Raw genomic sequence first — 57,671 nt, 5'->3', positions numbered from 1 at the left:
CGGGTAGCTCAGAGGGGGCAACGAGTGAACGAGCGCCGATATCGGCTAACGCTAAGATGGCTGCACCTAACATGGCGCTTAACGGCAGTAGCTGCTTGTGATCTGGGCCCACCATCATGCGAACTAGGTGAGGTACTACCAAGCCGATAAAGCCGATGATCCCGGTTGCAGCGACCGACACTCCGACACCAATAGCGCACAGTACGATGAGTTTGAGTTTGAGCTTATCGACATCAAGCCCTAAGTGGCGCGCTTCTGCCTCACCGAGTAATAACGCATTAAGCGCCTTAGCACTACGGTTAAAGTGCCAACTGATCAATGCCAGAGCCAGTAAGGTAAGCACCACGTAATGCCACTGCGCACCAGCGATAGAGCCCATCTGCCATAGCGTGAGATCTCTCAGAGCCATGTCATCAGCCATATAAGTGAGCAGGCCAATACCTGCGCCCGCTAATGCAGCGATGGCAACACCCGATAGCAGCAGTAACACCACAGAGGTGCCGCTGGCGCTACTGGCAAGACGGTATACTGTAAGCGTCGTGACTAAACCTGCAAAAAAGGCACACAGAGCAACCATATACTCACCGCCTTGGGGGATAAGTACGATACAGATTGCAGCGCCAAGCGCCGCACCCGATGACACTCCGATAATCCCGGGATCGGCCAATGGGTTTCTAAATAACCCCTGCATCACGGCGCCGCACTGAGCCAGAATTGCCCCGACAGTTAGCGCCAATATGGTACGCGGTAAACGCACATTATTTATCACTAGCTGTTCATGGGGAGCAACGCTTCCTAGCTCTAACTGCGTAGCCCAGTTCATGACGGCATGAAAACTCACAGATGGGCTAATTTGTAGTGGACCTATGCTGACAGACATCAGGCTCGTTATCACCAGAGCGGCGAGTAAACTGGGCCAAAGCCAACGACGATTATCCATGGTATTTCCTGCTCATTTTCTTAAGTTAGTCTCAATTTAGTCTGAAGTTAGTTCGGAATTAGTACTGTTTCACACTGATAAAATCACTGGCTAGCTGATCGGCCGCCGCAATAGCGCTTAAGCCAAGCCCGCCTAGCAGTGCTTGCGGTTGTAGAAATTGGATCTGTTTGTTCTTTCCCGCGGGGGTATGAGCCAGTAGTGGCATATTATTAAGTAGAGCATCGACAGGATTTTGCACCGCTTTATTTGAGCGGTTAGAGATAAGAATGACATCTGGTTGCAGCGATAAAATGCCTTCTTGCGACACCGATTTATAACCACTAAAACCGGCGATATTCTTACCGCCTGCAAGTTTAATTATGATATCTGCAGCGGTATCATCGCCACCTACGCGTGCGGGTCTGTCAGTTTGAAGCAGTAAAAACAGAACTTTGGGTGCTTCGCCTTGTTTAGCGATTTTTTGCTGTTTTTGTTCAATATTTTTAAAGGATTGCTTGATCTCTGCTTGCAGCTTTTTAGCTTGTGCTTCGCGGTTTAGCAGTTTGCCCATCTCGCTAATATTGTTGATTAACTGACTTTGGCTATTAGCTGTTGCAAGCTGTACGACTTTGACTTTAGCTGCGGTTAACACATCTAAGGTTGTTTGTGGTCCCATCGCATCGGAACCTAATAATAAATCGGGGGATAGAGCCAAAATGCCCTCGGCGCTAAGCATACGATGATACCCCAGTTTTTCTATGTTTGTATATTCCTCAGGCAGTTGGCTGGTGGAGTCCACTGCAACAAGCTCGTTGCCCGCATCCAGAGCTAGTACTAGCTCAGTAACACCTGCGCCAGCGCTGACGACTCGCGCAGTCTCACTGTGCGCCTTGTCTTGATGAGCCAATACAGGCTGGTTGATGACTAACACTGAAAGTAGCGCTGCACTGATGCTCATTTTATTATTAACTAACTTATTAAACGCTTTTTTTAACATGGGAAACTCCAATTTATTGAATATTGCCTTCTCGTTAATAAGGCCTGCTAATCACATCAAATATCTATATTCGGCTAAATAATTATGCTGGTATTTTGTGGTCGATTAGGGCTCCATCAAAATCTGAGTATTGGTGATTTTTTGCCGTTGTAGGGCTGCCAATAACGTCATCAAGGGTTGTACTGGGGCTGTTTTATCTGCGGCGATCACCACTTTGGCTTTAGGGTTATCGTTAAATGCTTTGATAAAAGCGGCTTCAAAGTCATCGAAATGGTTATAACTTTTTCCCTCAAGCGCCCAGTGTGGGTCGTTGACTAGCACATTTATCGCAATGTGTTTCTCCTGAGTGAGAGGTGACAAGCTGGAGTCTGACTCTGTGGGAACATCAACAGGTAAACTCAGTAACTGGGTATTGGCTGTTAATAGCAAAAACACCAGTACGATAAAAATGATGTCGATAAGTGGGGTCAAATCTAGGCCAAAGCTCTGAGCGCTTTCATCATTGCCTGCGTTAATCATGACGGCTGCCCTACAACCTGCGCGTCTGTTGCTGTTTGCGTCTTGTCGATAGATGCCGTTTGGCTTTGGCAAGTGGCCTCTTTGCAGGTCGCGGCTTTTGAACATAGCTGTGCGGCTGAGTCGCTGCCGATACTGAGTGCTTGGTCGAAACCCTCTAGCCACAAGTTAAGTAGATTTAGGGCGTGAGCAATCTTATTGCAGCGACGCTCAGCCCAAAGAGTAAACAGATGCGCCATGGTAATTGCTGGCACCGCAATAATAAGACCTGCTGCTGTGGTGTTCATCGCAAGGCCTAGGCCTGATGCCAATTGTGAGGGCGTCACTGGACCATCAGATAATCCCAATTGATTAAACATCTCGATTAAACCCAGTACCGTACCGAGTAGACCAAGAAGAGGGGTGATGATGCCAATGATCTGCAAGATCTTTAGCCCCGATAACAGCTTAGATTTTTGCTTTACCAACCACAGTGACACTATCTCTTCACGCATCGCTCGTGACTGTTCGCCATGGCTAAGCAATAGTGCTGTGCCTTTGGCTAACATGCTTCGCCCTTGGCTTATTTTCGCCATTAACTCCTGCCTTTGCTCTGGGGTTGCGCTGCGTGCCTGTTGGCGCAGTTGAGTGAGCCAGGCATCACGCTTAGGCAGCTCGTAAAGCATTAAGGCAAGGCGCTCCAAGATGATCATTAGAGACAAAAAAGCACAGATAAACAGTGGCCAAGTTAAGTATCCGAGTTGCTCTGAGAGCTGAAGATATAAAGGTTGAGACATTGAGTTTCCTTGGCGATACCCCAGTATCGCGTTCACTATGTAAACAAATCTAATTGAACTTGCGTCGCGCTATAACCTGTAAAGGGATTAATTCAGTGCAAACTTCACCGGTACTCTCACCGTATAGGCATAGGCTGTTTGTGGTGTAGGTGCGGCAAATTGCCACTGCTCAACAGCATTGAGTGCCGCCTTATCGAGCAGGCGATAACCTGAGCTGCCCACCAAGGTGAGTGATAGTTGCTCGCCAAGTTGATTAAACATAACTTCAACCGTGGCAGTCCCTTGAAAGCCGCGCTTGCGTGCTTTTTTGGGGTAATGGGGCTGGGCTGGTGGGGCTGCAAATGTTGGCTGACTTAAGGTGATAGATTGCTGAGTCACACCTTGTTTGGCATCGACCTGAATTTGGTTATGAGCCACTTGTATCTCGTTTATCTCTGCTATGGGCTTTTCCGTGTCTTGACTGGGAGCTGGTTTAGGTTGAGTAGCAAGTTCAGGTTCAGTAATAGGTTTTGCTTTGACTACGGGTGTGGCTGCTGACTCTGGTAAAGGTTTTGCTAAAGGCCTCGGTGAGGGTTTTGTCTGCTTTTCAAGTGCAGGTTTGATCTGCTCAACGGCTTTGTTTGCTTGGCTAGCTTGCATCGCAATCGAAATACTTACAGCTTGATTGGAGCCCATAGCGGAGCCTGCACTTAACATCAGTTCAGGCTCAGTATTTTGCGAGGCGAGCACGCCACCTTGGATTAAAACGGTTAAGCAACCAAAAGCAAAATAACGTTTAGGAGTCATGATTGAAGCTCTTACTCATAGAGTCGGATAATTAGCTCGAGATTAGCACCGTCTAATTTAGAACTGTGTTTTTCGCATCTTTACAAAGTTGACACTTAAAAGCTGCTATTTACATAATTTACAATTAGTTATGGACACTGGTCTCGATAGTGTTCGCATAAGATATATGACATTGAATGGAATCGCAAATGATAATGATTTTCATTTGATCTATATTTTTATCTCAGGTAAAGTGCCGAAAATAACAAAACGGTAGTCTCGTTATCGGATATTAAGCCCTCCTAAAATCATGACGAAACACCATTAGATACTTACCTTGAGGATTGAATAATGACCAAGAAGCCTGTTGTAGTCGCTATGGCACTGGCTCTAAGCTCTGGCGCATTCACAGCGCAAGCTCAGCAAGTCTCCGAGCAGCAAGTTACGGAGTTCGACGAGGTGCTTGTAACCGCAACGCGTGTTAGTGAAAAAGCATCGCAAACCAGTCGCAGCGTTGCCGTGGTAACCGAAGAGCAGTTGCAAGAGTCGCAACCTGCATCGGTTGCTCAGGCATTAAAAAACGAAGCGAATGTTAACGTGACTAACGGTCCGCGCTCATCATCTCAAGGCGTTGAAATCCGTGGTCTAGGTGGTCAGCGAGTATTGCAAACCATAGATGGGGCTCGTCAAAACGCTAACTCTGGTCATCGCGGTACCTACTTTATGGATCCTGAGCTGTTAAGTTCGATTGAAGTCGTTCGCGGCCCAGCAAGTAGCCTATGGGGAAGTGGTGCTATTGGCGGCGTCGTCGCACAAAACACTAAGTCAGCATCAGACTTTCTAGAAGAGGAAGACACCTTTGGTGGCTACCTTAAACAAGGTTACGAGTCCAATGGCGACCGAGTCAAAACCAGTGGTGCAATTTATGGCCTAACAGAAACGAGCTCAACAGGGAGTGTTGATTGGTTATTAAACGGCAGTTACTACGACAGCAATAATATCAAGATTGGTAATGACCAAACCCTTGAAAATAGCGCATCAGAGGGCACTAGCGGACTGGCAAAGTTTGGTTGGGAACCGACGGATGAGCAGCGTCTGCAATTATCGGCACGTTTTTCAAATATTGATGAGCTAGTTCCGAGTAACCCTGCAACCAACGTGGGCAGTTCAGTGCCTTTGGTTAAGCGTAAAACCGAAGATCAAAATATCACTTTGGACTATAGCATTAGCCCAACAGACAGTAACTTACTCGATTTGAATGCGACTCTGTATTGGAATGGTACTGATTACCATGAGGATCGCATCACTAAAAATCAAGTGGATAACACTGCATATGACACCATAGGTTTTAGTATCAATAACAGCTCTAGGTTTGCCAATACCGTGCTGACTTACGGTATCGATGGCTACAAGGATTCAATCAAAACGATACGTGACGACAGTGGTCAAGCAGGGCAACGCCCCGATGATATTGACGGTAACACCACAGTTTGGGGGGCATTTACTCGCGCTGATATCGAGCTAGCTGACAGTTGGTCTGTCGATGCAGCAGTGCGTTATGACACCTTTAAAAATGAAAGTAATAACCTTGATATGTCATCAGATGACAATGCACTTTCACCATCAGTAGGTCTAGTGTGGAAAACAACAGATTGGTTAACCTTAAGTGCGCGTTATGATCAAGCATTCCGCGCCCCAAGCATTGAAGAGATGTACTCAACAGGAACTCATTACTGCATTCCAGCTATGCCAGGCTTCTTGCCAAACGGCCTATGTAACACCTTTGAAATCAACCCAGATTTAAAAGCCGAGCAAGCAGAAAATAAAGAGATTAAAGCCGATCTACGTTTTGCCAGCCTTGCGGGTAATGACGAACTAGCGATCACTCTAAACGTGTTCCGCAACGATGTGGATGACTTTATTGAGCAATCTGTTTCAAACCCATTAATGGGCATTCCCGGCTTTGAGCAAACCACCTCTTGGAATAATGTCGATAAAGCCAAGCTGACAGGTTTCGAGTTCTCGACTCGTTACCGCTATGAGCAAACTCGCGTGAGTTTTAACTACGGTCAGACCGAAGGCAAAGACAAGTCAACAGGTGAATACTTAACAAACATTCCCGCTAACAAGCTAGGTCTTGATCTTTCACAAGGGATCATGGAGGGCGATATGAAAATAGGTACTCGCTTTACCTATGTGGCCGAGCAAGACGATCTCCCAGTGGATAACGTCAATCAGTACGACTCCTATAAGTTGTGGGATCTGTATGTGGCATGGGAGCCCGCTATGGGCACATTTGAGGGACTAAGAGTCGACTTTGCTGTAGAGAATATCGGTGATGAGGAGTATCGCCAAGCGTGGCAAACCTTGTATGAACAAGGCCGGAATTTCAAATTGTCAGCACGCTATAACTTCTAAGCAAGTATACCAAACCGAGGCCAACTTACTGCATAAAAGTGGCTAGGCCTCTTTGCTGTTTAGCTAGCAGTCGTTTAGTTAATAGTTGTTTAGTTAATTACCATTTAGTTAATTGGAGATCTTCCATGTCAGTCCCTATATCAGTGTCAGTTGTACAAATTGCTCAGCATCTAGAAAACAATCCAGCATCTATGCCTAGTCAAATTGCCGCAGAGCTTAATATTAGCGAGTTTGAGGTAATATCCGCACTTCCTGTTGAGCAGTTGGCTATTTTACCGTTAGCAGATAAAGACGCATTGTTAGCTGAGCTACCAGAGTGGGGCAGTATGACCACGATAGTATCGGCATCCGGCAGTATTTTTGAATTTAAAGGTAGCTTCCCTAAAGGCAAGTATGCTCATGGTTACTACAACCTGATCACCAAAGGTGACGGTTTGCATGGCCACCTTAAGTTAGATGAGATCACCGCTATTGCACTGATAAGCAAACCCTTCAGAGGCACTGAAAGTCACTCCATTAACTTCTTTGGTGCACAAGGTGAGGTGGTATTTAAAGTCTATTTAGGACGCGATAAGAAGCGCGTGTTATTGCCAGAACAGGTGGCCCGTTTCAATGAGCTGAAGCAGCAAGTGTTGAGCGCCATCGCTTAAGCCTAATAAAAAGATTTAAGCGTAGGTAAAGGGCTCTGAATCTAAGTAAAGAGCCCTCAGTCTAAATAAAAAGCCCTTAGCTAAGTAAAGAGCCCTTAGCTAAGTAAGAGCCACTAGAATAAATATCAAAATAAGAGAGTAGAGCAATGAACACAGAAAAAGAGCAAAGACTACGAGACAAACTGTTACCCGAAATCGAAGCCTTTAAGGCTGAGCGTTCAACCCTACAATTGGCAACACAAGATGCTGATGGCCTGCCAAACGCTAGTTATGCGCCTTTTGCTTTGGCCGATGATGGTTTCTATATTTTGGTCAGTGAGCTTGCCCGTCATGGCTCTAACCTTAAAGCGTCAAAGAACCTCTCTGTGATGCTATTAGAGGATGAAGCCGAAGCAAAAACGGTATTTGCCCGTAAGCGCTTAACTTTTGACGCAACTGCAGAGTTAGTTGACCGTGAAAGCGATAACTTCAGCAAAGGCATTGCAGCCTTGTCAGCTCGTTTTGGTGAGATGATTGATAACCTAGCGGGTTTAGGTGATTTTAATCTATTCAAACTTAACCCACACCAAGGTCTCTATGTAAAAGGCTTTGGTCAGGCATTTAGCTTGTCTGGAGTTGAGCTGCTAGATGTAGACTGGAAACGCGATGGTCACCACGGCACGCCAAGAGCTGAGCTTGCTGATACTGTAATTTAATCGGTCATTACTTCAATTAAGTTTTTGCTGAGTGAATAAAAGTTCAATAAACATTGCCCGCCTTTGCGCGGGTTTTGTTATTCTGCTGTTGTTTTCATTTTAACCTTAAGGTTAAGGATATTGCATTGAATCAAAACGCCTCTTCAGTCGCCAAAGACGAGCCTCATTCATCTACATCTAAGGCTGGCAGCGCTAAATCACCCAACTCCCACGTTAGCCAACGTGCAGTGTTACCCTGGATTGGTGCATTCTTAAAGCCTTACCGCACAAAAGTTATCACCGCGATTATCTTCTTGTTTATCGGTTCCTTGGCGTGGTTATCTCTAGGTCAAGGTGTACGATTAATGGTAGATGAGGGCTTTTTGAGGGATAACGGTTCACGCCTTAATGAAATTATTTTATTGGTGATAGGTATTACAGCACTCAGTAGTAGTGCGATTTTCTGCCGATTTTACCTAATGACTTGGCTTGGTGAGCGAGTCAGTGCCGATATCCGCTTAAAGGTATATGACCACTTATTAAAACTTTCTCCTGGCTTTTACGCCAAGCTTAGAACCGGCGAGGTGATCTCCCGTTTTACTGCCGACTCGACCTTATTGCAGTCGGTCGTTGGCTCAAGCTTGTCGATGATGCTAAGAGCCAGCGTGACCGTCATTGGCGGTGTCGTGATGATGGCAATCACCAGCATTAAAATGACAGGGTTAGTCTTATTGGCTGTACCTATGGTGCTTGGCCCCATCTTCTTTTTTGGCCGTAAGGTGCGCGATCTATCCCGTAAAAGCCAAGATAAAGTGGGCGATTTAGGCGCTTATGTGGATGAAACCTTGCATGAGATCCACACCGTGCAGGCATACTCCCATGAAGATCAAGATAGAGCCCTGTTTAATGGTCGTGTCGAGGCGGTGATGGATGCCGCAAAAGGGCGCATTAAGTACCGCTCAATACTGATCTCCTTGGTGATGTTCTTAAGTATTTTAGCCATAGCGCTAGTCACTTGGGTCGGCGCCCACGATGTAATGAACGGGGCAATTAGTGCGGGTGAGTTATCAGCCTTCATGTTTTATGCGGTGATGGTTGCAGGTTCGGTAGCAACCATTAGTGAAGTGATTGGTGAAATTCAGCGCGCAGCAGGAGCCACCGAGCGTTTAATCGAGTTGATTGAAACCCCAATCGATATTCCTGTCATCACCGTGCCGCTTGAGCTCGCAACCCCAGTTCGCGGTGAGCTTGAGCTCAAGCAAGTACGTTTTAGTTATAGCAGCATGAAACCTGACAGCTGTGATGTAAGCAGCCTTGAGCCAGGTAACAGCCCTGAGCGTGCTTCTAATAACAGTCTTGACGATTTAAATGAAAACTACCTTGAGCCGGATAACAGCCTTGAGCGAGTTTCTAACAACAGCCCTGAGCGAGTTCCTTATATTAGTAATGAAGATGAAGTGATCCGTGGTCTCAATATTCATATCAAGCCTGGTGAACGAGTCGCCTTAGTCGGCGCTAGCGGCGCGGGTAAGAGTACGCTGTTCGAGCTGTTGCAGCGCTTCTATGTATTAAATAGCGGAAGTATTGAGCTTGATGGCGTCGATATCGCTAAGCTCACTCCACAAACCTTGCGTCAGCAATATGCTTTGGTACCGCAAGAGTCGGTGATCTTTGCCACTAGCGTACTTGAGAACGTGCGCTATGGCCGTATTGAAGCCAGCGAAGATGAAGTGAAACAAGCCTGTATTGCTGCAAGGGCCGATGAATTTATTAGCGATTTTACCGATGGCTATCAGACCTATCTCGGTGAGCGCGGTGTGCGTTTATCGGGTGGGCAGAAGCAACGCATCGCTATTGCTCGAGCGATCCTCGCCGATAGGCCGATTCTACTGCTAGATGAAGCCACCAGTGCGCTGGATGCAGTCAGTGAGCATAAGGTAAAGCTGGCGCTCGATAGTTTGATGGTGGGCAAGACGACATTGATCATCGCCCACCGCTTAGCCACAGTAATCAATGTCGACCGCATCTTAGTGTTAGATAAAGGCGTCGTTGTGGCAAGCGGTACCCATCAACAGCTGATGCAAAGCAGCGAGCTTTACCGTGAGTTTGCCAGCTTGCAGCTGCTAACCGATGATACCGAAAACTAGCCGTGAGTTTTTATTTTGAGTAAAGGTATGCGGCAGAAGTAAAGATCAAGAGGAACGGATTACTTAGCGCAAATAAGACATGACTAAAAGGCAGGCTTACCTTTTAGTCATTGAGTTTAGCCGGTAGTGGAACGGCTAAATTCTTACCTTGGAGCTACTTGCGTAGCTCGCGCCTCAAAATTTTGCCTACGGTGGACTTAGGCAGTGCATCTGCAAACTCGATAACTTTCGGTACCTTGTAAGCGGCAAGTTGCTCACGGCAATAGGCTTCGATAATCGACTTTGCTTGTAGTGTATCGCTGTGAGATTCGTTTAGTACGATAACCGCTTTTACTGCTTCACCGCTGCGCTCGTCTTCTATTCCGATAACCGCACATTCAAGAATGGCATCATGGTTAGATAAGATGTCTTCGACCTCATTTGGGTAAACATTAAAGCCAGAGACGATAATCATATCTTTCTTGCGGTCGACAATTTTATGAAATCCCTTTTCGGTTGCAACCGCAATATCCCCGGTTTTAAAGTAACCGTCTTGAGTCATCACCTTGGCAGTTTCTTCCGGTTTGTTCCAGTAACCTAGCATCACCTGAGGGCCAAATACGGCGAGTTCGCCAGTGCTACCTGTGGGCACTTCGTTGTCGTCCATATCGAGGATTTTGACTTGGGTGGCTATCACTGGTTTACCTATGGTGCCTAGTTGCTCAAACCCCGGCGAGTTAAGCGATACCACTGGGGAGGTTTCAGAGAGCCCATAGCCCTCTGATATGGTGCAGCCTGTGGTTTGCTCCCAGACTGTCGCGGCAGCTTGGGTGAGTGCGGTACCGCCAGAAATCGTCACCTTAAGGTGACTAAAATCCAGCACCTTAAATTCTGGTTGGTGGCAAAGACCTACAAATAAGGTATTGAGCCCGGCGAATCCGGTAAATGGATACTTTGATAGAGTAGTGATGAGCCCTGAAATATCACGAGGATTAGGGATCAAAACCGAGCAGCCACCGCGCTCATAATAGAGCACTAGGTTCACCATAAAGGCATAGATATGGTAGACGGGCAGTGGTGCGACAAAAATTTCTTCACCCTCGACGATACGGCTACCTATGCGCGACTTAATCTGCATCGCATTAGCGATTAAATTACGGTGAGTCAGCATTGCCCCTTTCGACAAGCCTGTGGTGCCGCCAGTATATTGCAGCGCGGCAATCTGCTCATGCACGCTGATCACTGGCGCATAGGTAAGTTGTTCGCCCTTTGCTAGCACGTCACAAAAAGCTACGGTATCGAAAGGCACCTCAGGTTGTGGCTGTGGCGCAATTAAGTCCATCGCGTGGGTAGAGATAACGGTTTCAATGCTGGTAGTTTCAACTACCTCGGTCAGTGTCGGTAATAAGTCAGACAATACCACCAAGGCTTTAGCACCCGAGTCATTAAACTGGTGGATAAGCTCACGTTGAGTATAAAGAGGATTAGTATTCACCAACACCATGCCTGCCTTAATAGCACCATAGGCCGCGATAACATATTGGGTGATATTAGGCAGCTGAATCGCAATTCTATCGCCTTGCACCAGATTGGTTTCCTGTTGCAGGTAAGCGGCAAACTGACGCGAGTAACGGTTGATCTCATTAAAGCTAGTTTCTTTACTAAGGCATGAATATGCAGCCTTGTCGCCATAGCGAGCACTGGCAAGTTCGATCAGATCGATAAGCGATGCGTAACGGGAGAGGTCGAGCGTTGAGTCTGAATCGTATGCCATTGAAATGCCCTTTAGCTGATTTGTTATTATGTTACTTAAAGAGTCAAACAGCTGTTTAGACTAGAGTGATCTATGCCCAAAGGTCAATGGGGTAAGTCCAAATAAGGTGCTAGGAAAGGCAAAGAAAGGTTCTAGGTTTAAGAGAAGGTCCTAGGAAAAGCAAAGACGGTTAAAGCGAAGACGATAAAAGCAAAGACGGAAGAGCTGGAAAAGCTGAGACGGATAAAGCCGAAGCTGCGTTATGTTTTGGCTTTGCTTTTCTTTTCCTCGCAGGGCTTTAGCCCGTCCTCGAAGCGCAGCTTCCTAGAGCCTAGAACCTAGAACATAGAGAAAGCTGAGACACAAAGGCTAAGGCGTAAAGAAAATATCGATTAATTGTACTTGTTGTTGGTCAAGCTTTAGCCCTTGGCCTTTTCTAATGCGAACATCACAGCCTCTACGGTCAACTGGCTTGGCAGCACAATACCATTAGGAGCGCCGGGGCCGTAGACCCTATTGTAAGGCACGCTGTTCAGGCCTTGCATTTGTAGGTAGTTTTCCACCACCATATTTGGCTGACTCCAGTCCCCTTGCATTAAAATGATATGCTTTTGCGTTAAGGCGTTCACTATCTTTTCTCTATGGGTCACCCCAGCCTTGTTGGCATAGCAGATGTTGCACCAATCGGCGGTGACATCGATAAATACGGTATAGCCGTTATCGACAAGGGGCTGAATTTGATCCGGTGTTAAGGTTTGCCATTGCAGCTTTTTATAGGCGTCATAGTCTTCGCCATAATTGATGAAGCCAAATACGCTCGCAATACAGGTAGCGAAACAAAACAATACGGCAATCACAGCATTTGGGATCAACCGACCTTTGATTTTTAGCACTATGAGAGATGCGATAGCGATACAGATAAATATTAAAAAAATAAGGATAGTAACTGAAATTGTGCCCATTAAGACTCCATATTTATCAGTGGCTTGTTGCTAGTTAATCTTGGTTATGTCGGTATGCAACTCGCAAACTGTTGCGAGCTATTATAAAGCTACCTGATTGTGGTGCATTTGGGTAATCACAAATAATATCATAGGCTTGTTTTGCAGCCTGCATCTCAATTATGCCCCCATAACGCAGATCGTGTATATTGTGGCGATTAAAGCGCTGAGTTAATTACGAAGTGTCATTATAAAAACAATAATAGAGGAAAAAGATGAGTATTAGCACTTGGCTAGGCTTGTTAGCAATTTGCTGTTTAGGCGCCATGTCACCGGGGCCAAGTTTGGCTATGGTGGTGAGACACACCTTAGGTGGTGGTCGGGGAAAAGGGATTATCTGCGCTTGGGCGCACTCTATCGGTATTGGTATTTATGCCCTAGTTACATTATTGGGGTTGGCGGTGCTGCTAAAGCAGGCGCCAATGGTATTTAATGGTATTGCGATTATCGGTGCGCTTTATCTTGCCTATATGGGCATACAGGCGTTGCGATCCAAGGGGGGAATGTCAGATAAACTCGCAGCAGGCAAGCCTACGGATGCGTTTAGTGCGGCGAGAGATGGTCTGGCTATCTCCTTATTCAACCCTAAAATTATGCTGTTTTTCTTGGCGCTATTTAGCCAGTTTGTAATGGTTGCCGACAGCTTGACTGGTAAGGCCTTGATTGTGTTGACGCCACTGGTGGTTGACGGGCTTTGGTATACGCTTATCGCCTTGGTATTGTCTCACGCCTCTGTGCTGCCTAAGCTAAGGGCAAAAGCGGCCCTTATCGATAAGTTATCCGGTGTGGTACTGATCCTACTTGCGGTGCGGGTGGTTGTTACCCTCTAGCCTCCAGAGTTTGAATATCAACATTTACCCATAAAAAAACGCCATCTAAACAGATGGCGTTCTTATATCCATTAGCAGGCAAGCTTCAATCAGAGAGCTTGTCCCGCACGCAGATATTACTCAGCTGGCTCTGGCTCACGAGATTGGACTGGATTCTTGATATGGTCATCAAGGTTATCATTTAGCATGGCTTTATATTCATCTGTAAACCACTCAAGAGCGTTGTCTTTTTCGGCTGCAAGATCTGATGACTTAAGGGCAGCTTCAAATGCATTAAAGCGAGAGGCTGCAAAACGCATAGCCGTGCCGACTTTACTTACATCCTGCTCTTTACCCGCGAGTTCGTTTGCCAATGCAATGAATTGATCGGCTAGTTCAAAAATGGTGGTTTCTTTTTTAGCTTCTGACATCTTGCTTTTGCTCTTGTTTACCTAGGATAGTGATTCGATTCTATCTTAAATTTATCGTTAATAAATCATTGTTATTAACTATTGGGATCTGAATCGGTAATAACGTTGCCGTCACGGGAGTCATAATAGATAGACATAGTTTGTTCAGGAAGATAGAGATAGCGGCACTGATCGGGGACGATATAGGTCGCCAAGTACTCTGCATCCGGAGTGTTTGCAGAGTTTGATACCTGTGGTGCGTCTTGCAATACGGTGCGCCAAACCGACATGCAGTCGTTGCTATTATTCAGTCTTGGGCTCGACTCGAAAGGCGGATAGCTCTGCGCCGGAAAGCCCCAAAGGTTGATATCGAGCTGACCATTGCTGTCATTATGGAAGACTTGCAAATTATCTGCAGGTCCCGAGGCGCCCAGTGAGACCCACTTGACGTTGGCTAAGGTGATCCCGCCTTTAAAGGCGCCGCCCGTGGCTTGCACACTGGCTATTTCGGCATCTTGCCCTAGGTTAATAAATTTGGAAGCGGCGATAATGGCTAGAATTGCCAAGACGATGATAACGACAACCATCTCGATGAGGGTAAAGCCAGAAGATACAGTGTTTCTAGTCATGAATTAATCCATTATTTCAGTGAGCCTGTCGCTTTATCCAAAGCGGACACTATTTATACTAGCTACTTGGATCTGAGTCCACCACGACACTGCCGTCATTGGAGTCGTAGGTTATCGATAAATTGGTGTTGTCACTATAATCATAAGTGCATACACCTAACGCTACATAACGCGCCTTATAGTCGGTTTCATCTGCGCTGCCGGACTCAGAAACCGTAGGCTCATTGTTCTGAAATAGCACTTGCCATACCGAGATACAGTCATCGACATTATCGAGCTGAGGAGCCTCCTCATCATCGGTATAATAATGCTGTGCGGGCCAGCCGTTAGCATTAAAGTCGACGTGGCTGTCGTCTGAGTCACCAAATACAGGCAGGTTTTCTGCTGGACCATCACCGACCTTTACCGCCCACACGGCTCTTGCCAAGTCGATTCCAGACTTAAAGGCACCGCCAGTGGCTTTAACGTGAGAGACCTGAGCGTCTTCTGATAGGCTTAAAAATTTGGGCGCAGCAACAACGGCAAGAATCCCTAAAATGATAATAACGACAACCAGTTCGATTAGTGTAAAGCCTGAATGCCGCTTAGATGATTGCGCCGGAGAGAACATCGATTGTCGTCCAAAGAAGAAAGAGCCGCTATATTAACACTGACAATTTTTAATACCAATGATTAAAGGTTGGCCATTGTTGAGTTACTTGGTGAGATAAGTGGCAAAACTGTTGGTTTTTATCGGATGGTGCTTAGTGTTTTTGGCTTCAATATTCTATTGAAGCCGTGGCGGTCTTAATGAATTTATCCTAGGAGATTGCAAGCAATGTCACGACCTTTTAAGCTTAGGCAAATTTTTATCTTAAGGTCAGATCATGACGGCGCATTCTAGCTGGTTATCTTTTATCGAAGATCAACAGCAACAAAGTTATTTTCAATCGGTACAGCAGTTTGTCAAAGCTGAGCGCGCAGCTGGGAAAGCGATTTATCCGCCAGAGAGTGAAGTGTTCGCCGCATTTGATTCGACACCGCTAAACAAGGTACGTGTGGTGCTTATTGGGCAAGATCCTTACCATGGGCCAAACCAAGCTCATGGCCTGTGTTTCTCGGTGAAACATGGGGTCAAGACGCCACCGTCGCTGGTAAATATGTATAAAGAGTTGGCTAGCGACATTGACGGCTTTACCATCCCTGAACATGGCAACTTGAGCCACTGGGCCGAGCAGGGGGTCTTGATGCTAAACACGGTACTCACCGTAGAGCAGGGTAAGGCTCACTCTCACGCCAAATCAGGCTGGGAATCTTTTACCGCTAATGCTCTAGCACTACTAAACGAGCAATCTCAGCCAATCATCTTTGTTCTCTGGGGGGCTCATGCCATTAAAAAAGGCAAAGGTATTAACGCGCCGCAACACCAAGTGATTTCAGGGCCACATCCATCGCCGTTATCGGCCTACCGAGGCTTCTTCGGCTGTAAGCATTTCTCTAAAATTAATGAGCTCTTGCAAGCAAGGGGCGAGCGGGCCATCGATTGGCAGGTATAGCTTGGCAGGTATAGCTTGGCAGCTATAGTCTGGCTGGTATGCCTGGAGCATATTCATATAAAAAGAGCGCCTTGCGCTCTTTTTTATTTAAGCTCAGATAACGCAGCTCAAATAAAACCATCCAGATTAAGGCAAAGCAGCTTAGATAAGCCAACTGAGACAAGCTAAATGAGATAAGCGCCAGCGAGTATAGCTTGTTTTAACCCACCAAAAAGTAGAGTCCAAATCCGAGACAAGCGAGGCAAATTCCAATATTGATCGCTTCGGGCCAGCTGACGACCTTTTCCAGTAAGACGATAATCGATAGCGCTAAGATCCAGCCAATATGCATGACCCCAACGACCAGCAATAGAGCCATTAACAGCCAGCAGCACCCTACACAGTATTGGCCGTGTTTGAGCCCCATCTTGACTGCGCCTAGCTTGCCCTCTTGCCACTGGGTCATAAGAAAATTAAGTGGCGAGCGGCAGTAATTTAAACACTGCTGTTTCAATGGCGAGATCTGATAGATGCCAATAACAATCAATAAAATACCGCTGAAAATATGGTTGCCGCTCTGCATCATAGGGGTCATCAGAGCCAGTTCATGCAACTGCCATTGCACTAGAGTGATCGCTAGACTGTAGCCACTCCACAGCAGCAGATAACCCAAGATGAACAAGTTAGAGGAGACAAACTCCGCCGTTCTCTGTCGGCGAGTGCGACTTATCTTAGCGAACAGCATAATCATCGGGGTCGCTGATGGCATCATCATGCCTACCATCATCACGGTCCACATAACAAATACCATCGTCAGCTCATAGGGCCCCCAGTGGGGTGACATGACCATGGTCATATCAAACAGCATGTAATACCAACTGAGTCCAGTAAGCAGCAGAATACTTACCCAAGTCACCGGAGAGTGGAGGTTGTGAGTTATCTGCGAGAGATTAACCATTTGCTAATCTCAATGCTTATATTCACGGCGTCTGTGACAGGCTAGGGTTATCCGTTTGGCCACTGCACGTTCGCCTTAGCGGCAAACTTGCCTGCATGGTTAAAACTTAAGGCATCATGCTTGAGCCACATGGTTTCGGTGGTTCCAATGCGGCCGCTATTCCACATAAAGCCATTATCAGGAAAGGTAATATGTACGTGCTGTTGCTCTCCAGTGACAGGATTCATCAGTGGTCTTTGTTGGACTTGCATTACTCCCTCAATATCGAAAGAGGCATTGTCTTCACTGGTATCCATATTGATATAGACCATTACAGGACCGACAAGTGTGGTAAAGGTGCCGGCTAAGGCTTCAAGTGGCATGCCGCCAGCAGCGCCTGTAAATATCGTGGCTAACGCAGTAGTTTGTTCAGTAGTGGCGCTCGAGTCGATAAATAGGATACAGGTGCCGTTACCTTCATGGATCGCTGCTGGCCATTTTACGGCGAGGGCAAGTTTTAACCCGTCAAGTTTGACCTCATTGTAATGACCCTGATTGATTTTGAAGCCGAGTAAGGCCTCGCAGGAGCCAAAGTCGGGAAAGCCTGCAAACTGGCAACCGCAACCATGGTTACAGTTACAGGTCTCAATCTGGTGCATATCAAGCGACCAGTTATAGTTATCTGCACTCATAATACCTGACCAAAAAACGAAAAGATGTTGTTAAGTATAGTCTTGTCGAATCATGGTGATGGTCGGTGAGTGGTGTTAGAGGTGAGGACGTCGAGTTAAGATGGTGGCGACTTTTCAAGCCATTGTTTTAATTGGGAAGCCTTGCAAACCATATAGCTGAAAGGCTTAAACAACTTCCTTTCAGCAGCAATAAGTCTAATAACCTCTACAGCTCAAAGCTATGGCAGTGGCTAGGGGTGATAATAAACGGTAACGGCACATCCCAATGCTCGCAGGGTAAGCTACCAACTTGCTGACAATCATGAGCATAGCCTATGGGTAAAGGCTTCCTCTTGTGCTGCCAGTTAGCGAGAGTCCTATCATAGAAGCCACCGCCCATGCCCATTCGGTTGCCCTGCAGATCGAAGGCAACGAGCGGCGTGATCACCACATCGATCTGATGGGGAAGCAGCATCTGGGTGATATTCAGTTTTGGCTCCCAGATGCTCATATGGTTTTTTTGCATCTTGGTATCGGCTTGGTAGCGAAAAAAGAGCAAGTTTCCAGGGCTAAATGGGTGCAGTCTAGGTAGGTAGACCTCAATTTTACTCTGCCAAAGCGCCTCGATTAACGGCTTAGTATCGAGTTCACCGTCATTGGTTAAGTACAGGGCGACACGCTGCGCCTTGAGTTGCTTAAGTCTTGATAGGGTATAGTCCGCCGCAGTCATCGCGAAGCTGTCTTGCTGCTCTGTCGTTAATGAGCGGCGCGCCTCTCTAATTTGGCTGCGGATAGCTTTACGGCATGCTTTGTCGCTCGCGCTGGACGAGAACTGAGGCGGTAACTGTGACGGCATAATAAAAGGACTCCATTCAATGACCTAAGCAGCTTAACATATAAAAGAAGGACCTAGGAAAAGCAGGTACTAGGTTTTAGGAAGAGCTGAGACGGTGCAAGCTGAGGCGGATAAGCATAGATGAAAGAACGATATTTATTCTTCTGAGGTTGGGTTTCAGCCCATCAGTCTAAATTATTGAAGCGAGTATTAGTGACTGATGAGTAACCTAGGATCTCGGATACTTAAGTCTACACTATCTAGCTTATGCCCAAGTCCGGTGAGATCGGTTAGGTAGATGCAGTTACGCTTAAGTTCAACTAACTTTTCCATCTCCAGCTGTTTAATCGCTTCATTGACTCTTTGGCGGGCTATTCCGGTTATTTCACTTATCTGCTGCTGCGAAATTTTGAGTTGTGGGATCTCACCTAAAACGCTCGGAATATGTGCTGCAAGTTCGATGAGTAGATAGACAATGCGCCTGCCCTTAACCTCGCTCATCATAAGCTGAGATTGCAACCATTTGGCCTTAGCTTCGAATGACAAGGCATGAAACCATTTATATATTTCAATGTTGTCTTGGGCTAAACGATGAAGATCAAAATTACTAAAATGGATCAGTTTAACGTTATCGATCTCGGTAATGAAAAACGGGGTGCAACCAGTATTTTGGTTGTCATAATTACCAAACCAGTCGCCTTTGCCCATCACAATATTATTGACGGTTTTAAGGCTAGGCGTTTGCATACCGATAGCCACTGTGCCTTCTAGTATAAAACTTGCGCCTTGGTGAGCGATAGCTGAACCATCCATTTCACTAGGCTTTAATTGAGTTTTTAGCTGAGCAACAGACAGTAACTTGTTAACTAAAGCAGGTGAAAGTTCCGTATTCCAACGTATTACTTCTGTAAGCTTCGAGTCAATCAATGTCATACCTTAAGAGTGGCGATTAAGCGTGGAAAGAGCTGATTATGACACAGTTCTCAGCAACAAAGTGTCCGTTAGAGGACAAACTCTAAAACGGTGAAGGCGTCATTCGATTGAGAAAAACCGTCCTGAATGAGTGGTTAGGCCAGTGTCAGCCCGAGTGTTGATTGTCTGTCAGGTCTGTTTGTCGCGGATAATAAAAAATAGAGCGTATCACGGTGGTCTATCGTTTTTTTGCATTAGAGCCTATCGGCGAACTTTTGGCATTTTCGCAAAGGGAGAGTCCAGGCCTTTTTCTTCTCTTTCACAAAGGCCTTTACGTAATCGGCACTGACCTTATCCCTGCCTATTTCATCGGCTTTGATTTTAAGCCCCAAGGCCTTAAGTTTATAACCTGGAGTTACTTTGAGCTTTACCGCACAGACCTCATATTTAGCCGCAAATGACGCCGCAATCTTTTCATCTAAACCTGCCGACGTATTAAACGATACGCCAGCCATCAATATTATGGCTAATTTTCTCATCTATATCTCTACTAATAGGGTTGTTACTGCGGAAAAAGTTAACCGCAACCTGTGATTCTTTACCGTATAGCTTAGGAAGTATTTAAAGAGAACTCTGTCCGCTACAGGACAGAAATCGCCATAGAGATGATGTTTAAATATTGCGGTGAGTGTGAGTCAGTTCAAAAGAAAGTAAGTCCGTGTACACTCCTGGGTAGGCATGTGTATGATGGTTTATTGAATGAGATTATTAAAGAAATAGCAGTAGAGGATTACTCGCTGGTTAGCTGTGAGTTTTACTGAACTCATTAAGTTTGTACGAATAATAATGGTTAATAGGTATTTAAAATGAAAAAAATGAGTATTGTGTTTTTACTTGTTTATGGCTTTAGCTTTTTCTCATTGGCAAATGAGTCTGAATTGACGCAAGGCTACGATTGTAACAGCTTAAATGATCATCTAGAAAATCAGCTTGCTAGCACTCCTGAATGGAAGATTAGAGTGAGTGTTAGCAATTGGGAAGAGTATAAGGGGGGGATGCCGGATATAGAGGCGGCAGTACCCAATTTTGTTTATCTATTATGTGAAGAAGAGAGAAACTCGGCTCGACTAGTGAAGGACATTGTTTTTGATGTTTTAGACCAAGCAGCATATGAAGCACAGATCGTCTCAAATTAAAGATACAAATTGAGTGATGGAAACAAAGACGATACAGGCTGAGACGGTTAAAGTAGATTATAAGTAGAGACGGAAAAGTAACTTTACTTTTTTAGATTGGGCTTAAGCCCGTCAAAGAGTTAGATGTTGGGAAAAGCGGGTTATAGGTAAAAGCTGAGATGATAGAAGCAGAGACGACTATAGAAGAGTCGGACGGCCTGCGGCCTAGGGAACGTGACTGCGTCACTACAGAACGCTTCGCTTACGGGACGAGCAAGGCCCTAGGAAAGGCAAAGAAAGGGCCTAGGTGCTAGGAAGAGCTGAGACGGTACCGGCTAAGACAGAAAAGCAGCCTCAATCTTACTTTGTAGCTCGGGCTTTAGCCCGTCAAAGAGATAGATGTTAGGTAAAGCGGGTTATAGGTGCAGGCTGAGGCGGTGCAAGCAAAGACGATAAGAGCTGTTAAGCTTTACTCGGCTCTATCGTCTTTGCTTTTCTCATCGTGTTAGCCCGTACAGTCTTGGCAGTTAACGCTCCATATTCATCGATTTAAGCAGCACCGGGCTGTTGTAATCGGCAACGGCTGTTTTGGCGTTAAGCCAAAAGCGGCGGCGGGTTAAAAAGTAGCTAAACAGCACTGATAGCAAAATAATTTCGACAAAATTGTACAGCGTATACATAATTGCTGGCTGCATAATGTCGCTAATCCCTCTCGCGTAGTTCTCTTCTATAGGCACAATACCCAGTGGACCATTAAGCATGGCAATCACAAGCTGAAGACCCACATATAGCGCTGCTGCTGCAATTAAGCCGATTGGCTTTAAATACCATTTCTTCGGTAATTTTACGCCGATAACCAACAGATATAAGCCTAGAATAATGGCGCCGCCAGCAAGTGCATTTACAAGCGCGGGTGGCCTATCTAATGCGCTGATAGTGTTGTAATACAAGCTCAGGCAAACATGGGGCAGTAGCAAAGTGATACCTAATGCCAGAGCGTAGGTTTTAGCCTTGCCGATATTTTTCCAATAGAATTTTTTAACAAATTGATAGCTGACATAGAATAAGCTTAACGCGAAGACGTAATTGGCAAAAGGATGAATGCCAAATAGTGCAAATTCGGCACTTAATACCGCAATAATCCATTGTGGATATTCCATTATTCCCATTCTTTCTATGGCATGTTCGGCAAAATGTGGGAATAACAGCGCGATCATTACCGCTAAGGTAAAGAACAGCAAGGCATATTTAACCAGCGAAGCCAGCATTTTAGGAACGATCCCTTTAATACTCTGCTTTTTTAGTTGGCTAATAAGGCTGTCGTAATTGGCTCCGATAGCGTCTTTGATATCGGTTGAAACCCAGTTTTCTTCAAGTAACGCAATCTTACTCTTAGTCTCTTTAGCTTCAAGAATGTCCTTAATCGCGGGCGTCGCCAGAGCATTGATATCCTTGTTCTTGCTGCCAGCCCCAAGTTGCTGGGCAACTTGCCAAACCGCAGGGTCGTAGACTCCGCCAGCATCGTGGGTACGGTTTTGCTTACCTGCAAAGCACATTTTAGTGTCGACTTTATCGATGCTTGCGGTAAATTGTAGTGTTGGTAATACCGCGGTAAAGCCATATATAAAGGTACAACCGTCAAGCTCATCCTTCACATCGATTTCAGTGATATCGTTAACGCAGTGAACAACGTTCAGTCCGGTACGTTTAACAAAGTCGTCAGTCCATTCATGGTAATCGCTGCTGGTGTAGAACCACTTGGTACTGCGCTTCGCTTCGCCATCAATGGTGTAGCTATAGTATAAATAACCGCTACCATCACAGGTTCCGCAAGTGGCATCACCACTACCACCACAGCTGGTACAAGTGCGGTTACCGCTGCCATAACAGGTTGAGCAAGTTTCAGTGGTGTAAACCGTACGTTCATTGTAACTGTCATAGCGACTTACGCTGACTCGGCCGCTGCCGCTGCAGGAAAGACAATTTAATTTACCGCTGCCACGACAGCTTCTACATCTCACGCAGCCAGAACCATTACAGGTATTACAAAGATCTTCGCCTACATAGACATCTGGAGCCGAGTGTAGGTTGGTATTTTTGATTAAGAAGTTTTTTGAAACATCCGGGCCGAGGATCTTTAAAAAACGTTCGTTAAACAGTGGATTTCGGCCACTAACATATTCTTGAGCGGCTTTATTGGCCTCTTGGCTTGCTCTTGTAGAGCTACCACTGGCAATACCTGATGGGCGTTGGCCACCGTGTTTATGGCGGCTTACGCCAATTTCTACTCGCCAACCAAAATGAAACTTTAGCTGGGCATCTTTAGCCTGCTCATCGCTCAGGACTACGGGGACATTAACCCCAGTGATTTTTTCACCGTTGCTTCGAATAAAGTCTTGAAACTGTTGTAACTTACTCACCTGATACTTCCTATAAAATCACGCGTTAAAACTTAAGGTTAAACTGGGTTTGGTCAGCTTTGAGGTACACCCATTGACGCAGGTCTTGGTAGCCTGGTGCGTTTACTTTGATGTCATAGCCACCGGGCGGAAGTTGCATTCCTGGCTGATATTTTGGCTTAATATTCATCACCGAAATTCTGGCATTATCCACGTTGGTATTAATGGTTAATGGCAGGGTTAAGCTAGGCTTAGCTGTTGTGCTTTGTGTGGTGACCACTTCATCATGCTCTGGCAGCACCGTTAAATCGAAACGGTTTAATGGTTCACTAATAGCGTGGAAACCTTGGGTCATTTTAAGGGCGTTATCTAATGATGTACCAATAGGTTGCACCAGGGGTTGGGTGACAAGAAGCCACTTTAAAGCGTAGGAAACACTGGCCGAATCGTTATTCTCCATTTGCTCAAAGAAGTAATTCATCGCCGAGTCATCTAGGGTGTATTTATTACCACCAATAGATAAAGGCACCACAAAAATACAGGCTAATAAGGCGATGGTTACAGCAGGTTTGATATAGGGTTTAGCTGCGTTTTCAGCTTCATCATCAGCTTTAGATTTTGCCTGTTTAGCTTGCACTAACTCCACCAGTTTCATTGGCAGTTTAAGTACCGTAAGCAGTACTAAGGCTAAGCTTATTGACATTGAAATAGGCGGAATAATGGTTGCTCGTAGCGCCGACTTACCCGTTGCAGCAAATTTACCGCCATCGGCAAACTCTGCTTGCTGGGCTTCTAATACATTGATGTATTCAGTGGTCTTACGCTGAATATTGGGCTCAATGATCTGCTGCTTAAACTGACGGTTGTTCCAGTCGGCTAAGGTTGGCTTGACGTATAACTCGCCCATACGCTGTTCAATGCGCTGCTGAATTTCATGATGACGTTGGAATTGCTGCCAACTGAGGTTTGGCGACATCTCAGTATTTTTAGCGCGCATATTTTTGCGCCATTCAACATCGGCCTGTTGACGCACTTTGCTGGCGACGGCTTTATCGAAGGTTAAACGGTCGGTAATAGACCAAGTTGTCGGTAAATTTAAGCCCTTCTGTTTAAGCTTTTTATTCACTTTAACGCTAGTAAGTTCGTGCACTCTAAAGGTGTGCAGTGAGTTAATACCTAACGGGTAACCGCCAGACTCTTTTATAAAGTCAGGCTCCATCTTTACCATCAATACGTTCTTATAGTGGTTCACATCGTTGGTGTATACCATACGGTGATCTTTCAAACCCGCATCGCCACCGGTTGCAGCGTCAACGGCCTGCATGGCGGTAAATAACCCTAAGGTCATGACACCTGCAATGATTGAGTTACCGACATTTTCAGAGGTAGAGATCTCTTCACGAATAAGCCAGTCGTCTGCTGGAATATAAGGAATACTTAATTTTTCAATTTCGCGGTCGTAGTTTGCTTGTAAACGCTCATAACAGCTATTACGACTGTTGCCCTTCCTCTCACGGCACTCGTTACGACGTTCGAAATAGTCATAAAGTTTCGGCGCAATTTTTTGGGCTCGAGATTCAACTCTAGCTTCATAGGCGGTAACGCCTTTTTGATACTTCTCCCAACCTTGCTTCACTTGGTTTTGAGTGTCTAGCCAATACTCATCTGAGCGCTCAGGTGCGCTGGCAACTGCTCGGTTGTACTTAGCTGAACCATCTGCATACTCTTGGTACTTGCCGCGCAGGGTTTGGCGGAAGTCGTCGTAATCTTGATAGTGAGTATCAAAGTTAGACATGGCTTTATCACGGACAAATTTTTCCATGATCATGCGCTTTTTCTGCGATAGCTCATCAACCAGTTTATCGTCGGCATAGACTAAGCCACCAAACACAGATAAAAAGGCTTTTTCGGTGCTGCTGTGAGCGGTGTCTGGGTCGTAGTTTATGCCTTCAAACTGAATCGACTTTTCGATTAGCGCGCTACGTAATACCTGTGAAAGATACGCTTGTTGGCGCTCTGCTGGCGTAGATGCATCGATGATAAATTTATCCACCAACCATTTTTGGCCAAAAAATACCGTAGGCCACACAAGTACCGCAATGAGGCTGAAATAGCCTAAAGCGTGGCCAACTCGTGCCACACGTTTGCCACTCAGTAGCATGTCTGCCAGTAGCAAGGTAACGCCGATACCACTAATGGTTCGGCCAAAAAGCTCGACTGCGCGCAAGTCATCATGGCTAGCGTTACGACCGCCAGCGACATCCGTTAAAGCGGCGTTGAATATCGCCTCTGGAAACAGGTAAACCACAGAGCAGATGAACATGGTCATCAACCACCAAAATGGTTTTCCGGTAATCGCGATCTGCTGCTCTACTTTTTGCTGCTTTTGTTGTTTGGCAGCTGCCGACTGCTGCTTTTTTTGCACTTTTTGCAGTTGTTTTTCTGCTTGCGCCATTTTAGTTTGCGTTGGCGCCGATTTTAATAAACCGGTGGCAAATGGGCTGTGTTTTTTATCAGTCATTGTTATTACTTGGTAGAGTTAAAATAATGGTCTTGCTATTAGTGGTTTCAATTTTTTCATCAACAATGGTTGGGAAACCATGTGGATTATTGGCGTGAGTCTGCTTGTTGACTTTTTTAGGTTTGGCTTTAGCGCTAGCAATCGCTTTAAGGCCTGAATTTAACGAGATGTAATAGCCTTCTTGTTGATAGCCTAGCATTTCGTTAAAGCGGTCAAAGTCAGCGTCGCTTGGTAGCGAGGCGATATACTTGCCCGAAGCGGTTAGCGGTTGATAGCGTTTTTTAGGCACGGCAGGATTAAATAACTTTTGGCAGATTTTATAAGGTGTGGTGTCGACAATAACGCCATCAGGTAGCTTTGATTTAGCCAAACGCTTTAGTTGCGACTGATGATAATCGGTGCCGTTGATCGTGTAGGTATACACTTTCATGCCATAACGGTGCGCACTGTTTAGAACGCTAGTGTTTTGCATAAAACTGCGAATATCTAAGTGCAAACCAGCGTTATTACCTAGCTTGTCATTGAGCTTTTTAATACCAGCAAGTGAGGCGTAGTTTTTATAGCGAGAGCGATAACGTTTAGTGCCATATTTACCGGCAAACTCGATACTCTTTTGGTTATCTAAGTAGTAGTCATCGTTTTGCGCGCCGCGGCGTAGATCGGCTGTGACTTTATCGACACTGGTTGGGTGTGCACCTTGAACAAAGCCTAAGTAGACTCGTGGGTTAATTCCACGAAGCTTTTCTAGCATTTCAAGATCGGATGCTGAGTAGTAAAAGCCGCCCTGACCAATGGTTTGGCGCAACATATTATCGAGCTCGACTAACTCATGGCCATTAGCTTCAGACTTAATCTCTACGTTTAGCAGTTGATCATAAGAGCGATAAGCTGCAAAAGTGGTAAAGGCCTCATAGGCAGTAATAGGCCGCCTATCTAGCAATTCATTGGAGCCCTTTTGGCGTAGCTTTAGCTTGGCATACTGCTTGAAGTTCATGCGCTCAAGCTTGTAGCGCTCACCGGTGTAATAAACAGTAGCTCGTCCTGTTTGGCTATCATGATGGTTAACCCAAGTGCCATCGCCTAATTGCATGACATCGATTTCGACACTGTTGTAGTTATCAAATAGGGCTGATGCGATGGCAAGGTCGCTGCTTTCTGGCAAGCGAAAGTCACCACGGTGCGCTGAGATATCCAACGGACACTGAGCAATTGACACCATTTTAATATGGCCATTATCGCTTAGGTATAAGTTGCGATCGCCTAGTGCTAATTGAATATCGACAATATCGGCACCATCCACTTTGACATCGAAAGGCAGGTGGCTTAACGCATGGGGAATAACCTTTGCTGGTGCAGGTGGTACCTCGGGGGTTGATTGACAACCAATAAGAGCGAAAAGTGCAATGAGCAGTACCGTGTAGTAACGGCGAGGGGCTTGTATGTAACTTGCCATAATCCCGAAATTATAAGTTATTAATTATTCGGGCTTTATACTCGAAATGAATCTTAAGCACAACGGCTGATATAGACGGCCACTTAATGTAAGTTGCTGATAATAAATGGGTTGATTTAATTTTGAGCTATGCGGATTTTACATAATGTGACATGTGAATAGCGATTATCTGTCAAAATCACTAGCATTGTCAGTATGTTGACTAAAGTATGCAGCTCCTTTACGAGGTTATTCTGTTGTTAGTTCTTGAGCGACAGATATAAGAAACTGTTCGTAAGGATTTAAGCGGTTCGCTAAAAACACGATTTAAAATAGAAAGTGCACATACAAAAAAGCCACCTCAAGTGAGATGGCTTACTGTAAATTGAATTGCTCCCCAGAATACCGACCGCTGGTGTAGCCCTTGAACCGTAGGTTCAAGGCGGGTAAATGAATGCTTCCTAAGGCTTCTCGGTACGAGCCGAGCTTGCACAATGTCAGTAAAACATTCACCCTGGGTTTGTAAGTATCGGCACAGGGACATTACCAGCTAGCGAATACCCCAGGGAGCAAAACTTGTGTTCGTAAACCAGTCGGCTGACCTAAATGGGCTTACGATAAAACTTTTTTAAGCTGCTTATTAAGCAAACTCTATTATAACTTTTTTTCGTCAGGTTTTGTAGCGCGCTCTACGAGTGCGTCTTCAAGTGTTGACTGCAGCAAACCGATTTTATTATCCATTTGCCTGATATAATCTTGATTCTTTTGCTGTTCTTCTAACAGCTCATAACCGATATTTAATGCCGCCATAATAGCGATTTCTTCACGGCTAATGTTATTGGTACGCGCCTTTAGCGAGGTTAATTGTTTTTCGAGATTATTAGCTACATGCCTAAGCGCAGCTTCTTGTCCTTGTGGACAAGCAATAGAGTAGGTACGACCCATAAGGGTAATTTCAATCGCCTTGCTACTCATCCCGAGAAGAATCCTTTAACCGTGTACTTGAGCGGACTATATCGGTCTAAATAGCAAAGTGCAACACGATCGGCGTGCAAACTGCCAGAGTTTAGATTAATTGTTGTTTAGATCGCCTTTGGCGTATAAACATAAACCACTTTGTATTAATAAAGTAATTAAGTACTTACTTAACTGTTAAATGTTAACCGCTTCCTAATTGCCCCATCATAGCGACTGCACTTCTACTTTGAGCAAGGGGACGGGCTTTGAGCAAATGTGTTGTGAATGAGTCAGATCCTATCTGACTATTGGTCGATAGCTGAATTTGTGGTTTATTCCACATAGTTTTACAGACTTTATTATCACGACTCTTGGTCGAGCTCACCACTTCTGCTAGCATGAACAACAGTAAATTTTGTGATTGGATAACACTTTATGGCGAGCCTCCCTACATTGCGCATGGATAAATTACTTGCAGCACTTAATGCTGCTGAAATTGGTCAGCACCCTGTCGAAGTTCATGGTGCTCTTGTCGGGCTAATTTGTGGAGGGGTAGAGCAAAACGCCTCGGGTTGGACCCAACCTTTGCTTGAGTTAATGAACGACGGTCAAGCACTACCTAGTGAGCTACAAGCACTGATTGAAGAGCTATACCAAGATGCGGTCACCCGTCTGTCGGATACTGACTTTGGCTTTAGCCCAATGCTACCCGAAGAGGAAGAGACGCTTTCAAAGCGTGTCGAAGCATTATCACTTTGGGTGCAAAGCTTTCTAACGGGTATTGCGATTATCCAACCTAAACTTAATCAAGCACCACTAGATGTACGTGAAGTCATTCAAGACTTGTCTGAAATCGCCCAAGTCGAGTTTGATGTTGGTGAAGACGAAGAGTCAGAAGCGGCACTCATCGAGTTGATGGAGTTCACTCGTATGGCCGCCTTAATGTGCTACGCCGAGTTTGGTCCCGCGGTTGATGATGACGAGCCCATCGATGTGGGCGTACTTCACTAAAACTCGTACCCAATACCGTCATCGCAGTTATTTGCCATGGCGGTTTTTGTATCAGCAACACTACCAACTAAATTTGTTATTGGGTCAATAAACTCATGGCTAATCCTAACGAATGCTCTGATGTAGCGAACATAACAGCTCCTCTCTCTGCGGCAGCGGCTACTGAGATCAATCAAGTCGACATCGCCATTGTCGGCGGTGCAATGGCGGGGGCAACCTTGGCCTTGGGGCTGGCCCAGCTTACAAAAAAAATTACCAAAGAGCTTGGCCAAAGCGCTGAACAAAAGCCACTTAAAATCGCCTTAATCGAGGCCCACAAGCCAAGTGATGAACACCCAGGGTTTGATGCCCGCTCAATCGCTATCTCCCATGGCTCTATCTTCCAGTTACAGCAGCTAGATCTGTGGCAGCACCTCGAGTCATTGGCAACGCCCATTAGCAATATTCATGTATCAGATCGTGGCCACTTCGGCATGACAGAGCTTAACAGCGAGTCGTTCCATCTGCCGTACTTAGGCCAAGTGGTCGAGCTTGAGGCGGTGGGTAACAAGCTGTTTAGTCTGCTAGAAAAAAGTGATATCGCCCTCTATTGCCCCAATAAGTTGCAAAGTGTCGAGGCGCGCATGGACTCACAACTGCTGACCCTCGAAGATGGCCAGCAGATCGCAGCTAAATTGGTTGTTGCTGCCGATGGCGTTAACTCCAAGGTACGCCAAGCCTTTAAGCTACCACTTGAGCAGATTGATTTTGGCCAGAGCGCGATTATCACCAATATTCACACCGAGCAGCCACATCAAGGCTGGGCCTATGAGCGCTTTACCCAAACCGGCCCATTGGCATTGCTGCCAATGGCAGACAGCCAGAGCGATTCACGCCTCTCTTTAGTGTGGGCATTACCGCCAGCAGATGCCGAGCGACTATTAACCGCACCTAGAGCGGAATTTATTGAGCAACTACAGCAAGCCTTTGGCTATCGAGCCGGGCGCTTTATCGATATCGGCAACCGTTTTAGTTACCCGCTATTGTTATCGTATATGCCACGGCCTATCTACCATCGCACGGTATTTTTGGGCAACGCGGCGCAAACCCTGCATCCGATTGCGGGCCAAGGCTTTAACTTAGGCCTACGCGATGTGGTGTGCTTGATTGACGTTATTGAAAAAGAGTTAACTAAGTTAGCGCTTGCTAACTCAGAATGTACTAACCCAGAAGGTGAGTCACAACCGACTGTCGATCTTGGCAGTGCAGCGTTAACCCATGCCTACCTTGAGCGCCGTAACGCCGACAGGCAAGGCACTATGAACAGTATTGAATTCTTAGTGCGCGGATTTTCAAATGATCATTGGCCATTAGTCATTGGCCGTAACCTTGGGCTGCGATTGCTGTCTTGGTTGCCATCACTTAAAACACCGGTGGCGCAAAAGGCGATGGGCTGGATCCAAAGCTAGCGACTCGCGTGGTTGGACATTCTACGCGCCAGTTAAACACTAGGGTTAATCGTGTTTTTTAGGTCAAAAGCCGTTTTTATTGAGTAAGGGTACAAGATGTTAAGCACACAAACTTATGATGTCGCAATCGTTGGTGGAGGCATGGTTGGCCTTGCTACGGCTATTGGTTTAGCGATGGAAGGCATTAAAGTCGTAGTGATCGATGCGGGTCAAACCCAAGCGGTATCGGGCGAACCAAGACTCAGAGTTAGCGCCATCAATAAGGCCAGTCAGCAACTAATAACTAACTTAGGGGCTTGGCCTTACTTGGCTGCAGCCCGAGTGAGTCCTTACCAAAAAATGCAGGTGTGGGACAAAGACAGCCTAGGTAAAATCGATTTCGACGCCCACTCCCTGAGTGAAACTCATCTTGGCTCGATTATCGAAAACGATGCTATCGCTTTCGCATTGGCCGAGCGCGCATCTGAACTGAGCGAGTTGACCTATATCCAAAACCAACGTTTAGAGCGCATCGCTTTCGGTGAGCGTGAGGCTTGGTTAACCTTAGATAACGGCGACAATGTCAGTGCTGCATTGGTGGTTGCCGCCGATGGCGCAAATTCTTGGGTACGTGAACAGTGTAAAATCCCGATGACCTTCTGGGATTATAACCACCACGCGATAGTGGCCACTATTCGCACCGAGTTGCCTCATGGTAACACTGCAAGACAAGTATTCGACAACGAAGGCCCATTGGCCTTTCTGCCTCTATATGAAAAAAATCTCTGCTCAATCGTCTGGTCGGTGTCTCCCGATAAAGCCAAAGAGCTACTCGCATTAGATAAGGTGAGCTTTGAGCGCGCTTTAACCACCACTTTTGATGGTCGTCTTGGTATGTGCAGCCTCGAGAGTGAGCGCCAATCCTTTCCATTACGCATGCGTTATGCGCGTCATTTTGCCAGACCACGTTTGTTGCTCGCAGGCGATGCGGCGCATACCATTCATCCGCTAGCAGGCCAAGGAGTCAACTTAGGCTTCCTCGATGCCGCCAGCATAGTGGAGGTGGTCAGCGAGCTAAAACAGCAGGGCAAAGATATCGGTGATTACCGTCATCTACGGGAGCTAGAGCGCTGGCGTAAAGCCGAGGCGCTAGAGATGATCACCGTGATGGAGGGCTTTAAAAGGTTATTCCAAGGCGGTAATCCGCTTAAGAAAGCCATCCGCGATCTGGGCCTAAATATCGTCGACAATTTTGCGCCATTGAAAACACTGTTTATTCAACAGGCGTTAGGCAACAAGAGTCATCTACCGGGGTTGTGCAAGCGCAGCGAAAACTAACAATTACAAATCATTAGTGAGAACTAAATAAGTCTTTAATTTCATGGGCTTGATTTTGGATCTTGCTGGATAGTTGTTTTTATGTAAAAAGTTTACATATTGATAATGAGAAAAACTAATGACAAAACTGTTCGGATTAGAAAATTCTTTTGTATACAAAGTTGCGTCTCAAGGTATAATTTCGCCGCATTTTAATACGACTACATTGATCTGCTGCTAGTGCCTTATAGTCGGTTTCTTATAGTAAGTACCTTTATTCGTACCCTATATAAAGTGATGGCAGCATACAGACTAGAAGACCCCAAAGAAGGGATAGAAATGGCTAACAAAACTGTACTTTTTAACAAGCATCTAGAATCTAACGGCAAGATGGTAGACTTCCACGGTTGGGACATGCCACTTAACTACGGTTCACAAATCGAAGAGCATCACGCGGTGCGCCAAGACGCAGGTATGTTCGACGTTTCTCACATGACTGTAGTTGATGTGATTGGTGATGACGCTTGTGCCTTTTTACGCAAACTGCTAGCCAACGACGTCGCTAAGCTTAAAGTCCCTGGTAAGGCCCTATATGGCGGTATGCTTGACCATAACGGCGGCGTCATCGACGACCTTATCACTTATTACCTATCTGATACCGAGTACCGTATTGTTGTTAACTCAGCAACACGCGAAAAAGACCTCGCTTGGATAAACGAGCAAGTTAACGGTTTCAGCGTTGAAGTGACCGAGCGTCCAGAGCTGGCGATGATCGCCGTTCAAGGTCCAAACGCTAAGGCAAAAGCCGCCACCGTATTTAACGCCGAGCAAAATGCCGCGATTGAAGGCATGAAGCCATTCTTCGGTGTGCAAACTGGCTCGCTGTTTATCGCAACCACAGGTTACACTGGCGAAACGGGCTACGAAGTCATCGTGCCAGAAGCCGATGCCGAAGCACTATGGCAAGCTTTCCTAGAAGCGGGCATTAAGCCATGTGGACTCGGTGCACGTGACACTCTACGTTTAGAGGCGGGCATGAACCTTTACGGCCTAGATATGGACGAAAGTGTTAATCCACTCGCCGCGAACATGGGCTGGACTGTGGCATGGGAGCCAGCGGATCGTGACTTTAACGGTCGCCAAGCGTTAGAGAAGATTAAAGCCGAAGGTACCGACAAGCTAGTGGGCCTCATCATGGACGCTAAAGGCGTTATCCGTCACGGCATGTCAGTGTTCTTTACCGACAGCGATGGTGTTGAGCAGCAAGGTATCATCACCAGTGGTACATTCTCGCCTACACTAGGTTACTCAATTGCCATGGCTCGCGTACCGCGCAGCATTGGTGATGTTGCCGAAGTAGAGATGCGTAAGAAGCGTGTACCCGTTAAGGTTATCGCTCCATCATTTGTGCGCAATGGTAAACAAGCATTCTAATTATATTGGTGGGTTTATAGCTATTTGCATTGGCTTCGTTGTCGAAAGTGCTCATTGATGCTTATCAACTGCGCGCTTTCTCCTAGAATCCAAAGCAACTATCGGCTAATCCCACCATATAATGGCTGATGAGTTTGAACAGTCAGAAAATGTTTTGTTTTGGCGAATATAAAGCTTATTCGCTTTATCAAGATAGAGCAAAATTGACGATTTCATCTATTTTTAGCTAACGCTTAAATAAAGCGTAAAACAGCTAGATTTGCACTGTTGAACAAAATCAATGTGGCAAATGTCAAAAACTAGATGAAATCGCTGCACTTATGATGTAAAAAAGGTGCAAAAGTTGATATAAGCCTTATAGGCAAGTCAGTGTAATGTCTTATTAAATACAGAATTAGAACATCGAATAAGGATTTAGACCAATGAGTAATATCCCAGCTGAACTTAAATATGCTTCTTCTCATGAGTGGGTACGTAAAGAAGAAGACGGTAGCTACACAGTCGGTATCAGTGAGCACGCTCAAGAGCTTTTGGGTGACATGGTGTTCGTTGAGCTGCCAGAAGTAGGCGACGACGTTAACTCAGGTGAAGACTGCGCAGTAGCAGAGTCTGTAAAAGCGGCATCAGATATCTACGCACCACTTTCAGGCGAAGTCATTGCCGTTAACGAAGCACTGGAAGATTCTCCTGAGCTAGTCAATAGCGACGCATTCGGTGATGGTTGGTTCTTCCGCGTAATGCCAACAGACCTTGCAGAGCTAGACAACTTGCTTGATGCCGAAGGTTATCAAGCAGTTATCGACGACGAATAAGCGTCGATGACTCACAAAGCCCCAACTCATCGCTGATTGGGGCTTTGTTCGTTATATGGCTTATGCCGCTTTTTGCTAGCCAGAGCATGCAAAAACAAATCGAATTCTAAAACTAAAGAGACCGGTAGCACCGCCCCCTACAGGCAGGATACTGGCAAATATGGAACTAGGTTACTCATGACCACAGAAACCCTTACACAGTTAGAGCAGCACGAATTATTTATTCGTCGTCACATCGGTCCAGAAAGCACTCAACAGCAAGAGATGCTGAACTTTGTTGGCGCAGAGTCGTTAGAAGACCTTACTCAGCAGATCGTGCCAGGATCTATTCGCCTTAACCGTGACTTAGCCGTTGGTAGCAGCTGCAGTGAAGCCGAAGGTATGGCCTATATCCGTGAAGTTGCGGACAAGAACAAGGTGTTTAAGAGTTATATCGGCATGGGCTACTACGGCACCGAAGTCCCGAGTGTTATCCAGCGTAATGTATTTGAAAACCCAGGTTGGTACACGGCGTACACGCCATACCAGCCTGAGATTGCTCAGGGCCGCCTAGAAGCGATTTTGAACTTCCAGCAAGTATCTATGGATTTGACTGGTCTAGATCTCGCCTCAGCATCACTGCTCGATGAAGCCACTGCAGCCGCCGAAGCGATGGCACTGGCTAAGCGTGTCTCTAAGGCGAAAAAAGCCAATATCTTCTTTATCGCCGATGACGTATTCCCACAGACTATCGACGTGGTTAAGACCCGCGCCGAATGTTTTGGCTTTGACATTGTTGTCGGCCCAGCATCTGATGCCGTTAACTACGAGCTATTTGGTGCCCTGTTCCAGTACACCAACCGTTTTGGTGAGATCAGCGACCACACAGCGCTCTTTGCCGAGCTAAAAGCCAAGAAAGCCGTGGTTACTGTCGCAGCCGATATGATGTCACTCGTGCTGCTTAAGTCGCCAGGCTCAATGGGCGCAGACGTGGTCTTTGGTAGCGCGCAGCGTTTCGGCGTACCAATGGGCTTTGGTGGTCCACATGCCGCATTCTTTGTGACGCGTGACGAGTACAAGCGTTCGCTACCTGGGCGTATTATCGGTGTATCACAAGATACTCGCGGTAACCGCGCACTGCGTATGGCGATGCAGACTCGTGAGCAGCATATCCGCCGCGAAAAAGCTAACTCTAACATCTGTACTGCACAGGTATTACTTGCCAACATGGCATCGTTCTACGCGGTATACCATGGTCCACAAGGCCTTAAAGTGATTGCCGAGCGCATTCACCGTCTAACCGACATTCTAGCGGCAGGCTTAACGGCTAAAGGGCTTGAGCTGGTAAACAGCACTTGGTTTGACACTATTACCGTTAAAGGTGGCGATGTTGCCGCGATTAATGCTCGCGCATTAGCAGCGCAAATCAACCTGCGTATCGATAGCGCTAATGATAACGCTGGTAGCTTTGGGATCAGTCTTGACGAAACCACCACTCGCACTGATGTGTCCGAGCTATTTGACGTTATCCTTGGTTCTGAGCACGGTTTAGATGTTGCAGCGCTTGATGAGCAGATCATCAAAGCAGACAGCGCGTCAATTCCAAGCGAGCTTGTGCGCACCGATGCTATCTTGACTCACCCAACCTTTAACCGCTACCACAGCGAAACTGAGATGATGCGTTACATCAAGCGTCTCGAAAATAAAGACTTGGCACTGAACCACTCTATGATCTCGTTAGGTTCTTGTACCATGAAGCTCAACGCGGCAACAGAGATGATGCCAGTGAGCTGGGCTGAGTTTGGTAACATGCATCCGTTCTGCCCACTGGACCAAGCCGAGGGTTATACCCAGCTAATTGAAGAGCTATCGGCATGGCTGGTGGATATCACAGGCTATGACGCTATGTGCATGCAGGCTAACTCGGGCGCATCGGGTGAATACGCAGGCCTATTGGCTATCCGTAACTACCATATCTCACGCGGCGAAGGCCACCGTAATGTCTGTCTAATTCCGCAATCGGCGCACGGCACCAACCCTGCATCGGCGCAGCTGGCAGGCATGAAGATTGTGGTTACCGCTTGTGACAAAGCCGGTAACGTCGATATGGAAGATCTAAAGACCAAAGCGGCAGAAGTGGCCGACAACCTATCTTGCATCATGATCACTTATCCATCGACTCACGGTGTGTATGAAGAAACGGTCAGCGAGATCTGTGACATCATTCACCAGCACGGCGGTCAGGTCTATCTTGATGGTGCCAACATGAACGCACAGGTTGGTCTAACGACACCGGGTTCAATCGGCGCTGACGTATCGCACCTAAATCTACACAAGACCTTTGCTATTCCACATGGCGGCGGTGGTCCTGGTATGGGCCCAATCGGTGTTAAGGCGCACCTAGCCCCATTTGTGGCGGGTCACTCTGTGGTTAAGCCTGGCCGCGAGTCAGACAATAACGGCGCGGTATCGGCAGCGCCATATGGCAGCGCCAGCATCTTGCCAATCACTTGGATGTACATCAAGTTACTGGGCTACCAAGGTCTACGTCAGTCGACTCAGGTTGCACTGCTTAATGCCAACTACGTGATGAAGAAGCTGTCTGCCCACTACCCAGTGCTGTATACCGGCCGCAACGATCGTGTAGCACACGAGTGCATCATCGACCTACGTCCGCTAAAAGAAGCCTCAGGTGTTACCGAGATGGATATCGCCAAACGCTTAAACGACTACGGCTTCCACGCGCCAACCATGAGCTTCCCTGTTGCGGGCACCTTGATGATTGAGCCAACAGAATCAGAGTCTAAGGTTGAGCTAGACAGATTCATCGAGGCGATGGTGTCTATCCGCGCTGAAATCGCTAAGGTAGAGTCAGGCGAGTGGCCAGTGGATAACAACCCACTGCACAATGCGCCGCATACATTGGCCGATATCATGGATCCAGCGTTCGATGAGCGTCCTTACACGCGTCAGGAAGCCGTGTTCCCGACGGCAGCGGTTAAGGCCAATAAGTTCTGGCCAACGGTTAATCGTATTGATGATGTGTACGGCGATAGAAACCTAATGTGTAGTTGCGCACCTGTCTCTGACTACGAGTAATTGCTGCTTGGGCTTGATAATACTGCCTCAGTTTGACGTTTTCGCTGCTCATTGACTGGAGTCAACTCCGCGGCGAAAACGACAAACTTCATTGTCTTATCTGCGCCAGCGACGCAATTACGGAAACTGTGAGTTTGGTGGTTTCCGGTAGTTAAAGAGCTTTAAAAGCGACCTTTTGGTCGCTTTTTTATTGATGGGACATCTCAAATCAATAGCTAGCAAAATCTAGCTTATAAACAGACTCAGACTCAGACTCAGACTTAATGACGACAGACGAAATGATAAAAGCTGAAACGACAATGCAAGAACAACTTCCGATTACAATTAGTGCCGATAGTGGCTTTTCTAGTTCGCTTAAGCCGTTATTGGTAGAGCTGGAAATGTGGCTCAACTTTCAAGCCTTAAAGGCGGATTGGTATGGCGATGAAGCCTGTATCTTAGCTTTCGACTTTACCTTGGTTAGGAGCTTGGAAGATAAGGCTCTGGACTCTAAGAATCACAATTGGGTGACGGGTGAGGGTTATGCCTATTACTACGACAGCACGAGCTTAAAGACCACGGCTTTTATTGCAGTTGCTGACTTGCTTGAGGCAGGTGTGGGGATTGAGCAGGCGATAAAGGCGAGGTTGATAGCGGTAGCTAATGAGGTTGCTAAGTCTGTGGCAAGAGGGCATAGGTTGTTGGCTTTAGTTTAGAGTAGCTCGCTCATACCTCTACTAATCAACTAAGGCGACGGATGAAGTGCATTACTACAAGCTTTTCCCTTGCTCCACTTTCCGCTTTGGTGCTGCCTTTTGAACTCACACATAGCGTCCCAACGGCCGCTAACTCCACTGTATTGACGACGAAACTCTTTGGCTGAAGTAATCCAAGCATCGGGTGCAATACCTAGCTCATTTAGTAATTTAGGTTGTTTTGAATCTATGACGCCTGTTTTATCATGTCGAATCACTCTGCCAGTCCAGTCAATAAGCTCTAAGTAGTCACAAAAGTGAAACGGGATTCCCGATTGAGTCGCAAGATGGGTGGAACCATCAAATTTAGCGAGTGGTTTTAATGGATTATCTACAGCAAGCTCAGGTTCTTGATTGGTGGGCTTGCCGGGATTAGTTGGTTTGCTGGTGTTACTATCAAGCGAATCTAACTCGGCAATACGCTCTTGAATAGAGGTGAACTCAGAGGAGTGAAGTGTGTCAGCGATACCAGCTCTGATAGGGTTTAAATCCACATACATCATACATGCCAGTAATGCCTGTTCATCGAGCAGGGCTTGAGACTTAAACCTTCCTTCCCAGAATGCCCCCTTACACTCATCTTCACGATTTGCCCTACGCGCTACCTCCTCATTAAGACAGCGCATAAACCACGATATACTCGATAAACGCTCGTGCCACTCAGCTAATAATCCATCAAGTAGTAAACGCTCCCCCTCAATTAATGTCTTACCATTCATGTGTTTGGTTGCTACAGCATGCCCTTTAGTGATTTTACACCATCGACTAATGACCTCTTTGTTACTCAATGATTTGGCTTTGTCAGTGTCGATTTTTAGGACTAAATGATAGTGATTATTCATGACCGCATAGGCACAAATATCGATACAGAAGATAGTTGAAAGCGTTTTGATTTTATCGACAATCCAGCCACGCCTATGTTCAAAGCTTTTACCTGTAAGCTTATCCTCGCCACAGAGAAATGCTCTTCTGACACAACGATTTATGATGTGATAGAAAGGAGTCGATTCAGGATCTATCAAAGTTCGTCGAGCAGAGGTCATAATCGCGATCCTAGACTAGGCCAAGAGGAGGTACTACAAAGCCTAGTAGAGGATGTGCTAAAGCACAAAAGATATGGCTGTCCTGTCTTTTCTGAGTATTCCATCAACATCCAAATCAACTAAAAGCTTGTCTATTTCTTTAAGATTGTTCTCAAACTGAGCACCATACTTATTTAAGTTTGCCCATTTAAATTGATAGTCTTTTATTTTCTCATTTATTTTAGCTTTCGACTCTCTATTATTATAATATCCAACTGTATATTGCATAGCTTTAAAGTCATTATTTAATAAAGTGCAAGATAAATTGGATAAACGCTCGAACTTTGATTGATTATCCATAAAGCGTTCAGAGAGTTCTTTCTCTTGAACCTGTTGACTACATGCTGACATCAAAGATAGCAACGTAATAGGTATAATAACTTTCATCATATTATTCATTTAGTACTCCAATTAAAATAATTCCAAATGGAAAAGTGAAAGCTATTAATTACTACTATGCTGGTCACTCTCGCAATGTATCACAACTCCGCCTTGCACCAAACACCAAGCGCCAGAACCACCACTACCGTTACCATGAATACTAATACCACCGCCAGTGCCGCCTGAACTACCGCCAGAACTACCGCCAGAACCAGCATTACCAACTACAATAATTAAGTACAATAATTAAGAAAGTACAATAATTAAAGCGAAAAGAGTCAGTCAATTAGCACTACACTGGATCCAAGAATAAATAGAAACTAAGGCAAAACAGCCTCGGTTAGCAAAGTACTGCCTTGGCTAACCGGGAGCGTCCATATATGTCTTAATTATTTTGTGGGCTTTGCTTTCTTCAGTTTTCTTTGTCGGATCTGTTCTTTACATCCATATACAAACCAACATTAACAAATAGAATTCCAGCTATTATCATAAGATCTGCGTTTGAGTATTTTTCATATCCAAGCCCCAATATTGCAAGACCACAAACGATTATAAATTTTGACATCATAAATCCTCCGCAATCGGGGTAAAACTAAATCGCAATCTAGCTACTGCTAAAACTAACCTTTTCATTTTTCATCCTTGAACAAATAGTTGAAATTATCGCCATAAGGTTGGCAGTAAAAGCCCCCCTCATTTGTTGCGGGGTTGTTATGTTACCGATATTTAGATGCTACCATGTTGCCGCTGAAGCGCAAAATGTGGCTGTACTGTCTTTTCTATACTGTCCTTTTTCCTTACTTATATAACGGCACTATAAGCAGACTCTCTTTGCCTAATATTCGTCAAATTGCAACTTACTCCATTTCTCTATCGCACTTTGTGTTTTCACTTTGTAACTGAATGCTTCAACATCAGTTTGGCGCATCAACGCCGTATTAGGGAGTGGCCATCCCATCTCCCATTGTTAATAGCAAGTTGATTTTGCTCACAATTTTAGTTCCTCACCTTAGAGGCTACCTTAGAGTGGCTTGTAATCTGCATTATTCCGTTAGCAATCGATAAACCTCTACTTTGTGGGACATTTTTACCCAGTAGCTAGGCGATTGCCCCGTTGCTTAACCCATTTTTTACCAATAAATAAAATAAGAGGCATTACCCTATGAAGTTAACCTTACTGGCAATATCCCTATTGGCTGTAACAAGTTTCGCGCAAGCCACTGATTGTAAATCGGTATTCGGTGATGGTCAGCAGGAGTTTGTGCTTGCCACTGGCAGCCCCGGTGAGCTAGGAATGTTGGAAGCGCTAGCGGATGCCTTTAACGCGGATCACAACAGTCGTATGTGCTGGGTAAAGGCGGGCAGTGGTAAGTCTTTGTCATTACTCAAGGCTGGCAAGATTGATATGGTGATGGTGCATGCGCCAGCTGCAGAAAAGCAGGCAATAAAAGATGGCTGGGCTACGCAGCATACGCTGATAGGTTCTAATGAATTTTATTTAGTGGGGCCTGTGTCGGATAAAGGGAAAGTTAAAGGGGCGACTTCTGTAGCTAAGGCGTATAGCAATATCGCCGTAAATCAGGCGCTGTTTTATACCCGTGGCGACAATTCGGGGACTCATAAGAAAGAGTTGTCCATCTGGAGTAGCGCCGATGTCAATCCAAAGGGCGACTGGTACCAGACCACGGGTGACTTTATGCGGGCATCACTGAAAATAGCAAATAAAAACCACGGCTACTTTATGACAGACAGCTCCACTTGGGTAGCAACCCAAGCACAGTTACCCAACTTACAGATTCTGTTTAAGGGCGATCCAGTGCTGATTAATACTTACCATGCGTTGAGAAGCGTGGATTTGACCGATCCTGGTGTGGCGCTGTCTAAATCCTTTATTGAATTTGTAGCATCAGCCGAAGGACAAAAGATCATTACTGACTATGGCAAGGCGGAGTATGATCAGGCGATGTATGACAATGCCGTAGTGGCTGCGCAGTATGTTCACTGATAAGAACTAGACAAGCCAACATAGACATCCCTTGTTCCAAGTAGAAGTGCACCAGCGCGAGCTCTTGCTTGAAATAATTTAAGTCATAAAAAAGCCATCACTTCCAATAGGGATAAGTGATGGCTTTAGGTTCGAACTCGTTCAGTTTCTATTACTTAGTCGTTTTACAAGCTGATACGCTTTCTGAGTTGGTGTACTGAATATCACCTGCAACGGGCTGATAGTCACTTGCAGCAACATGCTTAATCGCTTCAAGGTGAGCTTTAAGCGCTAACGCGTCATCAATGCCAGTATCGATAGCATTAGTCAGTTTTGGGTAACCGTCACCACCAGAAGCACTGTAGCTAGGTACTGTGAAGCTATAGGTATCTGTTGGGCTGAATGTTTTACCACCTAGCTTAGAAATATCAACCGTTTTGGCTTCACAATCAACGACCATCTCTACGCCTCTTAGCTGAGCATAACCGCCATCACCTTCTTGGATTGATGCGATAACGTTGAGGTAGTCATTGACCTCCTTACCTGTCATGGTATTTATAGTGATGCTGTTAGAAAATGGCTGGACGGTAAGAACGTCACGGTAAGTGATATCACCCGCTTCAAAAGGAGCGCGGATGCCACCAGCATTCATAACCGCAAAGTCAGCACCACTGCCCACACTTAGACGATGTGACTCACCAATAAGATGACCTAATTGGTTTTGCATCTCATTACTGCCTTTACTTGATAGCTCGGCTTCTGTGGTCGCGACCTTCTCTCCTAATAGCTCATCGCCCTTAGCTTGATATGGGTGTAATAGGGCTTTTACATAAAGATCGGGCTTGATCTCTTTGCCAACGAGTACGCGGTTACCATTCTCATCTTTAACCTTAAGGTTTACAGGGATCAGGTTGTAACTGACTAGACGTACTTCACCGCTAACCACTTCAAAGTCGGCGCGAGCAACATACTTACCCCACTTTTCAGCATTCATGATGTAAGTGCCATTTTGCTGATCAGGTAGGCAAGCATCTCCCGGTTGGAAGTCAGCATAGTTGTTGGTACCCGCTTCCATACATACTGGATTTGATGTGTGACCACCAAATACCGCCTGAAGCTGACCTTTCTCTAATGCGCGAGCCATAGCGACATCGCCTGGAGCGCTATCACCACTTTGTCCATCGGCGTAGTGGCCCATATGGGTGGCCGCAAAGATGATATCGGCAGCATTGGCTTCTTTGATCTCGGCGATAACTTTTTTGATCTCATCTTTGGGATCGGTAAACACAAAGCCTTCAATGTAATCAGGGTTACCAATGGTTTCGGTATCTTTAGTGATTAGACCGATAACCGCAATTTTAAGACCATTAACATCGAAAATTTTATAGGCATCGAAATAACGAACAAGCTGTTCTGCGTTGTTTTCATCAAGCTCTGTCTTATAGATGTTTGCTGCAAGCCAAGGGAAATCTGATGAGCGGCGCTGCTTATCCATGACCTCAAGCGCGTTATCAAACTCATGGTTACCGACTGCCATCGCATCATAACCGATTAAGTTCATGCCGAAAAAGTCCGGCTCAGCATCTTGCATATCCGATTCAGGTACACCTGTATTGATATCTCCGCCAGAAAAAAGCAGAGTTTGTCCGCCATTTTCAGTAACCTCTGCGCGGATCTGATCCACTAAGGCCTTACGAGCTGCCATGCCATACTCGCCATGTTTATTTTCCCAGAAGCGACCATGGTTATCATTAGTATGAAGCACTGTAAACTTTGTACAATTATGCTCTTCACAGATCTCCTGTAGCGGTCCATCATTATCACTCCCACATGCCGTTAATGCAGTAAGAACGGCTGTGGTAATCAAACATTTAATAAATTGACTCTTCAAGTGTAACTCCTTGTATATAATTATTTTTATTTTAAAAGTTTATTTTTGTTGTATATGCTGACTGCTGATTTTTTCTTGGCATAGAATGTAAAAAAAGTAAGCCAAAAGTCGCAATCATATTGATGTTATCGTAGGTTGTTTTCCGTACGAAAAGACATTTTTCAAAAGTATCGGGAAAATTAAGATTATGAGAACTCTCACCTGTTTTCTGGTTATGGATATCTCAAAAGAGCCCATATTGGACAAACTGAACCAACTTCATTCGTTAATTATTAAAGGATAAATCGGGTCAGATTCTGACCCGTATTACCCTAGTTATACCGCTCTAATGCACTGGTAAGTTGGGTGGCTGTGGTGGCCAGTTGTTCGTTACCCGTTAGAGTGACTTGGATCATCTTGATACTGTCGGTTGAAATATCGCGGATTGAGCACACGCTATCATTGATGGCACTCGTGGCTTCGCTTTGTTCTTTTAGGGCGTTTGATATCAACTGAATTTGCTGGGTTAACTCTGTGGCATTACCCGCTATCTCCTCTATCGAGCTGGCAAAGCCATTAACCTGTTGTACGCCTTCCTCTGCATACTCCACACTGGTATCCATATATTTCGAGAGTTTGCCTGAGCCTGATTGAAGTTCCTCAATCATTCCTTGAATTTCTACGGTGGCATCTTGTGTTCGCTGTGCAAGTTGTCTCACCTCATCGGCAACAACGGCAAAGCCTCGACCCTGTTCACCAGCCCGTGCTGCTTCAATGGCGGCATTAAGTGCCAGTAGGTTAGTTTGCTCAGAGATCCCCTGAATAACAGATACCACAGAGCCAATTTTTTCTGAGTTTGTGGCTAAGTTCTTAACTGCACCAGAGGCACTATGGACACTTTCAGACAGAGCATGAATTGAGTTTATGGTGCGGTCTATCTTAATTTTTGCTTGCTCGGCATGAACCTGAGACTCAGACGTTAACTCGTCGGCATTACTAGAGTTATGGACTAGCTCTTGAATCGTGCTGGTTAACTGCTCGATGGCTGCTGCAACGGTATCTATCTGTTTATGTTGTTCTTCAACTGAGCTTAATGCTGTCTCTGACTGCTCCTCAATGCTCTGGGTCGACTGGTTGAGCGCGACAACTGATTTAGAGATAACTTCAATTAAGTTATGGATATTACCGATAGTGTCATCGATGGCGCCACCGAGTTGACCGAACTCATCTTCACCAGAGAAGCCTACTTTTCTATTGAGTCGACCAGAGGCAATAACCTTCATTACATCAATAATATAGTCGATAAGCGGTAGCAGATTAGCACTCACACTACTGGCTAGGAAAAAAATAATGATGGTAGAGATTAACGAAATGATGGCTAAATTTTTTAGCAAGCTTCGAAATATTAGACTACCCGATTCAGTAGGCCTTGCGATCACTGTTATATCTAGAGCCGGAATATATTGGCTGACACTAGTATCATTTGTCGAGCTTTGGCCTTGGTTGACCTGATAGTGACTCACATCTGAGGATTGTGAGTCGAGTACACCTTGCAGATCGACTAACTCAAGATCTGTTTTACTGTCTAAAACCTGTAACAGTTGTACTGCCTGCGTTAAGTTAGTCTCAAGGCTAAGTTGCTGATGCTGTTGGCCAGTGCTCCACACGGAGTAGAGAAGCGTGCTTAACGCGATAAGAGCGCCATAAAAAGGCAGTAACATTTTCTGTTTAAGGGGCACGTTCATTAGAATGCGGTCTCTTAAACCAATTTTTACTTCATCATCCATAGTAATTAAGCCCTGTATTATTATATGAGTTATGTTGTTTTTAAATAACTGATGGTCACTTTAGCTATTGCTCATATGAGCCGTGGTGATTAAAAATTAGCTAGTCATCAAGGTGAGGTGCGTGGAATTAAAATGCAATAGTCATCGTCTACTTATAAATTGTAAATGACTGATGGCTCACACTTTTTCTGGAGCGGAGAGTTGTTTTGGGCTAGATGGTATGAATTTGTAGTGGATATAAAAAAGCGGCTTGCATATCACTATGTAAGCCGCTCGAAAAACTCATCTTCGACACCCAACATCAAAAGCATGTTTGTCGACCTCCCTAGTTCAAAGTAAAAGTGTACTTCTACTTTGAATAAGGAATTTCAATATAAGTTTCAAAAGAAATGACAGTCCTGTCTTTTGCTGTCTTTTCAAATGACTCTTCATAACTCTTAATAGCCTTTAATAGCTATGGCGAGAAAGCATCTGTTTGAGCTGGGCTTCTTCGGTATCGGTAAGCATAGGCTGGGGGGCGACCTGAATATTAGTAGGGCAGGCTGGCTCATTATCTAAAACTTTATCAAACACCTGAAAATGGCTCGCTGAGACTGTCTGATATTGGCAAATGAGTAGGTTCTCATCAGTTTGAGATTTTACTAAGTTTGCTGTTACCGCTGTATTTGAAGAGGCGTGAACGCTGCTAATTGAGATAAACAAGATCAGAGCGATGCTGGTGACTGTTTTCGTTGCTGTTGCTAGCATACTCACTGCTGGTGCAAACATTTTAGTTAATTGCTTCATCTGTCGCCTCTGCTTAATCATCCTAACGTGATGATTAAGATAGCAACAGGATGCTGTACGGAAACTTAATGATTTACTTTTGAGCGATGTTTTCAGGTATGGTTTCAGCTATGTTTTTTACTTATTTTTGGTTGATGTTTTTACTATGATTTTATTTAGCTTCCTGCTGTTTGTTAGGTCAGCCTTTAACCTCATGACATCTCCAATTCCATTGTCCAATCAGCCACTTTGACAGGTTTTGCGTATGAGGGCTTCTTAATCGATTCAATCGCGTCGACAACAGACTTATGGAAAAAAATGATGATTGACTCAAATGAGGGCCTAAACACCAGCCTATTTTCTAAAGCAATAGAGTTGAGCGCTTCGAAGTCAAAACCTACTTCATCATTCAGAATATTAATGATGTTGTAGCAGTGCAGATAAAGATAATCTTTATCAATAATCTTAGCGGGAACAATTGAGTTGTTATATAAATTCAGCTCAACTAAAGGCTTTGCATAGTCCATATCGAAGAGCAGCTTAGTGCTAGCCGAAATATCAAATGATGCGGCTATTGGTTTAAAGGTTCTTAGACTTTTACATTCAAAACTGGCTGGGATATTTGTTGATATCGCTTGGTCTCTCAAGATCCCCAATCTGCGACTATCGTTCATATTGACCACAAAATTGACTTTGGAGTAGTCATTTGAAAAAACATAATACTCATCTTTAATTGGCATCGTAGGTTTATCCAGAGCTATCAAATTCATCATTGTAAACAAGCGATAATTATCTTCTAAGCCTGTTTTGCTGAATTTAACCCCTTGAGCCTTGTTATTACAAGACTTTCCTTCAAGTTAGGCTTTTTCGCTGGTACTTTTATTAACCGCTTCATCAGCGCCTCCACCAGTCTGCATCACATCCATTAGTTTCTTTGGCATCACCTGCTGCAGTCTTAAGTCATTAACCATCAATGGCAGCGATTAAGCTCCTTACTTGATAAGCGGGATCTGAGCCTGAGTCACCTAAAAAAGCGGCTTGCATATCACTATGCAAGCCGCTTGAATTCACTGCTTTTAGCTAAAAAATAGCTAACCGATTAGTTAAGCTGATAGCCTAACCAATAAATCCAATAAACAGGTAAGACGCTAGGATCACGGCGACCCATAGCACCATATTGCCAGAAGGGTAAGAACCTGAGAGTAAGCCTCCTAATCCCTTATGCTTGTTGGCAATAATGGACTGGTATTGGCTTAGTTTTCCTCGTACTGTTTGGCGTAGCGCCCCATCTGCCTTCCATATTGCCGTGAACAACTTTTGTAGCACAGAGGGAATGGCGCGCCTGTAGATCCAGTCTACATCCAAGTTGGTCGAGCGCAGCTCTGGCGGATACATGCCTTTGAGGTTTAACCAAACAAATGCTAGGGCTGAGAACAGCAGTAACTGAGTCTGTGCCAATACGTGGGTCGCATCATAAGGGTTGTAACCCGTGTCATATGGCAGCAGCGAGTACAGCGCCGCAGGATAGATGCCGATGGCAATACACAAGCTGGCAGCGATAAACATGGCGAACAACATATTGCGTGGTGGATCGCTGGCGCGCAGCCCCGAGTCGTGGGCGAAGAATGCAAAGTAGGGGATCTTGATCCCTGCATGGTGGAACACACCCGCAGAGGCAAACAGTAACATCAACCAGACCCAGTCATGACCGGTTTCAAGCGCGGCAGCCATCACCATAGATTTACTGACAAAGCCGCTAAACAGTGGGAAGGCTGAGATAGAGGCGGCGCCAATAATACACAGTAGCGTGGTCTTGGGCATGGTTTTATACAAGCCGCCCAGATCTGAACCGTTGATCCTGCCCGTCATATGTAGCACCGCGCCCATGCTCATAAACAGCAAGCCTTTAAAGATCACATCGTTAAAAGCGTGGGCAATTGCGCCGTTTATCGCCAGCGCAGTACCGATACCGATACCGACCACCATAAAGCCCACCTGATTTATTAGGCTGTAGGCCAGTACTCTGCGCAGATCATTTTCAATCACCGCAAAGAAGATTGGGAAGCAGGTCATGGCTGCACCAATGTAGATCAGCAGCTCGGTGCCGGGGTAAGCGCGCGCCAGTGCATAAACGGCGACCTTAGTGGTAAATGCACTGAGGATCACTGTCCCCGTAGGTGTGGCTTCGGGGTAAGCATCGGTGAGCCAAGTATGGGCAAAGGGAAAAGCACATTTAATGCCGAAGGCGATAAATATCAGCCAGCCCGCGACACCTTCTAGGCCGATGTAGCTAAAGGCCAGAGAGCCCGTCTCGGCGGCGTAAAAGAGTGCTCCTACCAGCAAGATGACACCGGATAGTACCTGAATGATCAGGTAGCGCATACCTGCATGATAAGCGCGAGTGGTTCTGCGCGCCCAGATCAGAAATACCGAGGTAAAGGCTAACAGTTCCCAGAAGATAAATAGCGTCAGCAGATCGCCAGCAAATACCGCGCCCAGCGCACTACCCGCATAGAGCATGGTTGCTACCTGTTGTATGCTGTCTTTAACATGAAGCGAGTAGATGATGCCGATGAACGCTGCGATATGAAATACATAGCCAAACATCAGGCTGAGTTTGTCTGCGCGGTATGGCACCAACTCATAATCTAAAAACGCCAGCTGTAGGTGAACGCCTTCAGGCACTGTCCACAGGTGAATGGCGCTAATAACTGGAATGGCAACCATTATTGCGCCGCGTAGCTTGCCGCGAGTCATTGCAGCAATAAGCCCGCCGATAAAGAATAGAGTAAAGGGCGGTAGCTCAAGCATCCACATGGTGACCACCTATATTGTTGTTTTTTGCCTGCTGGATTTCACCCTTGTGAGTGTTTTCAACTGCAGCATCTTCTAAAGAGTTTTCGAAATGTTCGTCACTATGCTCATCACTAAGAATGTCACTATTGTTGTCACTATGAACATCATGATGAGCGTCGTAAAAATTGTCATAATAGTCTTCTGGGCGCATCAGAAAGGTTCGCATCCACTTTGCTACGAACACCAAGATGACACAGCCTACAAAGCCATAGATGGGGTAGAACAGCGGCAGGTTCTCCCAGCTGTGATAAACATGACGATGGATGACAAAATCAAGCACCACTAGCAGCGTGCAGCAGGTATATAAAAGATATAAAACGCGCTTTATGTTCTTCGGATTATCAAAGAGGTATTGCTTGTTGTTTTTCTTGTTATTGTCCATGGCTAACTCCCGGTACAGTTAAGATGGCTTTGGCCAACTCATAGAGGGGGTGCGGATAGAGGAATAAAATAAGGCAACCTAAGGTGGTAATGGAGATCGCGATTAATGACACCAGTGGCGCTTCCTTTATCCCAGCTTTTGCTACTGGCTGATCCTTGCCAGAGAAAAAGGCGTGATATGGGATAGGTAGCAGGTAAGCGATATTGAGCAGAGAGCTGATCATCAGCACCATCATAATGACCCAATGTTCGGTTTCCATTGTGCCCATTAACAGGTACCACTTACTCCACGTACCGCCAGCGGGAGGGACGCCAATAATACTCAGGCTAGCGATAAAAAAGGCCGCCATGGTGATAGGCATAGCAAAGCCGAGGCCGCGCATTTCGCTCACTTTTGACTTATGGCTCGCCACCAGAATGGCGCCAGCACAGAAGAACAGGGTGATCTTGCCAAAAGCATGGGTGGCAATGTGCATTGAGCTACCGATAACCCCCGATGAGCTGGCCAGCAGTGCGCCTATGGTGATATAGCCCAGTTGACTCACCGTCGAGTAGGCGAGTCGCGCTTTTAAGTTATCCTGACGCATCGCCACTATCGAGGCGAGCAATACCGATGCAGCCGCTAAATAGAGCAGAAATTCAGTCGTTGGCAGAGTGGGTAGTAGCTCGATACCAAAGATAAACACGCAGATCTTTAAAACAGTGAATACCCCAGCCTTGACTACTGCTACAGCATGCAGCAGGGCGCTCACTGGTGTTGGTGCCACCATCGCGGCGGGGAGCCAGCGATGGAACGGCATGATTGCCGCCTTACCAATACCAAACACAAACAGTACCAGTATGGCGCCTAGCAAGCTGGTATCTACATCAGTGTGAAACACGCCGCCAGGTGTGAAGTCCAAAGTGCCGGCCACAAACCAGGTTAAGACAATCGCCAGCAGGAAGAAGGCGATGGAGGTGCCGAGTAAAATACCTAAGTATACTCGTCCTCCTTGCTTGGCCTTTTCCGTTCCTGCGTGGGTCACCAAAGGATAGGTAGACAGGGTCAACACTTCGTAGAAGATAAATAGGGTAAACAGGTTAGCCGAAAATGCTAGCCCCATGACTGCACTTATGGCGAGAGCAAAGCAGAGGTAAAAGCGGGTTTGGTTTTCCTCACCGTGGCCTCGCATATAGCCGATGGCATAAAGAGTGGTAATGAGCCAGAGAAAGCTGGCAATTAGGGCGAACAGCATGCCTAAAGGCTCAACCACAAAACTCATTGCCAACCCCGGCATCAGCTGCCACCAAAACACCTCGATAGATGCGCCAGCACTGAGCCCTTGATATAGGTTTATCACACAAAAAAGTACCACAAGACTGATGCTTATCGTTACAGCCTCACGAAGATTGGGGTGCTTTCCCGTTGCCCAGATCGCTAGTGTAGCGAGCAGAGGCAAGATAATGGTTAGCTGCAGTAGCAGCTCCAAAGATAGATTCATGGGTTAATTCCAAACAAGCTTTGAGAGGCCGCCTGCGCCACCTGCACAGTAAGGCGGGTATCTATGCCAAAATAGATATTGGCCAGTACTAGGATCCAAATAGGGGCGAGGAAGGTCCAAGGGGCTTCCTTGACGGGTTCACGACCCGGTAGCGGAGGCCTGAAATAGGCTGTTTCAACGATCCGCCATATATAAATGACTGCCAGTAGAGAGCCCAGTAGCACTAACACCGCCACAGGCCACATTCCCGCCTCAATCGCAGCAACGAGCAGATACCATTTGCTGATAAACCCGACGGTCAGAGGCACGCCAATCAAACTCAGTCCAGCTACGACTATGGCAGCCATAGTGAGCGGCATCTGTCGTCCTAGCCCTTGGAACTGGCTAAGTTGTACGCTGCCGACACGGTACATCACTGCTCCCAAGGCCAAAAATAGCGCGCTCTTCATTAAAGCGTGATTAAACAGGTGCAGCAGGGTAGCCATAAGCCCTGTGCTGGTGTTGATGGCGTAGCCAATTATCATGTAACCAACCTGAGCGATGCTCGAGTAGGCAAAGATATGTTTAACATTGGTTTTATATATCGCCGCGGTGGAGGCGGCGAATATGCCAACCAGCCCGAGAATCATAAATAAGTTTTGTAGGGGGAGGATCGAGAAAGAAAGCTCGATGCCAAATATCGTATAGGTGATGCGGATCAGTAGATAAACCGCAACTTTAGTCGCCGTAGCAGCGAGAAAAGCAGTCACAATTGAAGGAGCATAAGCGTAGGCGTTAGGTAACCACAGATGCAGTGGGAATAGTGCCAACTTTAAACAGACCCCGACGATTAAAAAGGCAAATGCGGCAAATACGGTACGTGTTTGGTTAACCTCTGCTAGCCGGTTGGCGAGATCATCCATATTCAGCGTTCCCGTCATCTGATACAGCAGGCCGATGCCAATTAGAATAAAGGTCGCGCCTATGGTGCCCATGATCAGATATTGATAAGCGGCCCAAAGGGCGCGTCTATCTTTACCTAAAGCAATCAATGCATAGCTTGATAGCGAGGAGATCTCTAAAAATACGAATACATTAAACAGATCGCCTGTGGCGACGATGCCGAACATCCCCGTTAATGACAGCAGGTACAGGCTATAAAACAGCGTGTGACGATCTCTAGGGAGTTCTTTTTGAAGACTGGTTTGTGCTGCAAACAGGACTATGGTGCCAACAGTTGAGATGATCAGCAGTAAGAGGGCGTTGAGTTCATCGATACGATATTCGATCCCCCAGGGTGCGTCCCAGCCTCCAAGTTGATAAATAATGGTGCCGGAGCTCATCACTTGTTGCAGCAGGACTATGCTGGTTAGACAGGAGAAACCGCTCACTAATAGGGCAAACAACCACACCAGTTTGGAGCGGTCTAGGAACCAGCATAAAGGGGCTGCCATCAGTGGCACAATGACTTGTAAAATAGGCAGATGGGCTAACACTTTGAATTATCCTCGGTAAGCTGATCTTGGATTTGAATCTCATCTTCTTCTATGCTGCCGTAAGCCTCTTTGATCCTTACGGCCAATGCGAGACCTAGTGCGGTAGTTGCAATACCGACCACTATCGCGGTGAGAATAAGCACATGGGGAAGAGGATTAGAGTAGCGACTTACTCCTTCGGCCAAGATTGGCGCGCTACCACTATCGACATTGCCCATACTGATATAAAAGATAAAAACCGAGGTCTGAAAAATCGTTAAGCCAACCAGTTTTTTGATCAGGTTGCCATGGGCGATAACGATATAAAAACCGATCATCATCAGCAATACCACGATCCAGTAGTTATAGAGTCCGAGTACCATCATGTCCCCTTACCGTTCTGTTGTGCTTCTCTGCGGCCGGCAAAGTTGAAAAAGATAATGATCATCACCGAGGCGACTGTGCAGCCAACTCCCAGTTCGATCAGCAGAATACCTAAGTGCTGGCCTGCAATAGGGTCGTCAGCTAATACGTTGTAATCTAAGAAATTGCCGCCGTTAAATAACGAGACCACACCAACACTGGCATATAGTAAGAGTCCGATAGCAGCGAGCAGTTGGAACAGTGATAGGCTAAAGATACGCTTGGCATTGTCTAAGCCGAATAACATGGCATAGAGGATGATTGCAGCGGCAAAGATCACCCCCGCCTGGAAGCCCCCTCCTGGGCCAAAATCGCCATGGAACTGCACATAGAGAGCAAACAACAGGATGAAAGGGATCAATGCCTTGCTGATAACTCGCAGCACGATATGCTGTTGATACATCTGCTCTTTGCTAGATTCATCTATCAGGTAGGGTTTACGACGTTGCGGTAAGGCCAACAGTGATAACACCCCAATACCGGCAGTAAAGATAACGGCTACCTCGCCTAAGGTGTCAAATGCTCGGTAGCTCGCGAGTACCGAGGTGACAATATTGGGGACACCGACCTCCTGCATCGAATCGTTAATGTAGCGAGGCGCGACATGCTGATGAACTGGTGCATCGAAACTGCCAAAGTAGGGCATATCTAAGGTGCCGTAGATCAGCATTCCACCTGTGATAAGTACCACAAGTAAAGCCAGCAGAGGCTTATGACGCTTAGGCGCCTCGGCGCGGCCAGTCATGGAAATGGCTGCCAGCATCAGTAAACCGGATATCCCCGCGCCTACTGAGGCTTCGGTAAAGGCCACATCCACCGCATCGAGTACCACAAAAAAGCTTGCGGATAGTAATCCATAGATCCCCGTCAACATCACCACGGCCAACAGATCTTTTGTTCGAACGATGGCGATAGCAATCACGACGAGAAAGCTTAATAGAACGACATCAACTATGGTTTCGATGGCTTGTCCCCTCCCTTGTTGGTTGACTCGTCAAGCACTGGTTGCAAGTTGTTACGCAGGGCAGCTTTGGCCAGAGCGTGACTTGCTGCAGGATTAATAAATAGTGTGAACAGTAAGATCATCATCAACTTAAGTAGTACCAGCCCCTGTGGGTTTTGTAACATCAGGCCGATGAGGATCATCCCAGCACCTAAGGTGTCGGTGACACCTACCGCGTGCATGCGAGTATAAAAATCGGGGAAGCGCAAGATGCCAATACCGCCGGATAAACAAAGAAAGCTACCGACTAGCAAGCACAATCCACTAGCGATCTCGAGTAAGAGACTCATCGTTTATCCTCCTTGATTGGTGCTTGTTCCTGACGCTGGTGGTTGAACTCAGCAGAGTCAGAAAAGCGCAGTACGCCGATAACACTGATAAAGTTGATCAGGGCATATACGAGGGCGATATCCAGAAACTCGGGGCGACCCATTAAAAAACCCAGCACCGAGATAAGTAGCACCGTTTTAGTGCCAAACATATTGAATGCTAAGATCCGGTCATATAGCGATGGCCCCACTATGCAGCGAATAATAGCGAGGATCATGACAACAAGAATTGCGATTGTGGCTGCAGTTAACATCAGTTTTCCAATTCAGTGACCCGGCGATCCATCTTGCCGGCTTTTAAGGTATCGATATTATCTTTGCTCAAGGCGTGGATGATGATTTGATCATCGACTAAGCCCACCGCTACGGTACCCGGCGTCAAAGTAATGGAGTTAGCGTAGATGACCTTGCCAAGATCCGTGCGCTGAGTGGCGTCTATCGTGGCGAGAGTCGGGGAGATGCTGCTATTGCCAAGCCAAATATGTTTGACCACCGAAATATTGGCGACAACGATCTCTTTAGCTAGCCATAACATGTAACCGGGCATTTTTGCTGAAAGATGAATTGGCTGAGACTCATCGTCGATTACATCCATCCTGTTTGCGATATATAGAACAAGCAGGATAGAGGCGGCTCCAAGTGACAGTAGCAATGCGTTACTGTAATTTGAGTTAATCCACCAAAAGAGAGACAGGGTTAAGAAGAGGCTGAGTGCGTGACTCGGCAATAACCTAGTTTTTTTGTTGGATGTTAATTTTTCTAATAATTTATCTTCATTTATGCTCATTTTCTCACCTTTACCAATAGGTTCATTGGGTTGGCTAAGGGGCTGTACATGTTTTGCTATTACTTTTCATCTATGGCTTTCAGTGGCTTATGAACATGAAGATTCCACTGCGAGAGCATTGAATATTTGTGAGTGTAGCAATTGCATCGAGTCGATTGGATACGACAAATGTCCAACTAGGCGCTCTGCTAACTGCTCCATATTTTCATTCCTAGGTAGGCATAACTTGATCGGTTGCTCCTCCGAAGTCACTTTTCCAACTCGAGTTCGATAGGCTCTATCCAAAAATGTTCCTGATGTTTCGTGCAATACATAATTGGATTTTGTGCTTAAGGAACCTGCAAGAAACCCTTGAATATAATAAACGCAGGAGTTTGAAGAGTGCTCTTCAGAGTCATTCTTTAGTGACATACAAGATTCAAGTACCGTTCGTTCCTCATCTGTAGGCTCCGTTGAGCCTGCAAATACCGAAAAGGATAATGCAAATATTAGTAGTATTAATAACTGGCTGTCCTTCATTTTAAGCTCCTTGTTTATATGTGCTTACTTGAGTGCAAGTAATTCGAGAGTCATAAATGAATCGTAAGCAGAAGTCGTTATATTATTAGCAAGTTGAATGCCGTAATCGGGAATGACCTGTTTTAGAGTATTAAAGCATTTACTCTATCTGCCTTTGACCTGCCTATATCGCTTGTTATTGCCTGCTTATAGATAGGTTTATTATTAGATTTATTATTCATCCCTGCTTAGAACTCATATTTTTATTGTTAGGTATAGTTACCCATGACCTTAACAGTTAAGAGTAAATAGCTAGCCAGTGTAAACTCGGATATTGTTACACTATTGTTCGGGAATAGCGAGGTGTTGTTGTAACTTGTTGATATTTAGTGTTAAGCTTTTGGGGCTTACACTTATTTGCTGATGTTTGTAGGGGATTAAGTTTCAATTTATGTTAAGTTAAGCTTATCTTAGGATATTCTTAAGTTTGTTTTAAGCTTTTTTGTTAGCTTAATTATGAACGGAACCGCATTTTTTTAAGTAATACTGTCATTATATTCCTGTTAGAAGTGGATGAATTAATGGTTAGTCATTGATAGTAGTTTTTGGATTCTATAAGGGGATTTTCGGTAAAGCTTACAACACCTATCTAATTTGAGACCCATAAAATAAGAAGTATGTTATTTGACTACATAATAAAAAATAGACAAACATGCACGCCCTAGTTAGTCAAAATAATGATAGACACCCATAATAAATGACACGTTTTTGGAGCTACTGTTAAGCTTTAGTGATTGCTGAAGTATGAGCTTGTTATATCTCGTGCTAGAAGTACATTCATTAGTTTAGAACTTTTTACTCAACAACAAGATCTTATTACAGCTGTAGCCAGGCTCTCTGTTGCAAAGGCTGTGTGTTATTACCGAGTGCGATGAGAAATTCACTGCAGGAATGATGACTATCGGTGTGATTGGGTTGAGTTGAGGCGCAAATACTCAAGCTCACCGAGGTGTTTAGGGTTAACGCGGCACGACTCTGGCCGTATTACCATCGACATTTACCTGTACCGCTTGGCCTTGTTGGAAAATCATGCTGGGGTTGACCTCTTGAACGATAGAAATGATACGCCCATCTTCCAAGCGAATCGTCAGATTTACGCCGTTGCGCTCACCTGCTGCATCCGCTATTTCGCTACCAGCGTACCCGCCAGCGACACTGCCGCCAATTGCGGCAATATCTGAGCCTGCTCCGCCGCCGACTTCGGAGCCCAATATTCCCCCTATCGCTGCACCCGCAATCATTGCGATAATATTTGTTTTGTCTGATGCTGCAATCGTCACAGGTTCAGCTTTGACTATCGTGCCATAATACACCTGTTGAATTGTACGTGTTTCAGATGCGGCGTATGCATCCCCGTAAGGGGTGGGTGTGGTGCATCCTGCGATAGTCGCTATAGACATAGTGAGTAAAACTACGAAGTTTGTTTTTATGGTCATGAGATCTCCAAAGCAATTTTAATGATAAAAGTATAGGATCACCGTTGCTGCTTTGCTGAGACGATAGGGCTAGGGCAGTATTATTTTGACGTTTAGAAATATTATGAGGAAAGTTGCTATTTATGCAGCGGTTAACTTTCAAGGCCTTCAAGCTCAACAGTTATCTTTTGACTACGCTTGTAAGAAGAGACTACGGGAGATTTAGCAGTGTCTATTACTGAATATCTGTATTTGGGCATCATTGCTCTTATAAGTGGTGTCGCACAAGCCACGGTCGGTGGCGGTGGCTTGTTGCAACTGCCTGCATTATTTAATGCTATGCCCGGCGTTGCCATTCCAATTGTGATAGGTACCAATAAGCTCGCTTTGCTTGCTAGTGGTATTAATAATGTTAGACGCTATGCATTCTCAATGGACTTACCTTGGCCGCTCATTGTCCCTGCCATCATTAGCGGCTGCATATGTGCTTTTATTGGCTCGTCGTTACTTGACCATGTGTCAGAGGCTTGGTTTAAGCCTATTTTATTAGTGATTATGATTGTCTTGGCTATCTACACTTTTCGTAATAAAGAGATGGGTGAGAAGGAAAGTGAGCCCTTGTTTACACATCATCAAAGGGGAGTGAGTGCAGTGATGGGTGCCATGATTGGTTTCTATCAAGGTATGTTTGGCCCAGCTACGTTAACGTTTGCCATACTCGGTAATATTCGTGCCTTTGGTATGGATTTTCTTCATGCCATGGCCTCATCTCAAGTGTTATCCACCTTGTTTAATGTCAGTGCGTTAGTTTGGTTTATCAGTCATGGTTACTTTGATATAAAACTGGCTGCAATTATGACGATTGGTACTTTGGCGGGCTCAATAATAGGTACTCGCATTGCATTGATAGGCGGCAATCGAGTGATAAAGGTGTTGTTTGTTATAATGTTACTGATTGAGATTGGTCGTTACTCTTGGGCGCTTTTTTAATTGCAAGCTGCTGCCCTAGAGTTTATGTTTTGTTCAATATGGATTTTATTTTTCTAATGAAGAAGAGCTGCCATGAACCGTCACATTGGCATAACTTACTTATAAGGGGCTGGTTTATTGAGTTTTAATAAGGGCTTGTTATTTCAGGCGTTACATTTTTTGTTGTAAGCATGGCAGTAACATTAGGCTACTACCATGTCAGCTTACGATCATTGCAATATTAATTAGTCTTTATGGCCTGTTTTATGGTGCTCTCGAGATGATTCTTTATGGTCATGCTTTTTAACTTTATGGTGCTTATGTTCATCATGTTCATGACGATCATCATGGGTTTGCACTGAATGTTTATGGCCTGTTGGGTTACCACCATGTTGAGTATGAGGGTGGCTTTTTTCATGATCTCGCGTTTGATGATGATCTTTATTGTGTTTATGCTCATGTTGCTCGTCGTACTTATCCCCATCGTTGTACTTATGCTCCATACGCTCATGTTCAAATTCTGCTGTATGTTGATGA

General features: G+C 45.6%; 53 protein-coding genes and 1 other RNA gene (2 of these 54 cut by a window edge). 16 read left to right on the top strand and 38 right to left on the bottom strand.

The window, feature by feature from the left end; translation table 11 throughout:
- The 5 genes from SHAL_RS17640 to SHAL_RS17620 all read right to left on the bottom strand — a co-directional run.
- On the bottom strand, positions 1–940 hold the 5' portion of the coding sequence (locus tag SHAL_RS17640) for a FecCD family ABC transporter permease (RefSeq protein ID WP_012278470.1). Its footprint begins 77 nt before the window's first position; only the first 940 of its 1,017 coding nucleotides appear in the window; the start codon lies at positions 938–940; the stop codon falls past the left edge of the window.
- A gap of 58 nt (positions 941–998) precedes the next feature.
- Positions 999–1,916, bottom strand: a complete 918-nt coding sequence (locus SHAL_RS17635) for a heme/hemin ABC transporter substrate-binding protein (RefSeq protein WP_012278469.1) — start codon at positions 1,914–1,916, stop codon at positions 999–1,001.
- Between the two features lie 105 nt (positions 1,917–2,021).
- Entirely contained in the window at positions 2,022–2,435 is a 414-nt protein-coding gene (locus SHAL_RS17630; protein WP_012278468.1) for an ExbD/TolR family protein, read from the bottom strand.
- Positions 2,432–3,208 carry a MotA/TolQ/ExbB proton channel family protein gene (locus tag SHAL_RS17625; RefSeq protein WP_012278467.1) on the bottom strand — a complete coding sequence of 259 codons (777 nt, stop codon included), beginning with the start codon at positions 3,206–3,208 and terminating at the stop codon, positions 2,432–2,434. Before SHAL_RS17625 ends, SHAL_RS17630 begins: the two co-directional genes overlap by 4 nt.
- 87 nt (positions 3,209–3,295) lie before the next feature.
- On the bottom strand, positions 3,296–3,994 hold the full coding sequence (locus tag SHAL_RS17620; protein WP_012278466.1) for an energy transducer TonB: 699 nt from the start codon (positions 3,992–3,994) through the stop codon (positions 3,296–3,298).
- Between the two features lie 330 nt (positions 3,995–4,324).
- On the opposite strand from SHAL_RS17620, the gene SHAL_RS17615 reads away from it, so the two are divergent.
- The 4 genes from SHAL_RS17615 to SHAL_RS17600 all read left to right on the top strand — a co-directional run bounded on the left by SHAL_RS17615 (position 4,325) and on the right by SHAL_RS17600 (position 9,862).
- Positions 4,325–6,391 carry a TonB-dependent hemoglobin/transferrin/lactoferrin family receptor gene (locus SHAL_RS17615; protein ID WP_012278465.1) on the top strand — a complete coding sequence of 689 codons (2,067 nt, stop codon included), beginning with the start codon at positions 4,325–4,327 and terminating at the stop codon, positions 6,389–6,391.
- A gap of 125 nt (positions 6,392–6,516) precedes the next feature.
- A complete protein-coding gene (hutX, locus tag SHAL_RS17610; RefSeq protein ID WP_012278464.1) occupies positions 6,517–7,041 on the top strand; it encodes a heme utilization cystosolic carrier protein HutX in 525 nt (174 codons plus the stop codon).
- A 146-nt stretch (positions 7,042–7,187) separates the two neighbouring features.
- Positions 7,188–7,736 (top strand): heme utilization protein HutZ, encoded by a 549-nt coding sequence (gene hutZ / locus SHAL_RS17605; RefSeq protein ID WP_012278463.1) that lies wholly within the window; start codon positions 7,188–7,190, stop codon positions 7,734–7,736.
- A 227-nt stretch (positions 7,737–7,963) separates the two neighbouring features.
- The gene (locus tag SHAL_RS17600; protein WP_398364992.1) at positions 7,964–9,862 is read left to right on the top strand and encodes an ABC transporter transmembrane domain-containing protein; all 1,899 of its coding nucleotides are present in this window, start codon (positions 7,964–7,966) and stop codon (positions 9,860–9,862) included.
- 154 nt (positions 9,863–10,016) lie between these two features.
- Here the strand turns inward: SHAL_RS17600 and SHAL_RS17595 are convergent, their stop codons facing one another.
- Complete coding sequence (locus SHAL_RS17595; RefSeq protein ID WP_012278461.1) at positions 10,017–11,615, bottom strand: AMP-binding protein; 1,599 nt, start codon at positions 11,613–11,615, stop codon at positions 10,017–10,019.
- Positions 11,616–12,013: 398 nt separating this feature from the next.
- Positions 12,014–12,556, bottom strand: a complete 543-nt coding sequence (locus tag SHAL_RS17590) for a thioredoxin family protein (RefSeq protein WP_012278460.1) — start codon at positions 12,554–12,556, stop codon at positions 12,014–12,016.
- Positions 12,557–12,810: 254 nt separating this feature from the next.
- On the opposite strand from SHAL_RS17590, the gene SHAL_RS17585 reads away from it, so the two are divergent.
- Entirely contained in the window at positions 12,811–13,425 is a 615-nt protein-coding gene (locus SHAL_RS17585) for a LysE family translocator (protein WP_012278459.1), read from the top strand.
- 116 nt (positions 13,426–13,541) lie between these two features.
- Here SHAL_RS17585 and SHAL_RS17580 read toward each other — a convergent pair whose 3' ends face one another.
- The 3 genes from SHAL_RS17580 to SHAL_RS17570 all read right to left on the bottom strand — a co-directional run bounded on the left by SHAL_RS17580 (position 13,542) and on the right by SHAL_RS17570 (position 15,053).
- Positions 13,542–13,835: a DUF3144 domain-containing protein gene (locus tag SHAL_RS17580; protein WP_012278458.1), complete on the bottom strand. Its 294-nt coding sequence runs from the start codon at positions 13,833–13,835 to the stop codon at positions 13,542–13,544.
- Positions 13,836–13,909: 74 nt separating this feature from the next.
- Positions 13,910–14,443: a prepilin-type N-terminal cleavage/methylation domain-containing protein gene (locus tag SHAL_RS17575; RefSeq protein WP_012278457.1), complete on the bottom strand. Its 534-nt coding sequence runs from the start codon at positions 14,441–14,443 to the stop codon at positions 13,910–13,912.
- A 58-nt stretch (positions 14,444–14,501) separates the two neighbouring features.
- Positions 14,502–15,053 (bottom strand): type II secretion system protein, encoded by a 552-nt coding sequence (locus SHAL_RS17570; RefSeq protein WP_012278456.1) that lies wholly within the window; start codon positions 15,051–15,053, stop codon positions 14,502–14,504.
- 256 nt (positions 15,054–15,309) lie between these two features.
- On the opposite strand from SHAL_RS17570, the gene ung reads away from it, so the two are divergent.
- Positions 15,310–15,978, top strand: coding sequence for a uracil-DNA glycosylase (ung, locus tag SHAL_RS17565; RefSeq protein ID WP_012278455.1), 669 nt, complete (start codon positions 15,310–15,312; stop codon positions 15,976–15,978).
- Positions 15,979–16,177: 199 nt separating this feature from the next.
- On the opposite strand, the gene SHAL_RS17560 is transcribed toward ung, so the two are convergent.
- The 5 genes from SHAL_RS17560 to SHAL_RS17540 form a co-directional block, all read right to left on the bottom strand.
- Positions 16,178–16,915 (bottom strand): DUF2182 domain-containing protein, encoded by a 738-nt coding sequence (locus SHAL_RS17560; RefSeq protein ID WP_012278454.1) that lies wholly within the window; start codon positions 16,913–16,915, stop codon positions 16,178–16,180.
- Positions 16,916–16,962: 47 nt separating this feature from the next.
- Positions 16,963–17,586: a DUF1326 domain-containing protein gene (locus tag SHAL_RS17555; protein ID WP_012278453.1), complete on the bottom strand. Its 624-nt coding sequence runs from the start codon at positions 17,584–17,586 to the stop codon at positions 16,963–16,965.
- Between the two features lie 205 nt (positions 17,587–17,791).
- A complete protein-coding gene (locus tag SHAL_RS17550) occupies positions 17,792–18,421 on the bottom strand; it encodes a 5-formyltetrahydrofolate cyclo-ligase (RefSeq protein WP_012278452.1) in 630 nt (209 codons plus the stop codon).
- A 189-nt stretch (positions 18,422–18,610) separates the two neighbouring features.
- On the bottom strand, positions 18,611–19,333 hold the full coding sequence (locus SHAL_RS17545; RefSeq protein WP_012278451.1) for a Crp/Fnr family transcriptional regulator: 723 nt from the start codon (positions 19,331–19,333) through the stop codon (positions 18,611–18,613).
- A gap of 233 nt (positions 19,334–19,566) precedes the next feature.
- The gene (locus SHAL_RS17540; protein WP_223296208.1) at positions 19,567–19,851 is read right to left on the bottom strand and encodes a hypothetical protein; all 285 of its coding nucleotides are present in this window, start codon (positions 19,849–19,851) and stop codon (positions 19,567–19,569) included.
- A 327-nt stretch (positions 19,852–20,178) separates the two neighbouring features.
- Between SHAL_RS17540 and SHAL_RS17535 the strand changes: the two genes are divergently transcribed.
- Positions 20,179–20,508 carry a hypothetical protein gene (locus SHAL_RS17535; protein WP_012278449.1) on the top strand — a complete coding sequence of 110 codons (330 nt, stop codon included), beginning with the start codon at positions 20,179–20,181 and terminating at the stop codon, positions 20,506–20,508.
- Positions 20,509–21,014: 506 nt separating this feature from the next.
- On the opposite strand, the gene SHAL_RS17530 is transcribed toward SHAL_RS17535, so the two are convergent.
- The 5 genes from SHAL_RS17530 to SHAL_RS17515 all read right to left on the bottom strand — a co-directional run bounded on the left by SHAL_RS17530 (position 21,015) and on the right by SHAL_RS17515 (position 27,814).
- A complete protein-coding gene (locus SHAL_RS17530; protein WP_012278448.1) occupies positions 21,015–22,907 on the bottom strand; it encodes a DnaJ-like cysteine-rich domain-containing protein in 1,893 nt (630 codons plus the stop codon).
- A gap of 25 nt (positions 22,908–22,932) precedes the next feature.
- Positions 22,933–25,407, bottom strand: coding sequence for a peptidase associated/transthyretin-like domain-containing protein (locus SHAL_RS17525; protein ID WP_012278447.1), 2,475 nt, complete (start codon positions 25,405–25,407; stop codon positions 22,933–22,935).
- Positions 25,400–26,860, bottom strand: coding sequence for a glycerophosphodiester phosphodiesterase (locus tag SHAL_RS17520; RefSeq protein WP_012278446.1), 1,461 nt, complete (start codon positions 26,858–26,860; stop codon positions 25,400–25,402). The genes SHAL_RS17525 and SHAL_RS17520 overlap by 8 nt, the downstream gene beginning before the upstream one ends.
- A 369-nt stretch (positions 26,861–27,229) precedes the next feature.
- Positions 27,230–27,411: non-coding RNA, 6S RNA (ssrS, locus tag SHAL_RS22730), on the bottom strand.
- An 82-nt stretch (positions 27,412–27,493) separates the two neighbouring features.
- Positions 27,494–27,814: a cell division protein ZapA gene (locus SHAL_RS17515; protein ID WP_012278445.1), complete on the bottom strand. Its 321-nt coding sequence runs from the start codon at positions 27,812–27,814 to the stop codon at positions 27,494–27,496.
- Between the two features lie 417 nt (positions 27,815–28,231).
- On the opposite strand from SHAL_RS17515, the gene SHAL_RS17505 reads away from it, so the two are divergent.
- The 7 genes from SHAL_RS17505 (at position 28,232) to SHAL_RS17475 (ending at position 37,570) form a co-directional block, all read left to right on the top strand.
- Positions 28,232–28,807, top strand: a complete 576-nt coding sequence (locus tag SHAL_RS17505; protein ID WP_012278444.1) for a UPF0149 family protein — start codon at positions 28,232–28,234, stop codon at positions 28,805–28,807.
- A 95-nt stretch (positions 28,808–28,902) separates the two neighbouring features.
- Positions 28,903–30,255: a 2-octaprenyl-6-methoxyphenyl hydroxylase gene (ubiH, locus tag SHAL_RS17500; RefSeq protein ID WP_012278443.1), complete on the top strand. Its 1,353-nt coding sequence runs from the start codon at positions 28,903–28,905 to the stop codon at positions 30,253–30,255.
- A 96-nt stretch (positions 30,256–30,351) separates the two neighbouring features.
- Entirely contained in the window at positions 30,352–31,572 is a 1,221-nt protein-coding gene (locus tag SHAL_RS17495; protein ID WP_012278442.1) for an FAD-dependent 2-octaprenylphenol hydroxylase, read from the top strand.
- Between the two features lie 318 nt (positions 31,573–31,890).
- Entirely contained in the window at positions 31,891–32,985 is a 1,095-nt protein-coding gene (gcvT, locus tag SHAL_RS17490) for a glycine cleavage system aminomethyltransferase GcvT (protein ID WP_012278441.1), read from the top strand.
- A 422-nt stretch (positions 32,986–33,407) separates the two neighbouring features.
- Complete coding sequence (gene gcvH / locus SHAL_RS17485) at positions 33,408–33,797, top strand: glycine cleavage system protein GcvH (protein WP_012278440.1); 390 nt, start codon at positions 33,408–33,410, stop codon at positions 33,795–33,797.
- A 177-nt stretch (positions 33,798–33,974) separates the two neighbouring features.
- Positions 33,975–36,875, top strand: coding sequence for an aminomethyl-transferring glycine dehydrogenase (gene gcvP / locus SHAL_RS17480; RefSeq protein WP_012278439.1), 2,901 nt, complete (start codon positions 33,975–33,977; stop codon positions 36,873–36,875).
- A gap of 263 nt (positions 36,876–37,138) precedes the next feature.
- Positions 37,139–37,570: a hypothetical protein gene (locus SHAL_RS17475; RefSeq protein WP_012278438.1), complete on the top strand. Its 432-nt coding sequence runs from the start codon at positions 37,139–37,141 to the stop codon at positions 37,568–37,570.
- Positions 37,571–37,599: 29 nt separating this feature from the next.
- On the opposite strand, the gene SHAL_RS17470 is transcribed toward SHAL_RS17475, so the two are convergent.
- Genes SHAL_RS17470 through SHAL_RS17460 form a run of 3 tightly spaced genes read right to left on the bottom strand, consistent with a single transcriptional unit; the run spans position 37,600 to position 39,315 of the window.
- Positions 37,600–38,652 carry a transposase gene (locus tag SHAL_RS17470; protein ID WP_012278437.1) on the bottom strand — a complete coding sequence of 351 codons (1,053 nt, stop codon included), beginning with the start codon at positions 38,650–38,652 and terminating at the stop codon, positions 37,600–37,602.
- Positions 38,653–38,709: 57 nt separating this feature from the next.
- Complete coding sequence (locus SHAL_RS17465) at positions 38,710–39,090, bottom strand: hypothetical protein (protein ID WP_041416088.1); 381 nt, start codon at positions 39,088–39,090, stop codon at positions 38,710–38,712.
- Positions 39,091–39,135: 45 nt separating this feature from the next.
- The gene (locus SHAL_RS17460) at positions 39,136–39,315 is read right to left on the bottom strand and encodes a hypothetical protein (RefSeq protein WP_041416087.1); all 180 of its coding nucleotides are present in this window, start codon (positions 39,313–39,315) and stop codon (positions 39,136–39,138) included.
- Between the two features lie 919 nt (positions 39,316–40,234).
- Here SHAL_RS17460 and SHAL_RS17455 point away from each other — a divergent pair.
- Positions 40,235–41,077 (top strand): ABC transporter substrate-binding protein, encoded by an 843-nt coding sequence (locus tag SHAL_RS17455; protein WP_012278435.1) that lies wholly within the window; start codon positions 40,235–40,237, stop codon positions 41,075–41,077.
- 151 nt (positions 41,078–41,228) lie between these two features.
- On the opposite strand, the gene ushA is transcribed toward SHAL_RS17455, so the two are convergent.
- The 14 genes from ushA to SHAL_RS17380 form a co-directional block, all read right to left on the bottom strand.
- A complete protein-coding gene (ushA, locus tag SHAL_RS17450) occupies positions 41,229–42,947 on the bottom strand; it encodes a bifunctional UDP-sugar hydrolase/5'-nucleotidase UshA (protein WP_012278434.1) in 1,719 nt (572 codons plus the stop codon).
- A 311-nt stretch (positions 42,948–43,258) separates the two neighbouring features.
- Positions 43,259–44,713, bottom strand: a complete 1,455-nt coding sequence (locus tag SHAL_RS17445; RefSeq protein WP_012278433.1) for a methyl-accepting chemotaxis protein — start codon at positions 44,711–44,713, stop codon at positions 43,259–43,261.
- A gap of 447 nt (positions 44,714–45,160) precedes the next feature.
- Positions 45,161–45,499, bottom strand: coding sequence for a hypothetical protein (locus SHAL_RS17440; RefSeq protein WP_150102108.1), 339 nt, complete (start codon positions 45,497–45,499; stop codon positions 45,161–45,163).
- Between the two features lie 191 nt (positions 45,500–45,690).
- Positions 45,691–46,218 (bottom strand): hypothetical protein, encoded by a 528-nt coding sequence (locus SHAL_RS17435; protein ID WP_041416086.1) that lies wholly within the window; start codon positions 46,216–46,218, stop codon positions 45,691–45,693.
- 376 nt (positions 46,219–46,594) lie between these two features.
- Positions 46,595–48,295 (bottom strand): Na(+)/H(+) antiporter subunit D, encoded by a 1,701-nt coding sequence (locus SHAL_RS17430; protein WP_012278430.1) that lies wholly within the window; start codon positions 48,293–48,295, stop codon positions 46,595–46,597.
- Positions 48,282–48,716, bottom strand: a complete 435-nt coding sequence (locus tag SHAL_RS17425; protein WP_012278429.1) for a hypothetical protein — start codon at positions 48,714–48,716, stop codon at positions 48,282–48,284. Before SHAL_RS17425 ends, SHAL_RS17430 begins: the two co-directional genes overlap by 14 nt.
- Positions 48,706–50,196 (bottom strand): monovalent cation/H+ antiporter subunit D family protein, encoded by a 1,491-nt coding sequence (locus SHAL_RS17420; RefSeq protein WP_012278428.1) that lies wholly within the window; start codon positions 50,194–50,196, stop codon positions 48,706–48,708. The genes SHAL_RS17425 and SHAL_RS17420 overlap by 11 nt, the downstream gene beginning before the upstream one ends.
- On the bottom strand, positions 50,193–51,671 hold the full coding sequence (locus tag SHAL_RS17415) for a monovalent cation/H+ antiporter subunit D family protein (protein WP_012278427.1): 1,479 nt from the start codon (positions 51,669–51,671) through the stop codon (positions 50,193–50,195). The genes SHAL_RS17420 and SHAL_RS17415 overlap by 4 nt, the downstream gene beginning before the upstream one ends.
- Entirely contained in the window at positions 51,665–52,033 is a 369-nt protein-coding gene (locus SHAL_RS17410; RefSeq protein WP_012278426.1) for a cation:proton antiporter subunit C, read from the bottom strand. Before SHAL_RS17410 ends, SHAL_RS17415 begins: the two co-directional genes overlap by 7 nt.
- Positions 52,033–52,995, bottom strand: coding sequence for a Na(+)/H(+) antiporter subunit B (locus SHAL_RS17405; RefSeq protein WP_263053408.1), 963 nt, complete (start codon positions 52,993–52,995; stop codon positions 52,033–52,035). Before SHAL_RS17405 ends, SHAL_RS17410 begins: the two co-directional genes overlap by 1 nt.
- Positions 52,996–53,024: 29 nt before the next feature.
- Entirely contained in the window at positions 53,025–53,366 is a 342-nt protein-coding gene (mnhG, locus tag SHAL_RS17400) for a monovalent cation/H(+) antiporter subunit G (protein ID WP_012278424.1), read from the bottom strand.
- The gene (locus tag SHAL_RS17395) at positions 53,363–53,659 is read right to left on the bottom strand and encodes an MrpF/PhaF family protein (protein ID WP_012278423.1); all 297 of its coding nucleotides are present in this window, start codon (positions 53,657–53,659) and stop codon (positions 53,363–53,365) included. Before SHAL_RS17395 ends, mnhG begins: the two co-directional genes overlap by 4 nt.
- Positions 53,659–54,192, bottom strand: a complete 534-nt coding sequence (locus SHAL_RS17390) for a Na+/H+ antiporter subunit E (RefSeq protein WP_012278422.1) — start codon at positions 54,190–54,192, stop codon at positions 53,659–53,661. Before SHAL_RS17390 ends, SHAL_RS17395 begins: the two co-directional genes overlap by 1 nt.
- Positions 54,193–55,709: 1,517 nt before the next feature.
- On the bottom strand, positions 55,710–56,186 hold the full coding sequence (locus SHAL_RS17380; RefSeq protein ID WP_012278420.1) for an outer membrane lipoprotein: 477 nt from the start codon (positions 56,184–56,186) through the stop codon (positions 55,710–55,712).
- A 207-nt stretch (positions 56,187–56,393) separates the two neighbouring features.
- Here SHAL_RS17380 and SHAL_RS17375 point away from each other — a divergent pair, with 207 nt between their 5' ends.
- Positions 56,394–57,155, top strand: coding sequence for a sulfite exporter TauE/SafE family protein (locus SHAL_RS17375; RefSeq protein WP_012278419.1), 762 nt, complete (start codon positions 56,394–56,396; stop codon positions 57,153–57,155).
- A gap of 224 nt (positions 57,156–57,379) precedes the next feature.
- Here SHAL_RS17375 and SHAL_RS17370 read toward each other — a convergent pair whose 3' ends face one another.
- On the bottom strand, positions 57,380–57,671 hold the 3' portion of the coding sequence (locus SHAL_RS17370; RefSeq protein ID WP_012278418.1) for a cation diffusion facilitator transporter. 62 nt of this gene lie beyond the right edge of the window; the window shows 292 of its 354 coding nt (coding positions 63–354); the start codon falls outside the window, past its right edge — the gene reads right to left on this strand; its stop codon occupies positions 57,380–57,382.

This window comes from Shewanella halifaxensis HAW-EB4 (assembly GCF_000019185.1).
GTDB classification, from domain to species: Bacteria; Pseudomonadota; Gammaproteobacteria; order Enterobacterales; family Shewanellaceae; genus Shewanella; species Shewanella halifaxensis.
This window is presented reverse-complemented; position numbering and strand designations above follow the sequence as displayed.

Coding starts and splice junctions, on each gene's coding strand:
- SHAL_RS17390 (WP_012278422.1), bottom strand. CDS start 54,192: ATGAGCATAAATGAAGATAAATTATTAGAAAAATTAACATCCAACAAA.
- hutZ (WP_012278463.1), top strand. CDS start 7,188: ATGAACACAGAAAAAGAGCAAAGACTACGAGACAAACTGTTACCCGAA.
- gcvH (WP_012278440.1), top strand. CDS start 33,408: ATGAGTAATATCCCAGCTGAACTTAAATATGCTTCTTCTCATGAGTGG.
- SHAL_RS17595 (WP_012278461.1), bottom strand. CDS start 11,615: ATGGCATACGATTCAGACTCAACGCTCGACCTCTCCCGTTACGCATCG.
- SHAL_RS17440 (WP_150102108.1), bottom strand. CDS start 45,499: ATGAAGCAATTAACTAAAATGTTTGCACCAGCAGTGAGTATGCTAGCA.
- ubiH (WP_012278443.1), top strand. CDS start 28,903: ATGGCTAATCCTAACGAATGCTCTGATGTAGCGAACATAACAGCTCCT.
- gcvT (WP_012278441.1), top strand. CDS start 31,891: ATGGCTAACAAAACTGTACTTTTTAACAAGCATCTAGAATCTAACGGC.
- SHAL_RS17590 (WP_012278460.1), bottom strand. CDS start 12,556: ATGGGCACAATTTCAGTTACTATCCTTATTTTTTTAATATTTATCTGT.
- SHAL_RS17395 (WP_012278423.1), bottom strand. CDS start 53,659: ATGTTAACTGCAGCCACAATCGCAATTCTTGTTGTCATGATCCTCGCT.
- SHAL_RS17585 (WP_012278459.1), top strand. CDS start 12,811: ATGAGTATTAGCACTTGGCTAGGCTTGTTAGCAATTTGCTGTTTAGGC.
- SHAL_RS17435 (WP_041416086.1), bottom strand. CDS start 46,218: ATGCCAATTAAAGATGAGTATTATGTTTTTTCAAATGACTACTCCAAA.
- SHAL_RS17520 (WP_012278446.1), bottom strand. CDS start 26,860: ATGGCAAGTTACATACAAGCCCCTCGCCGTTACTACACGGTACTGCTC.
- hutX (WP_012278464.1), top strand. CDS start 6,517: ATGTCAGTCCCTATATCAGTGTCAGTTGTACAAATTGCTCAGCATCTA.
- SHAL_RS17455 (WP_012278435.1), top strand. CDS start 40,235: ATGAAGTTAACCTTACTGGCAATATCCCTATTGGCTGTAACAAGTTTC.
- gcvP (WP_012278439.1), top strand. CDS start 33,975: ATGACCACAGAAACCCTTACACAGTTAGAGCAGCACGAATTATTTATT.
- mnhG (WP_012278424.1), bottom strand. CDS start 53,366: ATGAGTCTCTTACTCGAGATCGCTAGTGGATTGTGCTTGCTAGTCGGT.
- SHAL_RS17515 (WP_012278445.1), bottom strand. CDS start 27,814: ATGAGTAGCAAGGCGATTGAAATTACCCTTATGGGTCGTACCTACTCT.
- SHAL_RS17505 (WP_012278444.1), top strand. CDS start 28,232: ATGGCGAGCCTCCCTACATTGCGCATGGATAAATTACTTGCAGCACTT.
- SHAL_RS17575 (WP_012278457.1), bottom strand. CDS start 14,443: ATGACTAGAAACACTGTATCTTCTGGCTTTACCCTCATCGAGATGGTT.
- SHAL_RS17615 (WP_012278465.1), top strand. CDS start 4,325: ATGACCAAGAAGCCTGTTGTAGTCGCTATGGCACTGGCTCTAAGCTCT.
- SHAL_RS17625 (WP_012278467.1), bottom strand. CDS start 3,208: ATGTCTCAACCTTTATATCTTCAGCTCTCAGAGCAACTCGGATACTTA.
- SHAL_RS17570 (WP_012278456.1), bottom strand. CDS start 15,053: ATGTTCTCTCCGGCGCAATCATCTAAGCGGCATTCAGGCTTTACACTA.
- SHAL_RS17545 (WP_012278451.1), bottom strand. CDS start 19,333: ATGACATTGATTGACTCGAAGCTTACAGAAGTAATACGTTGGAATACG.
- SHAL_RS17620 (WP_012278466.1), bottom strand. CDS start 3,994: ATGACTCCTAAACGTTATTTTGCTTTTGGTTGCTTAACCGTTTTAATC.
- SHAL_RS17635 (WP_012278469.1), bottom strand. CDS start 1,916: ATGTTAAAAAAAGCGTTTAATAAGTTAGTTAATAATAAAATGAGCATC.
- SHAL_RS17410 (WP_012278426.1), bottom strand. CDS start 52,033: ATGGTACTCGGACTCTATAACTACTGGATCGTGGTATTGCTGATGATG.
- SHAL_RS17445 (WP_012278433.1), bottom strand. CDS start 44,713: ATGGATGATGAAGTAAAAATTGGTTTAAGAGACCGCATTCTAATGAAC.
- SHAL_RS17550 (WP_012278452.1), bottom strand. CDS start 18,421: ATGCCGTCACAGTTACCGCCTCAGTTCTCGTCCAGCGCGAGCGACAAA.
- SHAL_RS17495 (WP_012278442.1), top strand. CDS start 30,352: ATGTTAAGCACACAAACTTATGATGTCGCAATCGTTGGTGGAGGCATG.
- SHAL_RS17430 (WP_012278430.1), bottom strand. CDS start 48,295: ATGTGGATGCTTGAGCTACCGCCCTTTACTCTATTCTTTATCGGCGGG.
- SHAL_RS17580 (WP_012278458.1), bottom strand. CDS start 13,835: ATGTCAGAAGCTAAAAAAGAAACCACCATTTTTGAACTAGCCGATCAA.
- SHAL_RS17420 (WP_012278428.1), bottom strand. CDS start 50,196: ATGAATCTATCTTTGGAGCTGCTACTGCAGCTAACCATTATCTTGCCT.
- SHAL_RS17475 (WP_012278438.1), top strand. CDS start 37,139: ATGACGACAGACGAAATGATAAAAGCTGAAACGACAATGCAAGAACAA.
- SHAL_RS17470 (WP_012278437.1), bottom strand. CDS start 38,652: ATGACCTCTGCTCGACGAACTTTGATAGATCCTGAATCGACTCCTTTC.
- ung (WP_012278455.1), top strand. CDS start 15,310: ATGACGGCGCATTCTAGCTGGTTATCTTTTATCGAAGATCAACAGCAA.
- SHAL_RS17525 (WP_012278447.1), bottom strand. CDS start 25,407: ATGACTGATAAAAAACACAGCCCATTTGCCACCGGTTTATTAAAATCG.
- SHAL_RS17380 (WP_012278420.1), bottom strand. CDS start 56,186: ATGACCATAAAAACAAACTTCGTAGTTTTACTCACTATGTCTATAGCG.
- SHAL_RS17465 (WP_041416088.1), bottom strand. CDS start 39,090: ATGAATAATATGATGAAAGTTATTATACCTATTACGTTGCTATCTTTG.
- SHAL_RS17630 (WP_012278468.1), bottom strand. CDS start 2,435: ATGATTAACGCAGGCAATGATGAAAGCGCTCAGAGCTTTGGCCTAGAT.
- SHAL_RS17560 (WP_012278454.1), bottom strand. CDS start 16,915: ATGGTTAATCTCTCGCAGATAACTCACAACCTCCACTCTCCGGTGACT.
- SHAL_RS17425 (WP_012278429.1), bottom strand. CDS start 48,716: ATGGACAATAACAAGAAAAACAACAAGCAATACCTCTTTGATAATCCG.
- SHAL_RS17555 (WP_012278453.1), bottom strand. CDS start 17,586: ATGAGTGCAGATAACTATAACTGGTCGCTTGATATGCACCAGATTGAG.
- SHAL_RS17540 (WP_223296208.1), bottom strand. CDS start 19,851: ATGAGAAAATTAGCCATAATATTGATGGCTGGCGTATCGTTTAATACG.
- SHAL_RS17535 (WP_012278449.1), top strand. CDS start 20,179: ATGAAAAAAATGAGTATTGTGTTTTTACTTGTTTATGGCTTTAGCTTT.